Source organism: Dehalococcoidia bacterium (assembly GCA_035528575.1).
Lineage (GTDB): Bacteria > Chloroflexota > Dehalococcoidia > E44-bin15 > E44-bin15 > DATKYK01.
The window spans coordinates 1-57,671 of sequence record DATKYK010000028.1; the positions used below are offsets into that span (position 1 = coordinate 1).

General features: G+C 53.1%; 61 protein-coding genes, 1 tRNA gene and 2 other RNA genes (1 of these 64 running past the window's edge). 48 read left to right on the plus strand and 16 right to left on the minus strand.

What is annotated here, in order from left to right:
* Positions 1-100: 100 nt before the first annotated feature.
* The 7 genes from VMX96_06290 to VMX96_06320 all read left to right on the plus strand — a co-directional run bounded on the left by VMX96_06290 (position 101) and on the right by VMX96_06320 (position 6,368).
* Positions 101-802, plus strand: a complete 702-nt coding sequence (locus tag VMX96_06290) for a C4-type zinc ribbon domain-containing protein (GenBank protein HUU63510.1) — start codon at positions 101-103, stop codon at positions 800-802.
* Between the two features lie 3 nt (positions 803-805).
* Complete coding sequence (locus tag VMX96_06295; protein ID HUU63511.1) at positions 806-2,230, plus strand: recombinase family protein; 1,425 nt, start codon at positions 806-808, stop codon at positions 2,228-2,230.
* Positions 2,227-2,643, plus strand: a complete 417-nt coding sequence (locus VMX96_06300; GenBank protein ID HUU63512.1) for a ribonuclease HI family protein — start codon at positions 2,227-2,229, stop codon at positions 2,641-2,643. Before VMX96_06295 ends, VMX96_06300 begins: the two co-directional genes overlap by 4 nt.
* 22 nt (positions 2,644-2,665) lie before the next feature.
* Entirely contained in the window at positions 2,666-3,463 is a 798-nt protein-coding gene (locus VMX96_06305; protein ID HUU63513.1) for an alpha/beta hydrolase, read from the plus strand.
* A gap of 112 nt (positions 3,464-3,575) precedes the next feature.
* Positions 3,576-3,948, plus strand: an RNA gene (rnpB, locus tag VMX96_06310) — RNase P RNA component class A.
* Positions 3,949-3,978: 30 nt separating this feature from the next.
* On the plus strand, positions 3,979-5,586 hold the full coding sequence (locus VMX96_06315) for a radical SAM protein (GenBank protein HUU63514.1): 1,608 nt from the start codon (positions 3,979-3,981) through the stop codon (positions 5,584-5,586).
* The gene (locus tag VMX96_06320) at positions 5,577-6,368 is read left to right on the plus strand and encodes a biotin--[acetyl-CoA-carboxylase] ligase (GenBank protein HUU63515.1); all 792 of its coding nucleotides are present in this window, start codon (positions 5,577-5,579) and stop codon (positions 6,366-6,368) included. The genes VMX96_06315 and VMX96_06320 overlap by 10 nt, the downstream gene beginning before the upstream one ends.
* On the opposite strand, the gene VMX96_06325 is transcribed toward VMX96_06320, so the two are convergent.
* The 4 genes from VMX96_06325 to VMX96_06340 all read right to left on the minus strand — a co-directional run bounded on the left by VMX96_06325 (position 6,362) and on the right by VMX96_06340 (position 10,781).
* On the minus strand, positions 6,362-8,293 hold the full coding sequence (locus VMX96_06325) for an aldehyde ferredoxin oxidoreductase N-terminal domain-containing protein (protein ID HUU63516.1): 1,932 nt from the start codon (positions 8,291-8,293) through the stop codon (positions 6,362-6,364). The two genes, VMX96_06320 and VMX96_06325, sit on opposite strands and share 7 nt — an antisense overlap.
* Positions 8,294-8,343: 50 nt before the next feature.
* Complete coding sequence (locus tag VMX96_06330; GenBank protein HUU63517.1) at positions 8,344-8,532, minus strand: hypothetical protein; 189 nt, start codon at positions 8,530-8,532, stop codon at positions 8,344-8,346.
* A 193-nt stretch (positions 8,533-8,725) separates the two neighbouring features.
* Complete coding sequence (locus tag VMX96_06335) at positions 8,726-9,481, minus strand: slipin family protein (protein HUU63518.1); 756 nt, start codon at positions 9,479-9,481, stop codon at positions 8,726-8,728.
* A 1-nt stretch (position 9,482) separates the two neighbouring features.
* Complete coding sequence (locus VMX96_06340) at positions 9,483-10,781, minus strand: nodulation protein NfeD (GenBank protein HUU63519.1); 1,299 nt, start codon at positions 10,779-10,781, stop codon at positions 9,483-9,485.
* A 367-nt stretch (positions 10,782-11,148) separates the two neighbouring features.
* On the opposite strand from VMX96_06340, the gene VMX96_06345 reads away from it, so the two are divergent.
* The 6 genes from VMX96_06345 to hisB all read left to right on the plus strand — a co-directional run bounded on the left by VMX96_06345 (position 11,149) and on the right by hisB (position 17,754).
* Positions 11,149-12,384, plus strand: a complete 1,236-nt coding sequence (locus VMX96_06345) for an ATP phosphoribosyltransferase regulatory subunit (protein HUU63520.1) — start codon at positions 11,149-11,151, stop codon at positions 12,382-12,384.
* Entirely contained in the window at positions 12,381-13,814 is a 1,434-nt protein-coding gene (gene hisG, locus VMX96_06350) for an ATP phosphoribosyltransferase (protein HUU63521.1), read from the plus strand. Before VMX96_06345 ends, hisG begins: the two co-directional genes overlap by 4 nt.
* 65 nt (positions 13,815-13,879) lie before the next feature.
* A complete protein-coding gene (locus tag VMX96_06355; protein ID HUU63522.1) occupies positions 13,880-14,641 on the plus strand; it encodes a zinc dependent phospholipase C family protein in 762 nt (253 codons plus the stop codon).
* On the plus strand, positions 14,628-15,956 hold the full coding sequence (gene hisD, locus VMX96_06360; GenBank protein HUU63523.1) for a histidinol dehydrogenase: 1,329 nt from the start codon (positions 14,628-14,630) through the stop codon (positions 15,954-15,956). Before VMX96_06355 ends, hisD begins: the two co-directional genes overlap by 14 nt.
* The gene (hisC, locus tag VMX96_06365) at positions 15,953-17,071 is read left to right on the plus strand and encodes a histidinol-phosphate transaminase (protein ID HUU63524.1); all 1,119 of its coding nucleotides are present in this window, start codon (positions 15,953-15,955) and stop codon (positions 17,069-17,071) included. The genes hisD and hisC overlap by 4 nt, the downstream gene beginning before the upstream one ends.
* A gap of 77 nt (positions 17,072-17,148) precedes the next feature.
* Positions 17,149-17,754: an imidazoleglycerol-phosphate dehydratase HisB gene (gene hisB, locus VMX96_06370; GenBank protein HUU63525.1), complete on the plus strand. Its 606-nt coding sequence runs from the start codon at positions 17,149-17,151 to the stop codon at positions 17,752-17,754.
* A gap of 87 nt (positions 17,755-17,841) precedes the next feature.
* Here the strand turns inward: hisB and VMX96_06375 are convergent, their stop codons facing one another.
* From VMX96_06375 to guaA, 10 genes are all read right to left on the minus strand, one after another.
* Complete coding sequence (locus VMX96_06375; protein ID HUU63526.1) at positions 17,842-18,204, minus strand: cupin domain-containing protein; 363 nt, start codon at positions 18,202-18,204, stop codon at positions 17,842-17,844.
* A gap of 1 nt (position 18,205) precedes the next feature.
* The gene (locus VMX96_06380; GenBank protein ID HUU63527.1) at positions 18,206-19,123 is read right to left on the minus strand and encodes a phosphoribosylaminoimidazolesuccinocarboxamide synthase; all 918 of its coding nucleotides are present in this window, start codon (positions 19,121-19,123) and stop codon (positions 18,206-18,208) included.
* A gap of 12 nt (positions 19,124-19,135) precedes the next feature.
* Positions 19,136-19,489, minus strand: coding sequence for a hypothetical protein (locus tag VMX96_06385; protein ID HUU63528.1), 354 nt, complete (start codon positions 19,487-19,489; stop codon positions 19,136-19,138).
* A 395-nt stretch (positions 19,490-19,884) separates the two neighbouring features.
* Positions 19,885-21,177 carry an adenylosuccinate lyase gene (purB, locus tag VMX96_06390; GenBank protein HUU63529.1) on the minus strand — a complete coding sequence of 431 codons (1,293 nt, stop codon included), beginning with the start codon at positions 21,175-21,177 and terminating at the stop codon, positions 19,885-19,887.
* Positions 21,174-21,677, minus strand: coding sequence for a 5-(carboxyamino)imidazole ribonucleotide mutase (gene purE / locus VMX96_06395; protein HUU63530.1), 504 nt, complete (start codon positions 21,675-21,677; stop codon positions 21,174-21,176). The genes purB and purE overlap by 4 nt, the downstream gene beginning before the upstream one ends.
* Before the next feature lie 21 nt (positions 21,678-21,698).
* Positions 21,699-22,781, minus strand: coding sequence for an NAD(P)/FAD-dependent oxidoreductase (locus VMX96_06400; GenBank protein ID HUU63531.1), 1,083 nt, complete (start codon positions 22,779-22,781; stop codon positions 21,699-21,701).
* Positions 22,782-22,792: 11 nt separating this feature from the next.
* Positions 22,793-24,037, minus strand: a complete 1,245-nt coding sequence (gene purD / locus VMX96_06405; GenBank protein HUU63532.1) for a phosphoribosylamine--glycine ligase — start codon at positions 24,035-24,037, stop codon at positions 22,793-22,795.
* A 9-nt stretch (positions 24,038-24,046) separates the two neighbouring features.
* Positions 24,047-24,286 carry a hypothetical protein gene (locus VMX96_06410; protein HUU63533.1) on the minus strand — a complete coding sequence of 80 codons (240 nt, stop codon included), beginning with the start codon at positions 24,284-24,286 and terminating at the stop codon, positions 24,047-24,049.
* Positions 24,287-24,311: 25 nt separating this feature from the next.
* The gene (locus VMX96_06415) at positions 24,312-24,566 is read right to left on the minus strand and encodes a demethoxyubiquinone hydroxylase family protein (protein HUU63534.1); all 255 of its coding nucleotides are present in this window, start codon (positions 24,564-24,566) and stop codon (positions 24,312-24,314) included.
* Positions 24,567-24,582: 16 nt separating this feature from the next.
* On the minus strand, positions 24,583-26,244 hold the full coding sequence (gene guaA / locus VMX96_06420) for a glutamine-hydrolyzing GMP synthase (protein ID HUU63535.1): 1,662 nt from the start codon (positions 26,242-26,244) through the stop codon (positions 24,583-24,585).
* Positions 26,245-26,832: 588 nt separating this feature from the next.
* On the opposite strand from guaA, the gene VMX96_06425 reads away from it, so the two are divergent.
* From VMX96_06425 to VMX96_06505, 17 genes are all read left to right on the plus strand, one after another.
* A complete protein-coding gene (locus tag VMX96_06425; GenBank protein HUU63536.1) occupies positions 26,833-27,027 on the plus strand; it encodes a hypothetical protein in 195 nt (64 codons plus the stop codon).
* 1,450 nt (positions 27,028-28,477) lie between these two features.
* A complete protein-coding gene (locus VMX96_06430) occupies positions 28,478-29,089 on the plus strand; it encodes an L-threonylcarbamoyladenylate synthase (protein HUU63537.1) in 612 nt (203 codons plus the stop codon).
* Positions 29,089-29,538: a ribose 5-phosphate isomerase B gene (rpiB, locus tag VMX96_06435; GenBank protein ID HUU63538.1), complete on the plus strand. Its 450-nt coding sequence runs from the start codon at positions 29,089-29,091 to the stop codon at positions 29,536-29,538. The genes VMX96_06430 and rpiB overlap by 1 nt, the downstream gene beginning before the upstream one ends.
* A 55-nt stretch (positions 29,539-29,593) precedes the next feature.
* Positions 29,594-31,480: a 1-deoxy-D-xylulose-5-phosphate synthase gene (gene dxs, locus VMX96_06440; GenBank protein HUU63539.1), complete on the plus strand. Its 1,887-nt coding sequence runs from the start codon at positions 29,594-29,596 to the stop codon at positions 31,478-31,480.
* A 234-nt stretch (positions 31,481-31,714) separates the two neighbouring features.
* On the plus strand, positions 31,715-32,494 hold the full coding sequence (locus VMX96_06445) for a carbon monoxide dehydrogenase accessory protein CooC (GenBank protein ID HUU63540.1): 780 nt from the start codon (positions 31,715-31,717) through the stop codon (positions 32,492-32,494).
* Entirely contained in the window at positions 32,491-33,687 is a 1,197-nt protein-coding gene (locus tag VMX96_06450) for a phosphoglycerate kinase (protein ID HUU63541.1), read from the plus strand. Before VMX96_06445 ends, VMX96_06450 begins: the two co-directional genes overlap by 4 nt.
* Positions 33,684-34,889 carry a 2,3-bisphosphoglycerate-independent phosphoglycerate mutase gene (locus tag VMX96_06455; GenBank protein ID HUU63542.1) on the plus strand — a complete coding sequence of 402 codons (1,206 nt, stop codon included), beginning with the start codon at positions 33,684-33,686 and terminating at the stop codon, positions 34,887-34,889. The genes VMX96_06450 and VMX96_06455 overlap by 4 nt, the downstream gene beginning before the upstream one ends.
* A 2-nt stretch (positions 34,890-34,891) precedes the next feature.
* Positions 34,892-35,650, plus strand: coding sequence for a triose-phosphate isomerase (gene tpiA / locus VMX96_06460; GenBank protein HUU63543.1), 759 nt, complete (start codon positions 34,892-34,894; stop codon positions 35,648-35,650).
* Entirely contained in the window at positions 35,647-36,591 is a 945-nt protein-coding gene (gene miaA / locus VMX96_06465; GenBank protein ID HUU63544.1) for a tRNA (adenosine(37)-N6)-dimethylallyltransferase MiaA, read from the plus strand. Before tpiA ends, miaA begins: the two co-directional genes overlap by 4 nt.
* Before the next feature lie 87 nt (positions 36,592-36,678).
* Complete coding sequence (dapF, locus tag VMX96_06470; GenBank protein HUU63545.1) at positions 36,679-37,497, plus strand: diaminopimelate epimerase; 819 nt, start codon at positions 36,679-36,681, stop codon at positions 37,495-37,497.
* A gap of 48 nt (positions 37,498-37,545) precedes the next feature.
* Positions 37,546-37,959, plus strand: a complete 414-nt coding sequence (locus VMX96_06475) for a pentapeptide repeat-containing protein (protein HUU63546.1) — start codon at positions 37,546-37,548, stop codon at positions 37,957-37,959.
* Positions 37,960-37,975: 16 nt separating this feature from the next.
* The gene (locus VMX96_06480) at positions 37,976-39,148 is read left to right on the plus strand and encodes an LL-diaminopimelate aminotransferase (GenBank protein ID HUU63547.1); all 1,173 of its coding nucleotides are present in this window, start codon (positions 37,976-37,978) and stop codon (positions 39,146-39,148) included.
* Between the two features lie 58 nt (positions 39,149-39,206).
* Positions 39,207-40,274: a GTPase HflX gene (gene hflX, locus VMX96_06485; protein HUU63548.1), complete on the plus strand. Its 1,068-nt coding sequence runs from the start codon at positions 39,207-39,209 to the stop codon at positions 40,272-40,274.
* 517 nt (positions 40,275-40,791) lie between these two features.
* A complete protein-coding gene (locus tag VMX96_06490; GenBank protein ID HUU63549.1) occupies positions 40,792-41,934 on the plus strand; it encodes a S41 family peptidase in 1,143 nt (380 codons plus the stop codon).
* A gap of 240 nt (positions 41,935-42,174) precedes the next feature.
* Complete coding sequence (smpB, locus tag VMX96_06495) at positions 42,175-42,630, plus strand: SsrA-binding protein SmpB (GenBank protein ID HUU63550.1); 456 nt, start codon at positions 42,175-42,177, stop codon at positions 42,628-42,630.
* A 47-nt stretch (positions 42,631-42,677) separates the two neighbouring features.
* Positions 42,678-43,019, plus strand: a transfer-messenger RNA (tmRNA) gene (gene ssrA, locus VMX96_06500).
* 187 nt (positions 43,020-43,206) lie between these two features.
* Positions 43,207-43,270 (plus strand) — tRNA-Ser (locus tag VMX96_06505).
* Between the two features lie 81 nt (positions 43,271-43,351).
* Here the strand turns inward: VMX96_06505 and VMX96_06510 are convergent.
* Both VMX96_06510 and VMX96_06515 read right to left on the minus strand, forming a co-directional pair.
* A complete protein-coding gene (locus tag VMX96_06510; protein ID HUU63551.1) occupies positions 43,352-44,035 on the minus strand; it encodes a hypothetical protein in 684 nt (227 codons plus the stop codon).
* Positions 44,036-44,515: 480 nt separating this feature from the next.
* Complete coding sequence (locus tag VMX96_06515; GenBank protein ID HUU63552.1) at positions 44,516-45,607, minus strand: phosphotransferase; 1,092 nt, start codon at positions 45,605-45,607, stop codon at positions 44,516-44,518.
* Between the two features lie 512 nt (positions 45,608-46,119).
* Here VMX96_06515 and VMX96_06520 point away from each other — a divergent pair.
* From VMX96_06520 to VMX96_06605, 18 genes are all read left to right on the plus strand, one after another.
* On the plus strand, positions 46,120-47,349 hold the full coding sequence (locus tag VMX96_06520) for an acetyl-CoA C-acetyltransferase (GenBank protein HUU63553.1): 1,230 nt from the start codon (positions 46,120-46,122) through the stop codon (positions 47,347-47,349).
* A 24-nt stretch (positions 47,350-47,373) separates the two neighbouring features.
* Positions 47,374-48,597 carry an acyl-CoA dehydrogenase family protein gene (locus tag VMX96_06525; protein HUU63554.1) on the plus strand — a complete coding sequence of 408 codons (1,224 nt, stop codon included), beginning with the start codon at positions 47,374-47,376 and terminating at the stop codon, positions 48,595-48,597.
* A gap of 450 nt (positions 48,598-49,047) precedes the next feature.
* Positions 49,048-50,157, plus strand: a complete 1,110-nt coding sequence (locus tag VMX96_06530) for a zinc-binding dehydrogenase (GenBank protein HUU63555.1) — start codon at positions 49,048-49,050, stop codon at positions 50,155-50,157.
* A gap of 541 nt (positions 50,158-50,698) precedes the next feature.
* Positions 50,699-51,169 carry a DUF134 domain-containing protein gene (locus VMX96_06535; protein HUU63556.1) on the plus strand — a complete coding sequence of 157 codons (471 nt, stop codon included), beginning with the start codon at positions 50,699-50,701 and terminating at the stop codon, positions 51,167-51,169.
* Complete coding sequence (locus tag VMX96_06540) at positions 51,126-51,620, plus strand: 4Fe-4S binding protein (GenBank protein ID HUU63557.1); 495 nt, start codon at positions 51,126-51,128, stop codon at positions 51,618-51,620. The genes VMX96_06535 and VMX96_06540 overlap by 44 nt, the downstream gene beginning before the upstream one ends.
* Before the next feature lie 80 nt (positions 51,621-51,700).
* Positions 51,701-52,015, plus strand: coding sequence for a DUF5320 domain-containing protein (locus VMX96_06545; GenBank protein HUU63558.1), 315 nt, complete (start codon positions 51,701-51,703; stop codon positions 52,013-52,015).
* 22 nt (positions 52,016-52,037) lie between these two features.
* Complete coding sequence (locus VMX96_06550) at positions 52,038-52,361, plus strand: rRNA methyltransferase (protein ID HUU63559.1); 324 nt, start codon at positions 52,038-52,040, stop codon at positions 52,359-52,361.
* A gap of 16 nt (positions 52,362-52,377) precedes the next feature.
* Complete coding sequence (locus tag VMX96_06555; protein HUU63560.1) at positions 52,378-52,956, plus strand: NifB/NifX family molybdenum-iron cluster-binding protein; 579 nt, start codon at positions 52,378-52,380, stop codon at positions 52,954-52,956.
* An 11-nt stretch (positions 52,957-52,967) separates the two neighbouring features.
* Entirely contained in the window at positions 52,968-53,171 is a 204-nt protein-coding gene (locus tag VMX96_06560; GenBank protein HUU63561.1) for a zinc ribbon domain-containing protein, read from the plus strand.
* Between the two features lie 11 nt (positions 53,172-53,182).
* Entirely contained in the window at positions 53,183-53,344 is a 162-nt protein-coding gene (locus VMX96_06565) for a histidine kinase (protein ID HUU63562.1), read from the plus strand.
* Between the two features lie 244 nt (positions 53,345-53,588).
* Positions 53,589-54,449 (plus strand): ATP-binding protein, encoded by an 861-nt coding sequence (locus VMX96_06570; protein ID HUU63563.1) that lies wholly within the window; start codon positions 53,589-53,591, stop codon positions 54,447-54,449.
* The gene (locus VMX96_06575; GenBank protein HUU63564.1) at positions 54,449-54,667 is read left to right on the plus strand and encodes a hypothetical protein; all 219 of its coding nucleotides are present in this window, start codon (positions 54,449-54,451) and stop codon (positions 54,665-54,667) included. Before VMX96_06570 ends, VMX96_06575 begins: the two co-directional genes overlap by 1 nt.
* Positions 54,664-55,524, plus strand: a complete 861-nt coding sequence (locus VMX96_06580) for a 4Fe-4S binding protein (protein HUU63565.1) — start codon at positions 54,664-54,666, stop codon at positions 55,522-55,524. Before VMX96_06575 ends, VMX96_06580 begins: the two co-directional genes overlap by 4 nt.
* Positions 55,525-55,575: 51 nt before the next feature.
* Positions 55,576-55,914 carry a NifB/NifX family molybdenum-iron cluster-binding protein gene (locus tag VMX96_06585; protein ID HUU63566.1) on the plus strand — a complete coding sequence of 113 codons (339 nt, stop codon included), beginning with the start codon at positions 55,576-55,578 and terminating at the stop codon, positions 55,912-55,914.
* A 68-nt stretch (positions 55,915-55,982) separates the two neighbouring features.
* The gene (locus VMX96_06590; protein HUU63567.1) at positions 55,983-56,219 is read left to right on the plus strand and encodes a zinc ribbon domain-containing protein; all 237 of its coding nucleotides are present in this window, start codon (positions 55,983-55,985) and stop codon (positions 56,217-56,219) included.
* Position 56,220: 1 nt separating this feature from the next.
* Positions 56,221-56,511: a hypothetical protein gene (locus tag VMX96_06595; GenBank protein HUU63568.1), complete on the plus strand. Its 291-nt coding sequence runs from the start codon at positions 56,221-56,223 to the stop codon at positions 56,509-56,511.
* 22 nt (positions 56,512-56,533) lie between these two features.
* Positions 56,534-56,932, plus strand: coding sequence for a NifB/NifX family molybdenum-iron cluster-binding protein (locus VMX96_06600; protein ID HUU63569.1), 399 nt, complete (start codon positions 56,534-56,536; stop codon positions 56,930-56,932).
* A 26-nt stretch (positions 56,933-56,958) separates the two neighbouring features.
* Positions 56,959-57,671, plus strand: the 5' portion of a protein-coding gene (locus tag VMX96_06605; protein ID HUU63570.1) for an Mrp/NBP35 family ATP-binding protein. The gene runs 292 nt beyond the window's last position; the window shows 713 of its 1,005 coding nt (coding positions 1-713); the start codon lies at positions 56,959-56,961; its stop codon lies beyond the right edge, outside the window.

Genomic DNA, 57,671 nt, shown 5'->3' on the forward strand with positions numbered 1-57,671 from the left:
CCACCATATTTAATAACCCCCCATAACCCATTGGGGGGATTTTTGTTGTTGTTGACAGCCCCACAGCCGTAACTTAGAATGGGACTGAAAAGGGTATGAATTGAGCAAGGGAAGACAGCTATATGATCTCCAGGAGATTGACTCGGAGATAGATGCCAAGCGGGATGCGCTCTCCGAGGTTATGAGCCGCTTGGACGATAGCGAGGTTGTGGATCAGTCGCGCCTATCCCTTGCCAGGGACGAGGAGCGTCTCGCCGATCTGGAGAGGAGTCAGCGAGAGCTTGAGAGGGAGGTGGAAGACCTGCAGGCCAAGGCAGCCGTTTCGGAAGAGAGGCTCTATGGCGGGACGGTGAAGATTCCCAAGGAGCTTGCAAGCCTGCAGGAGCAGGTAGCAAATCTAAAGCGGAGAATGAAGGGGTTGGACGATAAAACACTTGACATAATGTCTGATTTTGAGACAGTGCATCAACAGGTATCCTCAAAACGCCAGGAACTGGCAAAGGTCGAGGAGGAATGGCAAGAAGAGCAGGCCTCGCTATCGCAGGAGCAAGCTGAGCTAAACTCTGCCCTTGCCACCCTGGAGCAAAAGAGAAAAGACCTCGCTTCCAAGCTCGATACGGCGAGCCTGGAGCTTTATCAGGCACTAAGGCGAATACGGCAGGGGAAGGCTGTGGCCAAGGTGGAGCAGGGGGTATGTCAGGGATGCCGAATTGCCCTTCCGATGAGCGAAATGCAGCGCGCCAAGATAGGGCAGGAACTGGTGCAGTGTAGTAGCTGTGAGAGGATTCTTTATCTGAGCTAGGCGATGAAAGCGATCGGCTACTTCCGCGTTTTTTCAGATGCCGAGCAGGGTGCTCCATCTCCCCAAGCTGAGCAGCAGGAGGGATTTCACCAATTTTGCCAAGAGCACGGTTATGGGCCGTTAAAGACCTTCACCGATACGGACTCAGCAGGAAGGTTTAACGACACAGAGTACCGACGCATGCTCCGCCACATCCGAGATCAGCGGGAGAACCTCATCGTTGTGGTGAAAAGCCTCCGTTATCTCCACCCCGACCCTAAGGAAACGGTGCGCTGTGTCCTGGAACTCGACGGCCTTGGAGCCATGGTTAACTCCATAGATGAAGCGCTCGAAGAACCCCTGGCAGCAGCCTTAAATATGTGGTCTACCCAGCGCCAGGGTAAAGGAAGTGGGGAGCGGGTGAGAGAAGCAATGAAGATGAGAGCGATACATGGAATGGGACTGGGCAAACCCCCTTTTGGCTATCGGATCGGCGCCAACCAGAAGCTGGAGGTCATGCCCGAGGAGGCGGAAACCGTTGGTCTTATCTATCGACTATATCTTCAGGAGAATATGGGCGTTCGCCTCATCGCTCGCTATCTTAATGAGCAGGGTATCACTACCAGGAAGGGTAACCGGTGGAGCATCGTGGGGATTCGCGATATCCTGCGCAATCGAGCATATCTGGGGACCTACTCCCGTTTCGGCGTAAAGGTTCCAGGCAGTCATCCCCCGATAATCCCCACCAGCGTCTTCAGCAGGGTACAGGAGCGGCTTTGTGCAAAGCCCAGGCAAGGGGGATATACCCGCAGGCAGCCCTTCCTCCTGGCTGGCCTTGCCTACTGCGGTTATTGTGGCAATAAGATGATCGGGGTGAACCGTAGCCAGACCTGGACCCGGCAGAGGGATGGGGGGCAGAGCAAGGGGGAGTATCGCTATTATCAGTGCCAGTCGAGAGCCAACCAGAGCGTTTGCCAGTACCACACACGGAGAGCTGAGAGTCTAGAGATCGCTGTCCTTGCTGCGCTATGGAGATTCAGCAGCCCCGATGCGCGGGAGCAATTGATTAAGCAACCCATACCCCCTGTTGACGATAAAACAACAGATCAGCCTGAATTAGACAAAAAGCTGAAGGCTCTGGGAAGAAAATTCCACGTGCACCTCGACCAGGCAGCCCGGGGCGTTATATCCCTGGAGGAGCTGCGCGCTGCTGGTGGGGAACTGGTGAAGGAGAGGCAGTTTTTGCAGCAAAGGCTCGCCATCCTTCAGGCTGAGGCGAGTGGGGAGATCACCACAGAGCAACGCCGGCGATCTACCCTCGAGGCGCTGGAGAAGCTTCAGCAGCTGTGGGAGTCAATGACCTTCCCGGCGAGACGAGCCCTGCTTCAGTATGTAATAGAACGCATTGTGGTCTACGATGACCACATAGACCCAATGCTCAGGCTATGATGAGCGCGAAAAACCTGATCATTCATGCTGATGGGGCTTCAAGGGGCAACCCGGGGCCCGCTGCCATCGGGGTTGTCATAGAGGCTGAGCAGGGGAGAGTGGTCGCAAGAATCTCAAAGGCAATCGGCATAACCACTAACAATCGAGCGGAGTACCTCGCCCTTATCGCCGGCCTTAAAGAGGCGCTGAAACTGGGTGCGGAGAGCGTGGAGCTCAAAATGGACTCCGAGCTCATCGTGAAGCAACTTACCGGCAGATACCGGGTAAGAAATCCAGCGTTGAAGCCGCTATTTGAACAAGCCCATCAACTGATGAAGGAATTTCAATCTTCTCCTATCGTTCACATCCCCAGGGAGCAAAACAAAGCAGCGGATGCCTTATGCCGCCAGGCGCTCCGCAGCGCGGGCAATTAAATCACCAGGAAAGGAGATTAATATGCCTACGGTATGGGTTGGCGACATCAACATGTATTACGAGATTCATGGAAAGGGCGAACCCCTGCTCTTGATTATGGGATTGGGCAGTGACCTGACAAGCTGGATATTTCAGATTCCAGAGTTCTCAAAAAAGTACCGGGTGATAGCCTTCGATAACCGCGGCGTGGGGCGAAGCGATGCACCGGATATGCCATACTCCACTGCGATGATGGCCGATGACACCACCGGACTCCTGGATGCATTGGGCATCGAAAGAGCCCATATTCTGGGACTATCTATGGGTGGCTTCATCGCACAGGAGCTTGCCCTTAAATACCCGCAACGGGTGAAAAGCCTGGTCCTGGCTGCGACCGCAGTCGGCCCCTATTCCTGGGCTACGCACGTCCTGGGTATACAGATAAGGCTAGCCCAGGAGGGCGTCAAACAGGAAACGCTCATCACCCTGCGGCTTTCCTGGCTGTTCACCGATAAGTTCTTTAACAACCCGGAAATGGTTCGTAAGGTGACCGATATAATGCTGGCAAATCCCTATCCACAGCCGGTGCACGCCTACGCTCGACAGTTTGCTGCCGCAAATGAGCATGACACGCGGGACCGCATCGGTAAAATAACCGCTCCAACGCTGGTGCTCGTGGGCAAGGAGGATATGCTGCTCCCGGTCAAGATGTCGGAGGAGCTGGCAGCAGGTATACCCAATTCCGAACTGGTTGTCCTTGAGGGGGGAGGACACGGTTTCTTGGTCGAGATTGCGGGCAGGTTCAATCAGGCAGTGATGGATTTTTTAGCGAAGGTATAGAAGAAGTTGCGCGGGCTTTAGCCCCGCCCCAATTCAGAAAGAAAACGATGGCCACCGCCTGACGGATTTACCTTGATATTTTCCCTGCTTTGTAGTAGAGTCTAAAGTGGGCCAGGTGAACCGGGTGACCGCTCCCCGATAATGTCGGGGGGAGGAAAGTCCGAGCTCCACCGGGCAGGAGGCTGGGTAACGCCCAGGGTCCTCCGATAAATCGGGGGATACGGAAAGTGCCACAGAAACATACCACCCCGGCTCGCCGGGGTAAGGGTGAAATGGCGAGGTAAGAGCTCACCGCTCCGATGGTGACATCGGTGGCGGGCAAACCCCCTCCGGAGCAAGACCAAATAGAAGGGAAGAGGACGCCCGGCCTCGCTACAACCCTCGGGTAGGTCGCTTGACCCCGATGGTAACATCGGGGCTAGATAGATGGTCACCACCCCGATTAAATCGGGGTACAGAACTCGGCTTACAGGTTTGCCTGGCCCTTTTGCTTACTAAGCATAGGAGAGAGGCTAGTGTGCGTTCTTCTTATTGATACCCCTTACCCCTTTGTAGAATACCCCAGGCCACCCCTCTCCCTGGGGTATCTTGCCGCCGTCCTGGAAAGGGAAGATGTCGATGTCCAAATTCTCGATTTTCTGGTGGCCGAGTATTCATCTGAAAAGCTTAGCAAAAAGCTCGTGGAATATCAGCCTCAGGTTGTAGGAGTTACATGCTCCACCCTTAACTATCTCACCGCTCGTCAAATCCTCCAAGTCTGCAAGGGCTGTGACCCTGATATTGTTACTGTCATTGGCGGCCCCCATGTGAGCTTTACTGCCAGAGATACGCTTGAGCAAGCCCCTTGGATCGATATCGTGGTTCTTGGAGAGGGGGAGGAGACGATAATCGAGCTAATAAGGGCATTAGAAACAGGGGGAGAGCTTGGGGGGGTTATGGGGATTGCCTTTCGCCAGGATCATAGGGTGGTGCTAACGCAACCACGCCCCTTTATTACAGATGTGGATTCCCTTCCTTTCCCCGCCTGGCACCTGGTTCCCCTCTCAAAATATTTAGCGATTAAGTCCCCTTTAAGTGTGTCTACCAGTAGGGGTTGCCCCTACAGCTGTATATTTTGCTGCGGGCCCCTCATGATGGGACATCGAGTGCGACTTCGCAGTCCCAAATTGGTGGTTGATGAGATAGAGAGGGATCACAAGGAATTTGGCATTAAAGAATTTAGCTTTATCGATGATACCTTTACCCTCAACCATAGACATGCCCAGCAAATTTGTGATGAGATAAAGGCGCGCCATCTCGATATTGAATTAGGTTCTTTCTCCAGAGCTGATCATCTGACCAAAGAGCTACTGGTAAGCATGAGAGAGGCTGGTTTCACCAGGGTTCTCTTTGGGGTTGAGTCCGCGTCTCAGAAGATATTAAACACAATTAAAAAGAAGATCGCCTTAGATGAAATAAGAGAGGGGACAAAGCTTGCCACGGAGAATGGCATCGGTGTTTTCGCAAACTTCATTCTAGGACTGCCCGGTGAAACCCCGGAAACTGCTCGGCAGAGCATGGATTTTGCCCGCGAACTGCGTGAGGAGTATGGCGCTATCTATGGCTTCCACCTATTATCCCCCTTCCCGGGAAGCGAGCTATATGAGAAGGCCGATGAATATGGCATTAGCATACTCAGTAGGGATTGGGCTGATTATGACGCTAATCGACCGATAACGGAGACCGCTGATATGAAGGCTTGGCAAGCACAGGAGATATCGGATTATTACGATCGAGCGGTAGCTTATGCCGGGGCGGAAAAGAGGCACTTGGCAGAATCTGGAGACCTCCAGTCAAAGAAGGAATTGGAGGAAAAGGAAAGCAGGGAGTTCGCCTGGAGGCTACTGAAAGGCGATGTAATCGAGAGGGTGGGAGGGATAAAGATAACTCAGAACCCCGCCCAAGGTGAGCAGGTGGAGGAGCTGGCACGACGGGTGTCACAAAGACTGGCCACCCCTCTAGATTCAGCCCGGCATGAGATGTGGAAGCTGGCTCAGAAAGGCCTGCTCAGGTGTGAGCGGGAAGGGAAAGGCTTTGTTTGGAAATGGGCTAACCTAAGCCATGATGAGGGAAAATGGCGGTGAACGATATTCCTTTAACTTCAATCGTGGAGAATCTGAGGACAAAGTTCATCGGCCAAAACATCCTTTATTATCCGGTCACCCCCTCCACTATGGATGCGGCGAAGCAGGCAATAAGGGAAGTTGCAGCGGAGGGAACCGTTGTCATCGCCGACCACCAGACTGCAGGCCGGGGGCGACTGGGCCGTGAGTGGCTTTCACCCCCAGATAGTAACATCCTGCTATCTATCGTTCTCTATCCAATGCCGGAACAGCTCCCCCGACTCACCATAGCCGCTTGCCTGGCGGTGGCACAGAGCATCGAGAAGGTCACCGGTCTTGAGACCACCATCAAGTGGCCCAACGATGTCCTCATCGCAGGAAAAAAGGTGAGTGGTATTTTAATCGAGAGCGATGCTCACGGGGACAGGGTTAACTACGCCATTGTGGGCATCGCCTTAAATGTCAATCTTGACCCCACCACCATCCCTGAGATTTCAGAAACGGCCACCAGCCTCAAGGAGATGCTGGGCAGGAAAGTGTCCCGCAGGGAGATGCTGATAGCACTACTGGATGAATTTGAAACGCTATATAATGCGCTACGCCGCGGCGAGCCAATCGATCGTGAGTGGCGCCAGCGCCTAGAAACCTTGGGGCAAAGGGTTGCGGTGCGCTGCGGTGATGAGGTTCAGGAGGGCGTTGCCGAGGGGGTGGACGAAGATGGCAACCTGCTGCTCAGGCACTCCGATGGCAGCCTGATGACCATTGCCGCCGGTGATGTCACAATCAAATCATCGAATTATTGAGCCAGCAGGCCCTCGCTCTTCAGTTTCTCGGCAACCTCTCCCAGGCCCAGCTCCTCCAGTTTAGCCCTTTTCTGAAAACCTGTAGAAACATCCCAACCACGGATCTGGTAATACTCATCCTTCATCTGTTCAAATTTCTCCCGTTCCACCACCATTCCCTTCCTGGAAAGGGTTTCGCCATCCCTGCCAGGCACTATGCAACCTGGGTTGCCAAAATCGCCCTTTAAGGGGACGGTGTAATTGAACTCCTCCAGACAGTCACCCTCTCTTCCCCTGTGTCCTTCCCTGATGTGAATAGCCCGCTGCAGGTTGAAGACCCTCTCCCCGATTTTGTATAGCCCCTGCTCATCGATATCCCTTCCCGTTACAGCAGCACAAACCTGACTCTCTAAGGTGGGGTCTCCAACATGGTCTTCAGAGAGCCCGCTGTAGGAAATGGGCCAGGTGAAATCGCACAGGATGAGGCACTCCTTGGCATACTGACGCTCCTGAATCTTGGCAGCGGCCAGGGCCTTACCTTCATAGGTGGAAAAGTCGGCGGCCATCTCGCCCCCCCAGAAACGCTTCGCTATGGCGCGCATAACATCGGATGTAACACAGATATTCTCCATCCCCGCCGCCCGCATCGCCCACAACATGTTCAGAATACTGATCTCATGAAGCTGTTGAATGGGCTGCCTCGGTTCCATGGCATAGAAGAGGCCGGTGGTAATATATAACCTGGCCCCATAGTTGTTATTGTAGCCAGTCCTGGTCATATAGTCGGTGATCAATTCTTTGGCCTTACTGCCCAGGGTTTCCGCCGCCTTATGGGTGCCACCGGCAAGAACATCGCCAAACCCCTCGCGGTGGGATACCTTCCTGAGCAATGCCTCGATGAATTCCCTGCTTCCCATCTTAGAGAGGGGTATACCGGTCTGCTCCTCGGTTAGGATTCCAGCCTTATAGCACCTCGAGAGCCACATTATCATAGTCTCGATGGCGTGGGTATCGACCCCGTATTCATCGCAGAGCTTGGTGGCCTCAAAAGGAACCTCGTTGATCTCCCCATAATAGCGCTGTGCTCGAACCTGATAGAAAAGACTGGCCTGGCACATGAATTTGCCGGTTACCCCGCTCATCGCCCTGTAGGTCAGGCGCATGCACCCGCTGCCGCAGCCATAGCACACATCCTTCTTCATCATGTCCGGGTTCACCAGGGGGGGCAATATCATCTGCTCGAACGAAAACCTGCTCTTTAGTTCAAGGCGCAGCCGTTCCCTCAGTTTCCGGGCCTTCTCCGCATCATCCACGGCGATCTTTCGCCTGTTTCCCCTTACGGCAATGGCCTTCAGGTTCTTGGAGCCCATCACTGCGCCTAACCCACTGGAGCCGGTGGAATCACCATCCGCCATCAGAATAGCAAAGACGACTCCGTTCTCACCCGCCGCACCTACGGTCACCACGCGAAATGCCTTTCCCAGTTCCTGCTTCAGTCTCTCCCGGCAGGAGATGGCGCCCATGCCGGTAAGATGAGTCGCCTCCCTTATCTCCACCCGCTCCCCATCTACCAGCAGATAGACCGGCCCATCCGCCTTCCCATAGACCACCAGGCCATCGTAACCGGCAAATTTTAGCTCGGCACCCCAGGAGCCACCCAGATTCGAGTAGGAAAATCGATCGTGAATGGGGGATTTGCCGCAAACCTGCCACCTTGAGCCAGCGAGACCTGGAACGCCAGCAACGGGACCGGTTATGAATATTAGCCTATTTCCCGGATCGAAGGCATCGATCCCCGGTGGAACCTCATCCCAATAGATTTTAGCAGCTATCCCTCTCCCTCCCAGAAAGAGATCCTCATAACCCTCGGTTGGCACCCTGTCAACACTCCCATCAGAGAGATTTACCCGCAAAATACTTCCTGCATACCCCTTGGAATGAGTCATCTTCTCCTCCAATCAATTCCTATAGAGGATACCGTTGATGCCCTATATCGCTATTCTTGTAACTCACAGTCCCAACCGGTAGGAATGCCGTATGCCATGCCACTTAGTACATCGCCTCCACAAGCAGCGAGCCGAACGCTAGTGCGGGAATAGTACACACCACGCTCCACCACATGGCAGTAGCAGGCGTTGAGTCCCAGTGGGATAGCACCCTGCTTCCCTATATAACCGAGGCACAACACAAGCTCAAGCCGGTCGGACTATAGGAATTGCCGTATTGACCTGGCGATCTAGTTACAATTATCTATTGTTACCGCTGTCCTAGATCTCCATCTCTGCCCAATGTTTGGCTACACAGAGTGCCTGCCTAATTACAGTTTTTCAGCTACCCCTAATTTCTCAGTTTAGACCATAAATCAGATCTGTCCCCCCTCAATCCTTCTTTTTTGGTATGAAGGCGCTGAGCAGGTCCAGGGGCAGGGGGAATACCAGGGTATTGGTCTTCTCGGTGGCGATCTCGGTAAGAGTCTGTAGATAGCGCAGTTGCAGCGTTGTCGGCTCCCTGCCGATTATAGCGCCCGCCTCAGCTAGCTTTACAGAAGCCTGCAGCTCGCCCTCAGCGTGGATGATCTTGGCGCGCCGCTCGCGTTCCGCCTCAGCCTGTGCCGCCATCGCCCGCTGCATTGAGCTGGGCAGCTCCACATCCTTTACCTCCACCACACTCACCTTGATTCCCCAGGGCTCCGTCTGCTCATCGATGATCTGCTGCAGCTGCTGATTTATCTTTTCGCGGCGCGCCAGCAGCTCATCAAGCTCGGATTGGCCCAGCACGCTCCTTAAGGTGGTCTGAGCGATCTGGTAGGTGGCCAGCCTGTAGTCAAAGACCTCAATTACAGCAGCCTCCGGGTGCATCACCCTGAAGTAGACCACCGCGTTCACCTTGAGTGTAACATTGTCCCTGGTGATCGCCTCCTGAGAGGGAACATCCATGGTGATAGTACGAGTGTCCACCTTGCGCATGCGGTCGAGGAAGGGGATGATAAAGCGTATCCCCGGTCCTCTAGTCTTCTCCAATCGGCCCAGCCGAAACACAACGCCAGCCTCATACTGGTAGACGATCTTTATGGACGCCGGCAGCAGGATGAGCAGTAGTGCCGCCACTACGGCAATAATTATCACCCAATCCATATTATTCACCTCCTCTATTTTTCTTGACTACCCTTAGTTTTAAGCCATCGACCCTGGTTATCACCACCTCCTCTCCTATCTCAACCTTTCCTTCGTCCAGTGTTGCCTCCCAGCGTTCCCCGTGCACAAACACGGTTCCTGTTGGGTCGAGGGTTGTTCTGGCTACCGCCACCATGCCCACCATCGCCTCTCGCCCTGTCTGCTGTCGCCTTCGGTGGGTGCGCAGGATAGCCCCGATAACAAAGACGCCAACGATGGTGAACACGATCACCACCCCGGCGATAACACCTGGACTTATCTGGAAAAAGGGACTGCCCATCAGGATCATCGAGCCCACGGTAAACGTTGCAATGCCGCCCATGGCAAGCAACCCGTGACTGGATATAAAAACCTCTGCCACAAATAGCCCAAAGGCGAGAACGATCAGTAATACCCCGGCATAGTTGACCGGGAGCATCCCTAGGGAATAGAAGGAAAGAAAAAGGCAGATGGCACCGACGACCCCGGGGAAGATGGTCCCCGGATGAAACAGCTCCAGCATGATACCGAGCATCCCCAGGCTCAGCAGGATGTAGGCGATATTCGGGTCCGCGATTGTGAAGAGAAAGCGCTCCATGGCACCCATGTCGGTGTAATCAATTTTGGCACCATCGGTCTTAAGGGTGACCTCCTCCCCGCTTAATAGTGTCACCTGCCATCCATCAAGCTGGATGAGGAGGTCATCCAAATTATTTGCCACAATATCTATAACCCCCAGCTCCAGGACCTCCGAGGCGGGACTTGACCTGCTCTCCCTTACCGCAGCCTCGGCCCAGTCTACATTGCGACCTCGTGCCTCTGCAATGCTTATGATATATGCAACGGCGTCGTTTACCACCTTCTGCTCCATGGTCTCATCTATCCCATCCTCGCCCAGGGCCACGGGGTGGGCGGCCCCAACTTCGGTGCCCGGTGCCATCGCCGCTACGTGAGATGCGAGTGTGATAAATGCCCCCGCCGAGGCAGCCCTCGACCCTGGCGGAATATAGACCACCACTGGAATATTCGCCTCCAGGATACGCTGCACAATGTCACGCATGGCACTGTCTAACCCCCCTGGCGTATCCATCTCAATGACGCAGGCGGTGGCGCCATGCTCCTCAGCCAGCCCGATTCCGCGGTCAATATAGCCAGCAAGGACAGGGTTTACCGTCCCCTCAACCCTGAGGACATCCACCTGTGGAGTGGCCGCACTAGCTTCCCCGGGTATAAAGAGGATGAGCAACCCGAGCGCTATAAGGAAAAGCCAGAGCTTTCTCATACCGGATGCTACCTTAGATTATCAATTCATTATAGTTGGGTGGTATTCTTTTTACAATCAAGTGTGCTCATCCATTACACTGGTGATACATTATCACTCGTTTATTGAACCCGCCATCACCCCCCTCCGCTTTGCGAGAGTCCGATTTATCGGACGATTTAGGCCGAAGCATCCCCCGATATAATCGGGGTCGGGGAAAGGAATCTAATATTTCCCACCCGCCCTCCCTGATATGTATTTATGGGGGACACCCCCATGCCCCCGCCAGAGGGGAGACCCCTCTGGACACCCCTCCCATCAGGCCACGTTATTGAAGGCGGTAGCATATTATTGTAGAATAACCAAAGCTTTGAAAAAGGTGGTAGGGATGAAAGTGCCAAGATGTAAAGGGATGCGTGATCTGCTTCCCGATGACATGGTGAAGTTTCGGCAGATCGAGGAGGTCTTTCGCCGCTGCTCGATAAAGTGGGGCTATGAGGAGGTGAGAACCCCGATGCTCGAGTATCTCCACCTTTTTACCGCCACCGGGACGCTGACCCCGGGTATGCTTGGCAGAGTGTATTCCTTCCTTGACTGGGATGGCTGGAGTGGCGAAAGGGTGGTACTGCGACCGGAGGGCACTATCCCCACCGCGAGACTATATCTGGAAGACTTCGCTGGTGACGAGATATCCCGGCTTTCCTATGTGGGAAATACCTTTACCTTTGAAGAAACGGGAAGGGAGCAGAGGGAGCGCTGGCAGTGCGGTGTTGAGCTCATCGGAAAAAGCCAGCCCCTCGCTGATGTGGAGCTTGTGCTTCTAGCCTCGGAGGTGCTTGGTAAACTGGGACTCGGTCCCCTGGAGGTAAAGCTATCCCACGCTGGCTTGATCAAGGCGCTCATAGAGGAGCTCGGATTGGGGGCTGCGGAGCAGACCCAGATATTGGACCAGGTGCTGGAGGGTAATATAAAGGCACTGGGTGATATTGAGACCCAGGATGCTGACCTAAAACAGGCGCTAGCCCTTTTAATGGATGTCACCGGGAGCTCTCCCGGCTTTCTGGAGAACGTAAGGACAATCCTTGGAAATGCCCTGCCCAGGTTTGAGCCTAGCCTGAAAGACCTTGCCAGCATTGCCGAGCTACTTGGCGCTATGGATTGCCCCTACCAGATCGATATCGCTTCAGGTAGAGGCTTTGAATACTATACAGGGGTAATATTTCAATTCGATATCTCCAATAAGCGGGTTGGAGGAGGGGGAAGATACGATGACCTGATCTCGCTGGTGGGTGGACCTTCCATTCCAGCATCGGGTTTTGCACTGTATATAGATCAACTGATGGATCTCCTGAAGCTGGAGGAGAGGCCGGTGCCGGGGATCCTGATCCAGTACCAGGAAGGCAGTATGACTGGGCTCAAGTCCTGCTTTGAGGTGGCTCGCTCACTGAGGGACTCGGGATATATCGTTCAGCTTGACCAGGGACAGAAGGCGGTGGGCGATTATCGATGGCTTCTTACGGTGTCAGGGAAGGGCCTTTTCCGCTTAACCGATCAGGCTACCGGTGAAAAGCATGAACTTGCCTCCGAGGCGGAGATTCGGCAGGCAATGGAGAGTTCCGGGTGAAGCTGGCGCTACCGAAGGGGCGACTCTTAAAGGATAGTGCATCTTTACTGGAGAGGGCAGATGTCGGGCTTGAGGGGTATGATAAGCGGTCGCGCTCCTATCGCCTGAAATCATCCAGATTCCCCGACCTGTTTTTCAAGGTGTTCCAGGAGCGGGACATCCCCATTCAGGTGGCTATTGGAAACTACGATTTGGGAATCTGCGGGCTGGACTGGGTGGAGGAGCTCATGGCGAAATACCCCAGCGGCGAACTGGTGAAGCTGAGGGACCTGGGGTATGGCAGGAGTGATATTTATATAGTTACCAGCGGGCATTCCGGTGTCTCCTCGCTTGAGGAGATCAACGATAGATTTGCTCAGGTGCGCATCGTCAGCGAGTATCAGAACATGGCGGAATCATTCGCACGAAGGCAGAGGCTTAGGCGTTTCAGTATTCTCCCAATATATGGTGCTGGTGAAGTCTACCCACCGGAGAGCGCCGACCTAGCAATAATCACTGAAGCCTCTGCGGGCAGCTTTGCAAGCTACGACCTGGTTCCACTGTCGAGGATCCTTACCTCAAATGCTACCTTAATCGCCAATAGGAACAGCCTGGCAAAGGCTGATCTGAGCGAGTTCCTGGGATGCCTGCAGCCCTTTGCGGCGGAAACTAAATCGGGGACAGTTTTACCCGCCGCTGGCGAGGTAAAAGGAGGAAAAATTCAAGCGGTTAAAGGGCTAGGGGACAAGGTAGAGGGCAGGGTCGGAGACAGTGAAGTAACTCGCCTAGCCCTGCCCGATGGGCACCTGTTGAAATCGGCCGCGGAGTTCCTCGAAAAAGCAGGCCTAAACATCCGGGGGTACTCGGGGGCACCCGCCACCCGCAGGCTGACCACTGATTTGCCCGGAGTTATGATCAAGGTGATCAGGCCCCAGGACATGCCACTCCAGGTAGCAAATGATAACTTTGACCTGGCCATCACCGGCGAGGATTGGCTTAAAGACCACCTCTATCGCTTCCCCTCAAGCCCGGTAAAGGAAATCCTAAAACTGGGGTTCGGGAAGGTAACCCTGGTTGCTGTGGTCAGCCAAGATCTGCCCGCACGCGACGTCCATGAATTGAGGGACCTGGTCACGGGAGGTTATATTCCCTCTCTCAGGGTAGCTTCGGAGTATGTGAACATCGCCGATAAGTATGCCCGGGATAATCACCTGGGGCGCTTCAAGATAATCCCCACCTGGGGGGCGAGCGAGGCCTTTCTGCCTGAGGATGCCGACCTGCTGATCGAAAACACCGAGACCGGTGAGACCCTGGCGAGGCACAACCTGGCGGTTATAGATACCGTCTTTGAGTCCTCGGCATGCCTTATCGGACACCGGGACACTCTTTCCCATACCTCGAAGAAAGGCGGAATCGAACGTATAATAGATATTATCAGGAAGGGCTGCTAAAAGTAGAAAAAACGCCAGATTGGTAATTTCCCCACAGACTCGAATAATAGGATAAACTAGAAAAGATGCCGTTACTTTATCTTCACCTGAGCATTGCCCAGGAGGCAGCAGAGCTGATGCATCATCCCGTAGTAGACCTGAACATGGGAGGCTACCTGGTGGGAACCATCTCGCCCGATGTACACCACATTAGCGGTGTCTCACGAAGCGAAACTCACTTTTTCGACCTGGACAAGAAAGAGTATGAGAGCGGGACACGTCTGCTGTTTGAAGCTCATCCCGACCTTGCCCGAGGGAATAGTCTGGATGCTGCAACGAGATCTTTTATTGCTGGCTACCTCTCCCACCTCATTGTCGATGAGGTCTGGATTAAGGATGTCTATCGCCCTTTCTTCGGCAATTTATCACCGCTCGGCGGGGACCCGATGGCTAACGCTCTCGACAGGCTGCTCCAGTTCGAGCTTGACCGAAGGGAAAGGGAGGATAAAGCGAAGATGGCAGCGATTCGGGCTGAGCTCTGCCAGTGGGAGCCACGGGTAAATATCGATTTTCTGGCGACCACTACCCTGCGCCAGTGGCGGGACTTCGCCTGCGCCGCGATGGCCCGGGAGGTAAAACTGGCCGATTTTCCACCATTTGCCCGAAGCTTCCTTCTCCCCAGCAAAAAGATCGATGCTGAGCAGCTAGAGCCGTTCCTTTTATCAGTGCCGGATAAGCTGGATTGGGCTATTCAGCATGTTACCCCCCAGCGGCTCACCGCCTTCCGGGGGAAAGCCATAAGCCAGTCTGTGAAAGCGGCCAGGGAGTATTTGGGTGAAGATAATTAGTGATTTTCAAAAGGCTAAAGCTGTATTGCAGCGTGCCACCTTTGACCTAGGTGAAGCCCCTCTTGAGGTGAAACGAAGGATAAAAGAGGCCTTCGCTATTGAACTCACCCCTGAGGAGGCGGTGGGCCGGATCATCGCTGCGGTGCGAGATAAAGGGGATGCAGCCCTGCTGGACTTTACCCGGAGGATTGACGGAATAGCGCTGGAATCTCTGGAGGTAAGCGGGCAGGAGCGCCGCGAAGCCCATGGAAAGGTGGATCGGGAGCTCATCGCGGCGCTTAATATCGCTGCGGAGCGGGTGCGCTCATTTCACCAGACCCAACTGCGACACAGTTTCATGCAATTTATGGAAGGCGGACTGGGGCAGACCGTCCGCCCCCTAGAGAGGGTAGGCATCTATGCGCCCGGCGGCACTGCCTGCTACCCATCGACGGTACTAATGACGGCGATCCCGGCCCGGGTCGCCGGGGTGGAAGAGATCATCCTCACCACTCCTCCTGCAAATGGGGGCTATGTCCCCCCGGCTACCCTGGTGGCAGCAGATATAGCCGGGGTAGACCGGGTTTTCAAGGTGGGGGGTGCTCAGGCCATCGCCGCCCTTGCCTATGGCACCGAGTCCATCCCTAGGGTGGATAAGGTCTGCGGGCCAGGCGGACTTTTCGTGACCCTGGCTAAGCGCATGGTCTTCGGCGCAGTCGCTATTGATGGCCTCGCAGGGCCCACCGAGACTTTGATAGTGGCCGACGACTCCGCCTCTCCTGACCGCTGCGCTGCCGACCTTCTGGCACAGGCGGAGCACGACGTACTGGCCACCGCAATACTGATTACCACCTCCTCCAGGCTGGCTAAGGCTGTGGACAAATGGGTGACACGCCAGCTCGAAGGGCTGGAGCGGTCCCAAATTGCCCGCCGCTCTCTGGAGGGAAGGGGCAGGATAATCGTGGTAAGCGATATGGAGCAGGCGATTGAACTGGTTAACATCTATGCTCCGGAGCACGTCTCTTTAATGGTTCGCGATGCCCCGTCATATATAGAACGGATCCGCCACGCCGGGGCTATCTTCATCGGCGAAAATTCACCCGGGGTGCTGGGTGACTACGTTGCCGGGCCGAGCCATGTTTTACCTACGGGAGGAACTGCCCGCTTCTGCTCCTCCCTCGGGGTGGGCGATTTCCTAAAGCTCACCAGCATCATTTCTTTGAGCGACGAGGATGTAGAGGCGCTGGGTCCTGCTGCGTCGACCATCGCCGTAGCGGAGGGGCTCACCGCCCACGCCCGAGCCGCAGAGCTAAGGCTGAAGAAGGGTGGTAAATGATGGGCGATATCGCAAGGGGGAGGGGGCAAGGTGGGGATATCGAAAAAATGATGCGGGGCGACCTATTGGGACTCAAGGCATACCAGCCCATCATACCCCTCGATGTGCTAAGCGAACGGGCTGGTGTCCCCACCGAGGGGGTGATAAAGCTCGACGGCAACGAGAACCCCTATGGCTGCTCGCCGAGGGTAGGACGTGCCCTTGCCGGTTACCCCTTCTATCACATCTACCCCGACCCGGAGCAGCGTGAAATACGAAAATCATTAGCGGGATATGTTGGGGTGGATGCAGCACATATCATAGCCGGCGCCGGCAGCGACGAGCTCATCGACCTCATCCTGCGCCTCTTCCTCAAGCCCGGCGATGGCGTTATCAACTGCGTTCCCACCTTCGGTATGTACCACTTCTGCACCGAGATTTGCGGTGGTAAGGTTAGCGAAGTACCCAGGGACAAATCCTATGCCATCGATATCACCGGTGTAAAAGAGGCTGTAAATGAAAAAACCAAGGTCATCTTCGTCACATCGCCAAATAACCCCACGGGGAATATCACCCCCCAGCGCGATATACTGGAGCTGGTTAAGCTGGGTAAGGTTGTAGTGATCGATGAGGCATACTATGAATTCAGCGGGACCACCGTCGCCCCACTGGTTCCCCAGTATGAAAACCTGATCGTGCTTCGCAGCTTCAGCAAATGGGCAGGGCTCGCCGGGCTGCGCATTGGCTACGGGATATTCCCTACCCTGATCGCAGAACAGCTCATAAAGATCAAGCAACCTTATAACATAAACCTGGCGGCTCAGGTTGCGCTTAAGGAGTCGCTTGCCGACATCGAATACCGCAAGGGCACGGTGCAAAAAATTATCTCAGAACGGGAGCGTCTTACCCAAAAACTCGGCGAGCTCAAGTCTCTAAGGCCATTCCCCTCCCAGGCCAATTTCATCCTCTGCACCGTGGTTAAAGGGGATGCCCGGGTGATTTACGAGGGGCTGCAGAAAAGGGGCATCTTCATCCGCTACTTCGACACCCCACTCCTGAGAAACTCGATTCGCATCAGCGTGGGCAAGCCGGAGCACACCGATGCCCTCATTGAAGCACTGAAGGAGATGTGCTAATCTAAGAGGAGTCCATTCCTACCTTGGGTTGGGTAGGCGCAGTGTATGATGCTTAGCTGTGCTCGTGGAGGGAAGACATGGCAAGACAAAGTGTGAAAAAAAGAACAGCTACCATTACCCGTGAGACCGGAGAGACAAAGATAAGTATTGAGTTCTCCCTCGACGGCAGGGGGAAGTTTGAGATCGTGACCGGCAGCAAGATGTTCGACCACATGCTGACTCATATTGCCCAGCACGGTTTATTTGACATAACTATTTCAGCCTCGGGCTGGGACCAGCACCACGTGGTGGAGGATGTGGCCATATCACTGGGCCAGGCGTTAAATAAGGCGCTGGGGGATAAGAAGGGCATTACCCGCATGGGGCATGCCATCGTGCCGATGGATGAGGCGCTCGCCCTGGTGGCGGTTGACCTTTCCGGCAGGGGATATGCGGTGATAGATGCGTCTTTCAAGAGGAAGAAGATAGGTGACCTGGAGAGCGACCTGGTGCGCCATTTCCTGGATACCTTCGCCCTGGAGGCAAAGATGAACCTCCACGCCAAGGTGCTTGCCGGTATCAACGACCATCACAAGGCAGAGGCTATCTTCAAGGCGCTGGGGCGGGCGCTGGATAGCGCCACCAAGATCGATGCGCGGCTCAGTGGCAAAGTGCCCAGCACTAAAGGGGTTATTGAGGGCTAGACCTCTTCTGTCTCGAATCTGAAATCCTCGATTGCGCGAGTGGCCAGGGGCTTCCCAGTAAACCTCCTGTACCTAATCCTCGACCGCTCACTCGACGATTACAGTATCATCGTGTCTGTAAGCGGGGGAACAGCAGCACAGGAAAATGAGGTCCGAGCCACCGATGTTCCAAATCCTGTGTCTCTTGCCGGGGAGAATAGCAATGCCGTCGCAGGGGCAGACCTCTCTCTCCTCATCCTCGATCTTCATCCTGCCCCTGCCCTCGAGTATATAATATATCTCCTCAGACTTGGGGTGAAAATGCTCGTCGGTTGTAATGCCCGGTGCTAACCTTGCCTCCGCCAGGCTCTGATTCTTTATAGAGGAGTTTGCCGGAGCCAGGATCTCCCTTATCTCTGAGTTATCCTTGGTTATGAAGGGCTCTACCCCGTTCCGGTTTACCACTTCCATATTAGAGCTCCTTGCCGGTGAGCCGGCGATACGCCTCCCGATACCTCTCGGTGGTCTGTGCGATTATATCATCAGGCAGCATCGGTGCCGGCGGCTCCTTATTCCAGCCAGCCTGGACGAGCCAGTCACGTACCGGCTGCTTATCGAAGCCTGGCTGGGAGCGCCCCGCCCGATACTGGCTCGCGTCCCAGAAGCGGCTGGAGTCGGGGGTTAGAAGCTCGTCGATCAGTATTACCCTGCCGTTTACCAGGCCAAACTCCACCTTGGTATCGACGATGATGATGCCACGCTCCAGAGCATACTCGTGGGCGTAGCGGTATATAATCATGGTCTTCTCCATCAGCTCCTCTGCCCGCTCCTCCCCCAAAAGCCGCCTCATCTCATCGAGGGTGATCGGCTCATCGTGCCCTGAGTCCGCTTTTGTTGTTGGGGTGAAGATAGGCTCGGGAAGCCTTTCGCTCTCCGCCAGCCCCTGGGGGAAGGGAACACCGGAAACGGTGCCCTTTTCCCCGTATTCTGCCCACGCCGCGCCGGAGAGGTAGCCCCGCGCCACGCACTCGATGTCGATACGCTCCGCCTTCCTCACCACCATGGAGCGGCGTGCCACGTAGTCAGGGAAGGAGTAGTAGCCAGAGCAGACCTTCTCCCCATATGTATCATTGAGCCATTGGGCATCGTCCACCACCGCGATGAGATGGTTGGGGACAATGTGCTCTGTCTTCTCAAACCAGAATGCGGAGAGCTGGTTCAGGACCATACCCTTGTCGGGGATGCCGCAGGGAAGAACCGAATCGAAGGCGGAGATGCGGTCGGTGGCTATCAACAGCAGGCTATCGCCCAGGTCATAGGTATCCCGCACCTTCCCCCGGTAGAATAGGTTGGACAGGTTGGTTTCAAGTAATAGCTCCATCGTTCCTATATCTCTGCTCGATTACTTCTTTCGTCGCTTGGCAGGAAATGAATCCTCGGTACAGTGAACTTTCTCCCACTTACCCTCTTCATTCTGTTCCCGTACCTCATGCAGCTTTTTTGTCTCTTTATTGCTCGTTCGGTCGATTTCCAGTCTTTCCTCAGCTCTCTGCCCAGTCTGCCCTGCTCGCTTCAACTTTAACTTTAACTTTCTCTCGACAAACCCTGAAGGGTCTTTTGCTTTAAGCTTGAGGGCCTCGTTGCCCACTCCCCCATCACCAACGAGATTATTACGATCTCTCGAACCACATTTTGGACATGCCTTGTCCGACACTTTTAGTTTTACGCCACAACTTCCACAAAAGGTGTCAGCCACCGCTCCGCCTCCTTGTCATAGTCATAGACCAAGCCCAACATACCCTTGCCCTACCCCAGCCCCAGGCGCTCGAAGATCGTATCCACATGGCGCAGGAAATAGCCATAGTCAAAAATGCCCTCAAGCTCAGATTCTGCTAGGTGCAACAATCCCAGCACCATTACATCTCTCGCAGGCGCGCCCTATTACTATCGTATGAGCTTCTTTTCCCCACCCGTTACACTTTGGACAAATTACCCATCGTCGCAAACGGTCTTTGAGCTTACCCCTCCCCTTGCATGTAGGGCATCTCTTCCAAGACCAAATAATTGGTGGTAAATATTTGGGGCCATTTATTGCCCCTACACCTTTGCAGTTTGGGCATGTTATCATCCATTACCTCTCTTCATCACACCCTACCCCAGACCCAGGCGCTCGAAGATCGTATCCACATGGCGCAGGAAGTAGCCGTAGTCAAAAATGCCCTCAAGCTCAGATTTGGAAAGATGCTTGCCGACATTGGGGTCGGCCTGAAGAAGGTCGAGGAAGCTTACCCTATCCTGCCAAGCCTTCATTGCGTTGCGCTGCACCATCTCATACGCGTCTTGCCGGCTGAGTCCCTTATCGATGAGTGAGAGCATCACCCGCTGCGAGAAGACCAGCCCCCTGGTCACCTCCATGTTCTCCTTCATACGCTCCGGGTATACCCGCAGCCCCTTTATGATATAGATAAAGAGGTAGAGGACATAGTCGAGCACCAGGCAGGAGTCGGGGAGTATGATTCGCTCGTTGGAGGAATGGCTGATGTCCCGCTCGTGCCACAGAGCGATGTTCTCAAGCGATGTAAGGGCGTGCCCCCGCACCAGCCTCGACAGGCCAGAGATGCGCTCGCAGAGCTCGGGGTTGCGCTTGTGGGGCATTGCCGATGAACCGGTCTGCCCCTCCTCAAAGGGTTCCTCGGCCTCCAAAGTCTCGGTCCGCTGCAGCCCCCTGATCTCGGTGGCGAACTTCTCCAGTGAGCTGGCGATAATGGCCAGCGTGGTTACAAACTGTGCATGGCGGTCGCGCTGCACAATCTGGCTTGATATCGGCGCTGCCTCAAGCCCCAGTTTGGCGCAGGCTATTTTTTCGACCTCAGGGGTCACTGTAGCATAGGTGCCCACAGCTCCCGAGATCTTGCCCACCGCGATCGCCTTTCTCGCCGCGGCAAGCCGTTCCTCGTTCCGCTTCATCTCCTCGACCCATAGGGCGAGCTTCAGGCCGAAAGTGGTGGGCTCGGCATGAACGCCGTGGGTGCGCCCCATCATTATGGTATGCCGGTGCGCCACCGCCTTCTCCTTCAGATCCACGATAAGCTCGGCGATGTCACGAGCCAGGATGTCCGATGCCGCCACCAGTTGCAGGCCGAGCGCTGTGTCTATAACATCAGAGGAGGTAAGCCCGAGGTGAATGAAGCGACTCTCCTCCCCCAGGCTCTCCGCCACTGCGCCAAGGAAGGCGGTCACATCGTGGTGCGTCTTTTTGAGTATCTCATCGAAGCGTTTAATATTAAAGCGAGCTGTTTTTATCCCGGGGATAGCCTCACTGGGTATGGCCCCTAACTCCGCCCAGGCCTCGCATACAGCGATCTCCACCTGGAGCCACTTCTCGAACTTGGATTCGTCGGACCAGACCTTTTTCATCTGTGGCCTTGAATATCGCTCAATCATCTTTTTGCTCCTTTTCGAGCTTTACGCTGCCTGGACTGTGGCTCCCCGTTTCCTTGTGATAGGCTTCGCCGGTATTCTTCATATGTTCCCTTTATCTTTTCATGCTTTAGCGCGAGAATTGCAGCAGCGAGGATTGCGGCGTTCTCAGCACCATCGATGGCAACACACGCCACCGGCACCCCAGCGGGCATCTGGGCCATGGAGTAGAGGGCATCTACCCCCAATAGCTCGCTTGTCCCCAGGGGAACCCCGATGATAGGCAGTGTAGTCCAGCTGGCGAGTACACCGGGAAGATGCGCCGCTTTCCCCGCACCGGCAATGATCACCTCAATCCCTCGCCGCTCGGCCTCTAACCCGTACTCCCGTGTCTTTTCCGGGTTGCGGTGTGCGGAGATGACCGAGACCTCATACTCGATACCTAACTGCTGCAGCATATCCAGCGCTGGCTGCATCAATGGCTCATCCGATTTGCTTCCCATAACCACGCCGACTAGTGACATATCGAAGCTCCTATAAGAAGATTAAGTGCAGACCGGCCATGTTCCCAGCAGGGCATGCCAGGCATAGCTCCAGACGCGGTCGCTCCTACTCGCTAAATCGAAGTAGAAGCGCGGAGACCAGGCGAAAAGGTTTAGCAGGACCCGTCCTACCTCAAGGCTGGGCATTAACTGGTCATCCACAGCCCGTTGGTAGCTTTTTAGATCAATCGTACCAGACCGCAATGATTCGGCAATTACCGGGGCCGCAAGCTGGGCGCTCCTGATTGCATAGTAAATGCCCTCCCCGGTGAGGGGGTGAACTAAACCGGCAGCATCGCCAAGCAATAAAGCATTGCCTCGCTGGATAGCCATGCCCCGCCTTCTGAGCGGCATGAGGTGCCCGGTGAAATCGTCGATGTCGTTTTTTCCCAAGTGGCGGAGCAGCCGTCCCAGGTACTGTTTAAGACTTTTGGATAAATGAAGCGGTCCTCCCACCCCGACCGACAGGTGATCCCTCTTGGGGAAGACCCATCCGTAGCCGCCCGGTATTTGCCCGATATCCAGGCCTATAAGGGAATCCCAATCGGCCAGTTTATCCTGGGTTACATAGACTTCGTCCTCGAGGGCGAGGCCAAGTTCGAAATCCCTGATCATGCCCAATCTCCTGCCCACCGTCCCTCTGGCACCATCGGCTGCGGCGACAACTTTAGCGGTTATGGGGCCTTCGGCAGTCAGCACCCTGACCCCGGAAGCTGTCATCTCAAGTTGATCAGCCCGCACGCCATCGCTTACAACCGCGCCCGCTTCCTGAGCCTTCTTAACGAGGAAATGATCGAATCTGCTACGCATCACCATGTAGACCAATGGTTGCTTATGCCGCTTAATGCACTCATCGCTTAGTCGATAGGTGATCCTGGCCCCGTAAGCTATCCCTTCGGTCACCGCGCCAATGTCAAAGTCGAGCAGGCTGGCGGCCCTGAAGGTTATACCACCGGCGCAGGGCTTTTCACGGGGTAGCTTCTCCTTTTCCACTATGAGAACTGCTAGCCCCCTGTGGCACAGCTCACGACCCAGCGTGGCGCCAGCAGGACCGGCACCGACTATTATTACATCATAGGAGCTCATGGGGCCACCCCTCAAGCCCCGATGTCATGGCGATAATGGCAGCCCTCAAAATGAATGCGCCGTATATTGCTATAGACCCTATCACCCGCTTCAGCGATGGTTCCACCCGTGGCAGTAACAGTAAGCACCCTTCCGCCATCTGTATATATTTTGCCCTCGCTCTCCCTGGTTCCGGCATGAAACACCAGGATGTCATCTTCAACTTTGTCCAGCCCCCTGATGGGGAAGCCTGTTTTGTAGCTACCGGGATAACCACCGGATGCCATGACCACCCCAACACAGGCTTCATCGCGCCACTCAATCTGAGTCTTGTCCAGACGCTCGTCGAGCACCGCTAACATGATCTCCACAAGATCGCTCTTGAGAAGCGGGAGCATCACCTGGCTCTCGGGGTCGCCGAAGCGGGCATTGAATTCCAGTGCCCTTGGCCCCTCTTCCGTCAGCATGAGCCCGGCATAGAGAACGCCTTTATAGGGCTTGCCCTCCTTTGCCATCGCCCGCACGGTGGGTTCGAGTATGGTATCTCTCACCCTGTTTATCATCTCCCTACCGAAGAACTTCGGCGGACTATAGCTACCCATACCGCCGGTATTTGGACCCTTATCGCCATCGCAGGCCCTCTTGTAGTCACAGGCAGGCACCATAGGAACAACGGTCTTTCCATCGCTGAAGGCAAGTAGGCTCACCTCCTTACCTTGAAGACACTCTTCCACCAGGACCTGGTCTCCGGCCTCACCGAAGATGCGCTTCTCCATTATATCGGATAGCGCCGCCAGTGCCTCAGCGGTGGAACCTGCCACAACGGAACCTTTGCCCGCTGCCAGCCCGTCTGCCTTTACTACAATAGGGATTTGCTGAGTCTTGACATAATCTTTGGCCTCGGCAAAGGACGAGAAACTCCTGCTCCTGGCACAGGGGATACCATATTTTTGCATCAGCCCCTGGGCGAAAACCTTGCTCGACTCGATCCTGGTCGCCTCTTTGCTGGGACCGAAGACAGGAATGCCACGAGCTTGAAAGAGATCGACGATACCTGTGGCAAGCGGTGCTTCAGGGCCGACTACGGTGAGATCGATTCTTCGTTCCTGGGCTACTTGGGCCAGGGACTCAAGCTCTGTAGGTTTAATGTCCAGGTTTTTTGCGATGAGCCCAGTCCCCGCATTTCCCGGCGCAATATAGATCTCCTCAACATTGGGGCTCTGACCGAGCTTCCATGCCAGGGTATGCTCCCTGGCACCACCGCCGATGACCAGCACCTTCAGCAATTATTCACTCTCCGGCGGTATGCTCCTCACCTTACGCGTCGAGCGCAGTCTCAGAATTGCCAGCCATGCCGCAGCCATAAAAACAGCGATAGCAACATAGTACCACGAATCTGTGATAAGCCCAAGTTTCTCCCCAGGGTCACTATAAAGCACTTCGCTTACTATACCCGCCGCAAGACATCCCAGTGCCACAACCCCCAATATGTACGATAATACTGTCTTCCATGCCCATGTTTCCATCTATAATCAACCCCTTTTTAGCCAGTTATAGCCCCTCTTTTCTAAACATCTCAGCCTGGAGTGGGTCGAGCTTCCGAATGAGCTTGGTAAGCTCGACAACGTGCTCCTTTTCCTCGTCACGAATGTGCTCCAGGACCTTTGCTGCCTCTTCGTCCGCTACGGTGTCGCTATGCTCTTGATACTGGTTGATAGCCTGAAGTTCCCCGATCAGGTCCTCTCGCAGCATCTCCAGATCCAGCTCCGGATCTGCCTCATCCTCATAGTCGGAATCGTATGTCATTTATCGCCTCCTTTTCTTACTCCCATTCTATAGTTGACGGCGGCTTTGATGAGATATCATAAACCACCCGGTTAACCTGGGGAACCTCGTTGACGATGCGGTTTGAGATACGCGCCAGCAGGTCGTACGGCAGGCGTGCCCAGTCGGCGGTCATGGCATCCTCCGAGGTAACGGCGCGTATAGCAATGAGATAGCCGTAAGTGCGATAATCACCCATCACCCCAACGCTCCTGGTATCGGTCAGGACAGCAAAGCTCTGCCAGAGCTGGCGGTATAGCTTGGCCTTCTTGATCTCGTTCATTACGATCCAGTCGGCAGCCCGTAGTATCTCCAGCTTCTCCCTGGTTACCTCACCGATAATCCTTATAGACAGCCCCGGCCCGGGGAAGGGCTGGCGCCATACCATCTCCTCGGACATGCCCAGCTTGACCCCCACCTCTCTCACCTCATCCTTGAACAGGTAGCGAAGCGGCTCTATAAGGGAAAGCGTCATCTTTGTCGGCAGGCCGCCCACGTTGTGATGGGTCTTTATCTTCGCCGAAGCCCTGCTCTCAGAAGTGATGCTCTCTATAACATCAGGATAAAGGGTCCCCTGAACCAGCAAATCCACCTTCCCCAGCCTGGCAGCCTCTTCCTCGAACACCCGGATGAATTCCTCCCCCACCAGGCGACGCTTCATTTCAGGATCAGTAACCCCCTCAAGACGCTGGAGAAACCTATCGGTGGCATCGATGGTAATAATGTTCATCCTCAGGTTCCGCTGGAAGGTATTGATGGTTCGCTCCGCCTCCTCCTGACGCAGCAGGCCGTTATTGACAAAGATACAGGTTAACTGATCGCCGATGGCACGATGAACTAACGCCGCCGTTACTGCAGAGTCGACACCGCCAGAGAGGGCGCAGATAGCACGACCCTCACCCACCTGCTTCCTGATCCTGTCTATACTCTCTGTGATGAAGCTGCCCGGGCTCCAGTTACCGGTGCAGCCGCAGACACGGTAGAGGAAGTTCTTCAGCACCTCCTTCCCCTGAGGGGTATGTACCACCTCGGGGTGAAACTGTATTCCAATGATCCCGTGATCATTGCCCATGGCCGCGACAGGGGAATTTTCGGTATAACCTAGTACGGCAAATCCGGGGGGCATCTCCACTATCAGATCGCCGTGGCTCATCCAGACCGGCATGGAGGGTGGCAAGTCAGCGAAAATGGGCGATTCCACATCACCCTGATGCAGGATAGCATGACCGTATTCACGCCTGGTACCCCGGGCAACCCTCCCTCCAAAATGATGAGTGAGCACCTGCATTCCATAGCAAATACCCAGTATGGGGAGATGGCTTTCGTATATATGGCTAGGGGCAAGCGGTGCTCCGTCGTCATAGACGCTGGCTGGACCACCGGAGAAGATGAACCCCCTGGGCTTTATGGAGGCTATCCTTTGCCAGTCGGTATCGTAGGGCAATACCTCGCTGTAGACCTGGCATTCCCGTACCCTGCGGGCGATGAGCATGCTGTATTGCGAGCCGAAGTCGATTACCACCACCGCCTCCCGTTCCACCTCGGGTTCCCTCTCCACTACAGGCTTCTCGCCAGCCTTCTGCTTGGCGATCTCTAGATATGTGGAAACCTCCAGGTCATCGCTGGTGGTTACCCGAAATCCTTCCTCTTTCCTATCCATAGCACGCCAAATCCTCGACCAAAGCTTATCACTGTGGTATGCTTTTATCAATAGGCGTTATGCTTTGGTCATCCGACGTTATACTTTCGTCGCAAATGGATATAAGAGGATTGAATTTTTTATTCTTATCGATTAATTCATTTTGTGACAGATTGGCATAGTCTTGAGTCATCTCTAAGCTGGAGTGACCCAGTATCCTCTGTAAACTAACCGCATCGCCACCCTGCGTTATCCAGTTACGCCCGAAGGTGTGCCGAAGAGTGTGAGGACTCGGTCGTATACCCTCTATACCTGCTTAACAAATCTGTTAATTGCCTTAATTAAAAATATTACATCGCCTTCTAATCACAACAAATCACGGGCTGATTTCCGCATTTAAATGAAACTAAAGAACTTCAGTTAAGTAAAGGAAACTAAAAGGAAATTGATAATTATTTACGCCCATGCTATAAATGTTAATGTGAATCCTCAGTATTTCCTACAAATGTGATTTTGGTCTTTTGCCAGGTGCCTGCCGGCAAATTGGCCCTTTAAGTAGCGTATAGCCGCTCTTTTTAAAAACTTAAAAAGGAAGGGGGTGAGATCAAAATGGCAACTATGTTTGCTGCAGTCGTGGACCTGCTCTTAGTCGTTAAGCAGATGTTATTGGATATAGTTGGTATGCTGCTTGGCAACGTGACGGATCTGCTCAACTCGACGGTAAGCCTGCTAGGTATACTAGCCGGAGTACTTTACGACGTCGAGGCCTTGCTGGAGAAGGTCATAACAATGTTGATCTCGTAAGAGCATCACGATATAAAGTATCGCAAAAGAGATTTGCAAGGAGTGGGGGCCTCCAAATGAGGCCCTCATTCCATTTTCAAACCGCTTCCGGCCACAAAGCACACTCTTCATTGAATTGAGCTGCCCCAAAGTCCGTCTTGGTTATCCTTCTAACGCCTATCACGCCGTCCTACGAAGGTAATATGGATATGGCTCTGGATACGTACTCTGTGTGACATTACTGAGCAACTAGGTGAATCACCCCTCAGCGAGCGGAGGAGTATCTGAAAGCCCTTCCAACATGCGTAATTGGAAGGCGTTCTCCTAGTGGGTTTGATATTCAGTGGTATATATCTATCTCTCCAGCACTGTGGAACTTCATTGCCTAAAATGCGCTTCCTGCACTCGGGTACCCCAGACCAGGTGGTACTTAAGGTCAAAAACGTTATACTTCGTCTTTCTGACCCCCATGTTAACCCGCCAGAACCGAACCCATAGTTAAAACGGAACCCCATTTAGCAAATCATAAAACCAAACTGTAGAACTTCAGTTAAGTAATGTCAATTAATCAACTTAATACTCACATTAAACTCGAATAAGAGGACGATTTTATAGCTATAATACAAATATGTATACAGCCTTAATTAAAAACATATGTTTACTCATGAATTATGCATCATTAATGGCTAATCAGGCCACAAATTTTTCTTTTGTGCACGCTCCGAGTAAAAAAGCCGCATGTTCAGCGGGAGATGCCGTCCAGCCTGAGCCGGGCGCCTCGGCTCAAACTGGGGGCTAGATGTTACTCCTCCTCTTCGTCAGCCTGCTCAACCAAATCATCGAAGACCACGGCAGGAATATGGATGTCTTCGGGGTCAGCACCGAGCTTCTTGACATCTTCCCACAGATGTTTCAATCCAGAACGCGAGCGGTATCCGCTCTACCCTTTGCTCCAGGGCTTGCCTGCTGCGAAAAACGCCCTCATTCCTGCCGAAAAATGAGGCTAGTGCTTGCTTCGTGTTATCGGTGATTAACAAGGCCCTCACTCCTGCCTTTGTTTTTGGCCCCCAAGCTCCTTGCCTAAACTTTTTGCACTCGTAGCAGCTACAATGCTGCCTACTGGGTATCTCGATATAGCCTTTGTCCCAGTTAACCCAAGTTTTCAAGGTGTGTTGAACCTCGCCAATTCTCAGGCCAGCGAACAAAGGTAAGCGTACTACCAGGTGATCGAGTTCATCACGGCACGTACTAAGTAGCTGCCTCGCTTCCTCGGAGTTTAGCGCATCATCCTTGCTGCTTCTTAGCGTTGTTGGCACAATACTCCTTCTTGAGGTTTAGAATTGTCAGCCTCAAGGCTGTTCGCCAATCCAATTAGCGATTGTGATACGTGGTCGAGAGCTATTCCAATTTCACGAATGTAGTGGACAGGGCTTTGGCATGTGGCATAACACTGTGATATACTGGCGTCAAGATGGAAAGGAAGATACATCAGGCTATAGAAACACTGAAGAATGGGGGGATCGTCGCCTTCCCCACAGATACCGTCTATGGGCTGGGTGCTAATGCCTCTAGTCATGGCGCCATCTTAAGGATTTATGAGGCAAAAAGGAGACCGCGCCATCTTGCCCTTCCCCTGCTACTCGCCGACGTGTCCCAGATTCCGTCCGTGGCCAGGGATATGCCCGAGATTGCATGGCTGTTGGCGAAGCACTTCCTACCTGGGGGTTTAACCCTTGTTTTGTATAAATCTCCATCAGTATCGAGCCTGATCACGGGGGGGAGCGAAAAAATTGCAGTGCGGGTGCCGGCTCACCCTATTCCTATCGCCCTACTGGAGGGTCTGGACGCCCCCATCACCGGCACAAGCGCAAACCTCACCGGCAAACCCAGCCCGCTAACCACCCAGGAGGTTCATAACCAATTGGGAGACATGGTCGACCTCATTATCGATGGTGAATGTCCAGGAGGAGTCGTTTCCACAGTAATTGACATAACCACTGACCCCATCAGGATTCTCAGGGAAGGGGCGATAAGCAGTGAGGAGATCTCAAGGGTATGCGAGGCTACAGTAAAGGAGGGCTGATGCTCATCGCTATTGGCTGTGATCACCGGGGGCTGACTCTGAAGAAGAAAATTATGGAGCTCCTCCCGGAGTTGGGATACGAGTACGAGGACTTGGGCTGCTATGATACTGGCTCGGTGGACTATCCCGATATCGGGGGCAAGGTAGCTCAGGCGGTCGCCCAGGGGCGCGTGAACCACGGCATCCTGATATGCAGCACGGGTATAGGCATGAGCATGGTGGCCAACAAGTTACCCGGAGTCCGTGCTGCCCTCTGCCACGATACCTTCAGCGCACAGCGCAGCAGGGCGCATAACAATGCCAATGTCCTCTGCCTCGGGGAGTGGGTAGTAGGGGAGGGACTGGCCAAAGATATCGTCAAGGCCTACCTTGCCGCTGATTTCGAAGGGGGGAGGCATGCCGAGCGTCTGGAGAAGTTAAGGGCACTGGAGGAAGGAAAGCTTCCTTGACAAATTTCAGCCTCCATTGCTAATATGGCCTCATCTAAAGGAGACAAATACTGTAATGCTGGATAGCATCAATGATCCCTCTGACCTGAAGGGACTCACCCATCCCCAGTTGGAGCAGCTTGCCGCTGAACTGCGGAGCATTATCATTAAAACAGTGGATGCCAATGGCGGACATCTCGCCTCCAACCTGGGTGTTGTGGATCTCACCATCGCGCTGCATCGCACATTCAAGAGCCCCAGGGACAAGATCGTATGGGATGTAGGTCATCAGACCTACGCTCATAAGCTGCTAACCGGGCGCAGGGAACGCTTCGCTACTATTCGACAGTACGGGGGTCTTAGCGGATTTACCGATCGTGAGGAGAGCCCTCATGATCCCTTCGGCGCCGGACACGCCTCGACATCGCTCTCCGCAGCACTGGGTATGGCGATTGCCCGAGACCTCGCCGGTGAAAAATACCACGTAATTGCAGTCATAGGTGATGGCTCCATGACCGGTGGGATGGCTTTTGAAGCCATCAATCAGGCGGGACACCTGGGCACCAGGCTCATCGTGGTGCTCAATGACAACGGGATGGCGATCTCCCCCAGCGTGGGTGCCCTATCCCGGCTCTTTTCAAGGCTGAGGCTTGGCCGCCGCTACTATCGAGCCAGGGTGGAGGCCTCACAGGTGGTTACCAGGCTGCCCTGGGCAAACTGGCTTCGTCTGGTGGAGGAGAGGGTTAAGAAGGGCGTTAAGGGTATGATAATTCCCTCCATGTTCTGGGAGGAACTGGGCTTCACCTATATTGGACCGATCGATGGTCACGATCTAACCGAGCTTGAAGACACCCTCGCCCATGCCAGAGACTACGCACGAAGGCCTATACTGGTCCATGTGGTTACCAGAAAGGGCAAAGGGTACCTTCCTGCTGAGAATGATGCGGTCGCTTTTCACGGCGTGTCCCCAAATCAAGGCAAGAAGGCAAACGCCCCTTCCTATAGCCAGGTCTTCGGCCAGACCCTCCTTCGCCTGGTCAGGGAGAATCCCAAGATAATTGCGGTCACCGCGGCGATGCCCGAAGGTACCGGGCTAAACCCTCTCGCCGCCGAGTTTCCCAGGCGATTCTTCGATGTAGGCATCTGTGAACAACATGCCGTTACCTTCGCCGCAGGGCTCGCTACCCACGGTTTTATCCCCGTTGTCGCCATATACTCCACCTTCCTCCAGCGAGCCCTGGACCAGATCATTCACGATGTATGCATCCAGAACCTACCGCTTATCTTTGCCATCGACCGCGGGGGAATTGTGGGCGAGGATGGCAAGACCCACCAGGGCACCTTCGACCTATCCTACCTTGGCATTATCCCCAACCTGGTGCTCGCATCGCCTAAGGACGAAAACGAACTTCAGCACCTTCTCAATACCGCGGTGAGGGCAAACCGCCCCTTTGCGCTTCGCTACCCCAAGGGCCCAGGACTGAACGTGCCACTGGATGAGGTATGGCAGGAACTCCCTATTGGGAAGGGGGAGGTACTCCGGGCGGGAGAGGATGTCAGCATTCTCGCTATCGGGGCTACCGTGGCCCCTGCCCTTGAAGCGGCCAATAGGCTGGCTGACAAGGGGATTGAATGCACGGTAGTTAATGCCCGCTTCGTAAAGCCCCTGGATTCCTCGCTTATTCATGATGTTGCTCGTCGCACCAAGAGGGTGGTCACCGTGGAGGAGAATGCCCTCTGCGGCGGGTTTGGCAGCGCGGTTACCGGGCTTCTGGCAAGCTCCCATACATCCGATCTTCGGGTAGAGCGTATCGGGCTACCTGACGAGTTCGTGGAGCATGGCCCTCAGGAAGTACTCCGTGCCAAATACGGTCTGGATGCCGACGGTATCGCCCAGCGGGTTATTTCGTCATTTCCCGAGCTCAGTCCTCCAATGAAAGTTAAAAATAGGTCAGGCCTTTAAGCAAACAGGGGTTCTTGCTTCATGAAGCCTTGCGTAAAATTCGTAAAAGGGAATCAGGTGCTACTTGCGCACCTGACTTTTTTATTTTACCGGGTGTTAGGCAGATTAATCTGATTATTAAAATCATGCCGATATATGAATCGAGTTAAAAATACTGAGAGCTATCATCGAGGCTTTGGCTTCGAAATCTAATCTCGACCTGAAGAAGTGAAAAAAACTAAACGAGTGTGAAAAATGAAACTGGCGATCACTGGAAAGGGAGGCGTGGGAAAGACCACACTGGCAAGCCTGCTGGCACGCCTCTACGCCGCTGAAGGAAAGGCTGTGCTGGCGATAGATGCGAACCCCGACGCCAATCTCGCATTGGCCCTCGGTCTCCCACCGGGTGAGGCGCGTCGCATCAGCCCCATCGCTGAGATGAAAGACCTGATAGAGGAGCGAACCGGAGCTAGGCCGGGGAGCGAGGCTCCCTTCTTCAAGCTCAACCCCAGGGTTGATGACATCCCTGAGCGGTTCTCGGCGAAAATAGATGGGATCAGGCTACTTATTATGGGCACGGTGAAGACTGGGGGAAGCGGTTGCATGTGCCCTGAGAGCGCTCTGCTTAAAAACCTGATAAGCCACCTCCTCCTAAGGGAGTCCGATGTGGTAATTATGGATATGGACGCTGGCGTGGAGCACCTCGGCCGGGGAACGGCACAGGCAATGGATGCCTTGATCATCGTCGTAGAGCCGGGGAGGAGGAGCATCCAAACGGCGGAGGCGATCGGGAGACTGGCGTCAGACCTGGGCATCAAGAGGTACTATGTCGTGGGTTCTAAAACTATTAGCGACGCCGACCGCCGTTTTATTACCAAGAGCTTGCCCGATTTTGAGGTGCTCGGCTTTATAGGTTACAGCCCAAAGATCAGGGAGGCCGATCTGAGCGGGGTGAGCATCTTCGATGCTGACCCGGAGGTAGTGGCGGAGGTGAGAAGCATAAAGGAAAGGCTAGAGCGCAAGGAGGCGAAATGAATAAAAAAACCGTCAGGGACATCGATGTCAGCGGGAAGAGGGTTCTGGTCCGAGCTGACCTCAACATTCCATTGGATGAGGAGACCGGAGCAATCAGCGATGACACCCGCATTCGAGCAGTAATTCCCACTATACGATATCTCATCGATAGGAAGGCGCGGGTGATCCTCTGCTCTCACTTGGGGCGTCCCGAGGGAAAGGTAGTCGATGAGCTGAGGCTAGCTTCGGTTGCCGGGCGACTCTCCGAGATTCTAGGATCGCCGGTGGAGATGGCAACGGATTGTATCGGCCCACAGGTGGAAGAAGTGGTGGGGAGGCTCAAAGAGGGAGATGTCCTCTTGCTGGAGAACCTTCGCTTTCACCCTGAGGAAGAGAAAAATGACCCCGGCTTCGCCAAAGCGCTGGCGCGACTGGCTGACATCTATGTAAATGATGCCTTCGGTACTGCCCACAGGGTACACGCCTCCACTGTGGGTGTCGCCGAGCATCTGCCCGCGGTCGCTGGTTTCCTCATGGAGAAAGAGATAGATGTTATGTATAAGGTGCTGAATGATCCAGTTCGTCCCTTCGCCGCTATCATCGGCGGAGCAAAGATAAACAGCAAAATCGGTGTTTTAGAGTATATACTGGATAAGGTGGATTCCCTGCTCATTGCTGGCGGCATGAGCTCCACCTTCCTAAGGGCTTTGAAATATGATGTCGGCCAGTCATCGGTGAAGGAGGATAAAGTGAGCTTGGCCCAGTCGCTGATGGAGAAAGCCGCCGAGAAGGGAGTTCATCTCCTTTTACCCAGCGATGTGGTGGTTGCCGATAGATTCGCCTCTGATGCCCGGTCCAGGACTGTGCCTATCGACAACGTGCCTGCCAGTTGGTATGTTATGGATATAGGGCCACGAACCATCGAGCTATTTGAGGCCAAGCTGCGTAAGAGCAAAACAATAATATGGAATGGACCGGTAGGGGTATTCGAGTTCCCTAAGTTCAGCAAGGGTACCGAGGCTATGGCGAACCTGCTGGCAGGTTTGGACGCTACCACCATAATTGGTGGCGGTTCAACCGCTGAGGCTGTAGTGGAGATGGGCTTCGCGGGTAAGATAACCCACGTCTCCACCGGCGGTGGGGCATCACTGAAGTTCCTGGAGGGAAAAACCCTGCCTGGGGTGGAGGTGCTGCAAGACAAGGAGAATGGATGATCGGGCTTGAGCAAATAAAAGAGATAGCCAGACCGACTCCCTCCAGAATTGTATTACTGGTTATCGATGGACTAGGAGGGCTGCCCCATCCTGAGACGGGCAAGACAGAGCTGGAAAGCGCTAAAACCCCTAACCTCGATCGGCTGGCAAGCGAAGGTATCTGTGGCATGATCGACCCGATCGGCCCAGGGATCACCCCGGGCAGCGCCCCCGGCCATCTGGCTCTATTCGGATACGACCCGCTAAAATTTACCGTGGGGCGCGGTATCCTTGAGGCTCTGGGCATAGACTTCGAGCTTAAAGCTGGTGACGTCGCTGCCAGAGGCAACTTCTGCACCATTGACGAGAGCGGCGTAATCACCGACCGCCGGGCAGGTCGTCTCTCCACCCAGATTTGCTCCGAACTATGTAGGCTCCTGGACAGGATGAATATAGATGGTGTGGCGATTTTTGTCTCGCCGGTAAGGGAGCACCGCTTTGTGGCGGTGTTTCGTGGGGAGGGGCTCTTGAGCGCGCTTCATGATTCCGATCCGCAGCAGGAGGGACTGCCACCAAGGGATGTTGTCGCTCATTCTCCCCAGGCTGAAAGGGCTGCAAGTATTGCCAATAAATTTATCTCTCAGGCAAGGGCTACCCTCGCCAATCGCCATCCCGCAAACATGGTTATGCTGCGGGGATTTGCCCACCATCCCGATCTCCCCAAGATGAGCGAGGTCTTCAGTCTCAAACCCGCAGCCATCGCCCACTATCCCATGTATCGGGGGCTGGCAAAGCTGGTAGGCATGGAGGTTCTCCCCACAGGAGCCACCATTGAGGAGGAAATTTTCACTCTGGCCGAACACTACGATGCCTACGATTTTTTCTTTCTCCATGTAAAAGAGGCCGACAGCGCCGGCGAGGATGGCGACTTTACACAAAAGGTCGGGGTTATCGATAAGGTGGATATGGCCTTGCCCCAGCTTCTGCACCTCGCTCCAGAGGTCATCATGGTTACCGCTGACCATTCTACCCCCGCAGTGCTGAAGGGGCACAGCTGGCATCCAGTCCCCTTTCTACTGCATTCTAAGTGGTGCCGCCCCGATGGAGTGGTGGAATTCTCCGAGCGTGCCTGCATTAGCGGGGCACTGGGGAGATTTGCAGCAACCGATGTTATGTCCCTGGCCTTGGCAAATGCCCTGAAGCTTAAAAAATTTGGAGCGTAAAGATGAGAACACCGATGATCGCAGGCAACTGGAAGATGAATACCACCCTGGCGGAAGCCTCAGTCCTGGTAAGGGAGATGAAGGAGGGGCTTGAGCGTGTAACGGGTGTGGAGAAGGTGCTCTGTCCCCCATTCATTTCCCTGTCTTTGGTCCAGGAGCACCTGCAGGGCTCATCTATCAAGGTGGGGGCACAGAATATGCACTTTGAGCAGCACGGTGCCTATACCGGTGAGATTTCACCCTTGATGCTTTGCGGAATTTGTGAATATGTCATCCTGGGCCACTCCGAGCGCAGGCAATACTTCGATGAGAGCAATGACATCGTGAACCGGAAGATTAAAGCAGCGCTCGATGCCGGGCTAACCCCAATCCTTTGCGTTGGTGAGCGGCTTGAGGAGAAGGAATCAGAAAAAACTGAGGAGGTGGTAACCAGCCAGGTGAGGGAATCGCTTCAGGGCGTCGAATCGCTAAACCGGATGATTATCGCCTACGAGCCGGTCTGGGCTATAGGAACTGGAAGGGCAGCGAGCGGTGAGGGAGCGAATGCTACCATTACTATAATCAGGAATACAGTGGCCGAGCTTGACAGCAAGCGGAGCGCCCAGGAGACAAGGATCCTATACGGAGGAAGCGTGACCGCTGCCAATATAGCCGAATATTTCGGGCAGCCAGAGATCGACGGTGCACTGGTAGGGGGAGCGAGCCTCAAAGCGGAGGAATTTGTATCTATCGTGGCGAAAACGGCAGCGATAAAGAAATGAGCCACCTTATAGCGATTGTAGGCCCCACCGCGGTGGGCAAGAGTTCTCTGGCAATCCATCTGGCGCAGGTCTTCGGTGGCGAGATCGTAAGCGCCGACAGCAGACAGGTTTTTCACGGAATGGACATCGGCACAGCCAAGCCAAGCCCCGAGGAGCGCGAACTGGTTCCCCACCACCTCATCGATGTAGTAGAACCGGACCAGGATTTCACCCTCGCCCTCTATCAGCAGATGGCAACCAAGGCAATCCAGGATATTCAGCGTCGGGGCAGGCTGGCACTCCTAGTGGGAGGCAGTGGGCTTTACGTGCGGGCGCTGTTAGGAGGCTTCAGAATCCCCCATGTCTCCCCGGATGCCGAGCTGAGGCGTAGCCTGAAGCAGAAAGCGGCAGAGGAAGGCTATATGGCGCTCTATGAGGAACTAAAAGGGGTCGACCCCACTGCGGCTAAACGGATAGACCCCCGCAATGTGCGCCGGGTAATAAGGGCGCTTGAGGTTTTTCGTTCTATCGGGCTCCCCTTCTCCCAACTCCAGGGTAGCTCGCCTTTTTTACCAAACTATCGCACTATAACAATCGGGCTTACCACCAGCAGAGGGGATCTATACCGCAGAATCGATTCCAGGGTTGATACTATGATGGAGCAAGACCTGGTTAAGGAGGTCAAGCTGCTGCTGGAGCAGGGCTACTCTCTCGATCTACCCGCGATGTCGGGTCTGGGCTATAAACAGATCGGTCAATACCTTAAGGGGGAGTTGAATCTGGCTGAAGCGGTACAGAAGATAAAAAACGAGACCCACCGTTTCGCCCGCCATCAGTATGCCTGGTTCCGCCTCAATGATGAGGCAATCCAGTGGTTCCATGTGGGACTTGGTATGGAACAACTGGTTCAGAGCCTCCTTCAAGGATTCATTCCTGAACCAACAGGTGGTGAACTGGCATGAGCCAGGAGAACGAATATAAGTCAATGAAAAGGACAGGTTGTTGCAAACTCAGGATTGAATTGACGGACCAGCCGAATAGAACGAAAAATGAAATTTGCTAAGCTGCAGGCAACAGGCAACGATTTCATATTGATCGAGGACGGTAAGGAGCGCGATTGGTCGTCGCTGGCAAAAGCCATGTGCCATCGCCACTTCGGCATCGGCGCCGATGGCCTTATCATTTTGCTCCAATCAAAGGTTGCCGAACTGGGGATGCGCCTTTTCAACCCGGATGGCTCGGAGGCAGAGGCCTGCGGTAATGGTCTGAGGTGCCTCACCAGATATGCTATTGAGAGGGGAATACTCGCCGCCGGGGAGTTTACCGTGGAAACGCTGGGAGGTATAAGAAAGGTAAACTCTTGTGGAAACCTCATCCAGGTAAATATGGGAAAGCCCGAGTTTAAGGCGGATGAGATACCAATGTGCATCGAAGAGAATCTTGACATAATAATAGATTACCCCATTACGGTTCAGGGCAGAAAACTCCTTTTGACCTGTCTTTCTATGGGGAATCCACACGCCGTCTGCTTCCCGGATGATCCGGTGGCAGACTTTCCTCTTTCCGCACTGGGGCCAGAGGTGGAAACCCATCTACTTTTCCCCAAACGGGTAAATTTTGAGGTAGCAAATATTCTGGATCGGAAAAAGGTGAGGGCCAGGGTATGGGAGCGCGGGGTAGGGGAGACCCTTTCATGCGGCACCGGTGCCTGTGCGGTGACAGTAGCAGCCCGACTCCACGACCGCGTTTCTGGCGATGTCGATATAGTGTTACCCGGAGGCGTACTCACAGTTACCTGGGATGGGGTTGGGGAGATGATGCTCAGCGGATCTGCGGATCTGGTATTTTGGGGTGAGTGGCCTGAATAGGCGTGGACATATCGTTTACAGGCAATTAAAATAGTTGGAGGTGTAATTATGGACGAGAGTTTGACTGAGAAAATCAAGCCCAGCGCTAACCTGCGCGGCGATGATTTGAGTGGCACCGACCTGTCTGGTGCAATGCTTATACAGGCTGATATGCTGAATTGTGACCTCTCCGCGGCAAACCTATCCGGCGCCGACCTGAATGGCGCCGATCTCACCGATGCCGACCTTTCGGATGCCAACCTCACCGGTACCAATTTAACCCGCGCCAGGCTCAGGGGCACGCTCTTCTGCCATGCCGATCTCACCGGCACCATATTAGCCCAGACCGACCTCGAGGACGCAGACTTCAGCGGGGCGAAACTCGATGCGGCAAAGCTCGACATTTCGGGTGCCCGGGCTTGGCAGCAGGCGAGGTGGGATCCGCCGGTGCTCGAGGTACTGAAGGAAAGGTTTGAAAAGTAGGCCTTAGTTCGATAAAATGAGAACCGCCAAGCGCATTGAGAAACTGCCGCCCTACCTTTTCGTCACTATTTCCAAGAAGATAGCAGAGAAGCGGGCTCAGGGGGAGGATGTGATAACCCTAGCAGTGGGTGACCCGGATATCCCCACCCCCAGGCATGTCATCGAGCGGTTGTGCCAGGCAGCTCAGGACCCACAAAATCATCGCTACCCCGAGTCAGAGGGACTTCCCCAGTTCCGAAATGCCATTGCCCAATGGTATGAAAAAAGATTCGGCGTGACCCTCGAACCCGATAGGGAGATACTTCCTCTAATCGGCTCGAAGGAGGGCATCGGGCATATAGCACTTTGCCTCATCGACCCCGGGGATATCGCCCTGGTCCCCGACCCAGCCTATCCGGTTTACTCCATAGGGACCATGTTCGCCGGCGGTTCTTCATACTATATGCCGCTTACCGAAGATAACGAATTTTTACCCGATTTGGACCGCATTCCGGCGGAAATTGCCCGAAGAGCGAAAATACTCTGGATCAACTATCCCAACAACCCTACGGCGGCGGTGGCAGATCATGAATTCTTCGAGCGGGTGGTCGCCTTTGCCAGAAAATATGACATCGCTGTCTGCCATGATGCACCCTATACTGAGGTGGCCTTCGACGGCTACCGCCCGGTGAGCTTTCTCGAGGCCCATGGGGCCATAGAGACGGGGGTGGAATTTCACTCCCTATCCAAGAGCTACAATATGACCGGCTGGAGAGTGGGTATGATGGTAGGAAATGCGGGGATAATCGATGCACTGAGGAGGGTAAAGTCTAACCTCGATTCGGGGATTCCCCAGGCGATCCAGCAAGCCGCCATCGAGGCACTAACCGGGCCGCAGGATTGTGTGACGGAACATAATACGATATATAAGCGCCGCCGCGATCGCTTGCTACAGACACTTAACCAAATAGGACTAGAGGCCAGACCCCCCAGCGCCAGCCTATACATCTGGGCCAGGGTTCCTGTTGGATATACCTCGCTGGAATTCGCCACCTCGCTACTCGAGGATGCTGGGGTAGTGGTTACCCCGGGCATCAGCTACGGAAAGTACGGGGAGGGCTACATCCGACTCTCCCTGACCGTTCCCGACCAGCGCCTGGAGGAAGCCCTAGCGCGGCTCCGGGCGTGGCACAAGCAGGATTTGACATAAGGAGATAGCTATCGCCAGGAATACCTCTCCCACCCGGCCATCAATTGAGCGAGCCTTTTTGGTAGGAGTAGAGGAAAAGGGGGCCAGAAATACCTGGTCTGTGGAGGACTCCCTTGAGGAGCTGGCCCTACTGGCAGTTACCGCCGGTGCTAAGGTGGTGGGGGCACTGGTGCAACGCCTGCAAAGGCCAACGCCTGCCTATTATCTTGGCAAAGGAAAATTGGAGGAGCTCGCCGCGCTCAGGGAGGAGGTAGGGTATGACGTGATCCTTCTAGACGATGAGCTCTCACCGACACAACAGAGAAATCTGGAACAGGCTCTCGAGGTCAAGATCATTGACCGCACCGCCCTAATCCTGGACATCTTTGCCAAGCGAGCCCGGACCCACGAGGGGAGCCTTCAGGTGGAACTGGCACAGCATGAGTATCTCCTACCTCGCCTGGTGGGACAATGGAGCCACCTGGAGCGTCTCGGCGGTGGCATAGGCACCAGGGGACCTGGCGAGTCACAATTGGAGACCGATCGGCGCCTCATCCGCCAGAAGATCCACCGACTCCAAAAGGAGATCGAGGGGGTGAGGAAGCATCGTGCCCTTTATAGGCGTCAGCGCACCCAGAAAGGCATACAATTTGTAGCCTTAATAGGTTATACCAATTCGGGAAAGAGCACCCTGATGAACTCGCTGAGTTCTGCCGGTGTATTTGTCGAGGACAAGCTCTTCGCCACCCTCGACCCGACCACCAGGAGGCTAACCCTCCCCAGCACAAAGGAGGTTCTGATCACCGATACTGTAGGCTTTATTCAGAAGCTACCCCACATGTTGGTGGCCGCCTTTAGAGCTACCCTGGAGGAACTTGAGGAGGCCTCCCTGCTCCTACACATCATCGACATAACGCATAAAAATGCTGTGGAGCAGAGCGTAACGGTAGAGAAGATACTCGCCGAGCTGGGGTTAGGGGAAAAACCAAGGCTCTCTGTCCTCAATAAGGTGGATCTCCTCGTCCCAAGCGAGGATGATATCGGCGAATTCGCGAGATCGATACCGGACAGAGAGTCAGTAATGATCTCGGCAGCTAAGGGATGGGGTCTACGCGAATTACTGGAGAGGATCGAGCAGATGCTATAGAGAAGTGGTTCGCACAATAGCTATTATGTAATATAGTATATGTTGTGTAGTTAAATTGTTGACATAATATCTCATTTTTTATAACGCCTCCAAGAATTTTTTTTGGTACAATTTTTCATTGACTTTTAATCATGCAGTAACTGACATCTTCCCCTTGTCCGTAAAACATCACCCAGGCTTAGCAGGAATAAGCATCACGTCGCCGCAGTAACTTCCTTATAAAGCGACCATGCTCACTATTTGTAACACGGACTCCCTGAGTTGCGACCCACGAGATATTATTACTGGTAAGGCCTTTCTGAGGTAGTAGCTTGACATGTAGTCTCGGTTTCCTGAGCAACTTCATATATAACAGTAGAAATGAGCCCAGCAATAATGCCACCTAGTATAGTCAAGAATATATTCATGCTGCCTCCTTGCCATTGTTGGAGGGGGGAGACTATAATTATAGCACATGGCAGCTTTCTGCCATGAACCGGTGATGTTCGGAGCGAATATGAACAATAGGCGAAGTCTAATGCCCACCCTACTGGTACTGGTACTAATCGTCCTCTCCTTTGGAGCAGGCTTTGCCTATTCCCAGTTGCTGTACACCACACCAGAACTTCCTGATGAGTTCAACGCCTTAAGGGATACTTGGAATATACTGACAAATGATTATGTCAACAATGAGGCTCTCGACCCTGAAGAGCTAAGCAAAGGGGCTATTGAGGGGATGCTCGATGCTTTGGGCGACCCCTATACCTCCTATATAGAAAACTACGATTTAGCGGTGAGCGATCTACAGGGCTCCTTCGAGGGCATCGGGGCGGTCATTTCTGTAGAGAATAGCGAGCTGACCGTGGTCTCCCCTATCGCCGGCGGTCCAGCGGAGCGGCAAGGGGTGAGGAGTGGCGACAAGATCCTGAAGGTCGACGGCGAGCCTACCTCGAATATGAGCCTGATGGAGGCGGTACTAAAGATACGGGGTGAAAAGGGTAGCACGGTAACCCTGCTTATACTGCACCAGGATGAGAACACGCCGGTGGAGATCGAGATCATCAGAGAGGAGATCATGATTGACAGCGTTTACCTGGATATGCTTCCCGACGATATCGCCCACCTCCAGATAACCTACTTCGCTGAGACAACTCCAGGTGAGTTCACCACGGCTCTAAATAATGCTCTGCAAAGCGACGCGTTGGGTATTATCCTCGACCTCAGGGGCAACTCCGGCGGTTACCTTTACGTCGTGGCAGATGTAGCCAGCGAGTTTCTCGACGGCGGCATCGTCCTATATGAAGCCGATAACGCTGGGGATATAATAGATGAGTGGACGGCAAGCACAGGTGGACTGGCTACCGATATGCCCCTTGTTGTTCTTATCGATGGCGGCAGTGCTAGTGGCAGCGAGGTGCTCGCCGGTGCGCTTCAGGATCATGGCCGCGCCACGCTCATTGGCACCAAAACATTTGGTAAGGGCAGTGTTAATGTCCTTCACAAGCTTAGCGACAACTCAGCGCTTTATATAACCACCGCCCGGTGGTTGACCCCGAACCGTTACCTGATAGAGGGGAAAGGAATCACACCGGATATTGAGGTGGAAATCACCGAAGAAGACATCTCCAGCGGGCTGGATCCGCAACTGGAATCTGCCATCGAGTATCTTCAGGATCAATGATAGAGGGCGCCGATACGATTTTTCTATCCTCTGTGACGCTTGGCAGTTTTTCCTTAAGAGCGAAATAATCAAGGCTAAGCTACAATAATCGCAAGCAGTATATTAGTTACCCATTACTATAAGCTATAGCTCTATCCCATAATGGCGAAGGAACATTCTGGGAGCAACCCCCCTACTGCGTCAAGATAAACTGTTACCGAAATGCTTTTAAAACACTTGCTATGTGTGGTAAAATATAATATGAAGACAATCAGCTTTAATCGCAAAGCATACCATGACTATACCATTCTGGAAAGCGTTGAGGCCGGTATTGTCCTTACCGGAACTGAGATTAAGTCGGTTCGAGCGGGACGGGTAAACATCCGCGATGCATATGCCCATCCCCAGGGCGGTGAGTTATGGTTATTCAATGCTCACATTGCCCGATATGAAGCGAGCAGCCGCGACAATCACGAACCGACACGCCCGAGGAAGCTTTTACTTCACCGAAGGCAAATCAATGAGCTTGCCGGTAAGGTGACGCAAAAGGGCTTCACAATAGTGCCCTTAAAGCTGTACATTAAAAATGGAGTCGCCAAGCTAGAACTGGGCCTGGCCACAGGAAAGAAGCGTTATGACAAACGCGAATCCATGGCCAGCCGCCAGGCAGAGCGTGACATGGAGCGCGCTATGAAGCTGGCGAAGCAGAGGTTTTAACATATTTTGGTGACTCTTAATAAGATTCCCTGATGAAGCAAGAAAATGGGGACGAGTGGCTTCGACAGGGGAGGAGCGCTACGGGATTGCAGGCCGAGGTGCCATTAATCTCGCTAAACAAGTGGCAACAAAGTAACTGACGAATACGTCTACGCTAGCTAAGCGAGGCACGTTCCTCCAACCTCCCTCGATGGGCTGGGGAGAGCGACGAGCAGTCGAGGTGCGGCAATCCAGACGTCGATAAGGGTGGTCAAAGAGATTATCGACTGGCTCAATTGTACTCGGCCGGCAGAGTACGTTGTGTGAGAGCAAAGAGCCGACTAAGCCTGTAGCACATCCTGTAGGAACCTTTTCTGGACGGGGAGTTCGACCCTCCCCCGTCTCCACCAATGACAATAAATAGAAACGCTAGCCTTTTACCGCTAGCGTTTCTATTTATTTGGAGATTATGCAAATTTGACGGACCCTCGATCTCCCCGTCTAAATCACACCGAAATTCCCTTTCTTCATCAATATTTAGAAACCAAGGATAGAGAGCCAATTGCCATCTCAACAAAATAACGTCCTTGAAACTGAGTCAGGGTGTCTGCCTGTCGAGCTCATAACCCGAAGGTCGTTGGTTCGAATCCAACCCCTGCTGGCAAGGGAATGTAAAAAGGCAGGGTGTTTCTATTAAAAGATTACCCTGCCTTTTTGTTCGCACTGGGAGTGTGAGAGCGTTTTACGTAGTAGGTACTCCCTCTTGGACAGATGCCTTTCCCGAGCTACTAACTGCATGATAGAGTGAAGCGAATGCGAGACTTACCCACATAATCGATATTATGATTCCTACACAGCAGCAGAGCAGCCCGGCGATACAGATAGGAATTGACAACAAGCCGATAAGGAACACTTTCCACGCATGCCCACCTGTCATTCGCCAACTCTCCTCAATCGCTTCCATTACCGCCATTTTTCTGTCTACCACGAGGTAGGGTGTGAAGGCTAACTTACAGGCAAATATTATTCCTGGTACTATTAAAAGCACAAACCCAATACCGATGATAACACCAACTAGTAGACTCGCCAAAACAGCATTCCAGTAGTTACGAAAGGCTTCAAACATATCTTTTATCTCAAGCTTGTCCCCCCTCGCTGCCTTAAGATAGGCAAATGTTACACCATATTGCACTGGCCCATTAACTAAAATACTGTAGACAAATGCAAGAAAGCTTAATATACCCACGGCAGCAGCACCCTGTGCCCATCCATACATTCCGGTGGGGATGCCAATGATGAAGCCAATGATACCTATTACGAACAGCACTAGGAAATACTTCCAGAGTTGTCGCCATCCGTTCGCATAGGCCGAACCTACCCCCGGTGCCAGGGTAACAGAGTTCTTTTGGACGTTATTATTCTGCATATCGACAGCCCTCCTATTAGTCTTTCTCCGGTACGAAAAACTCCTGCATGGTTAATACTGTAGCTGATGATTTCAAGAACTATATATCACGATGGTAGGCTTGTCAATATGGCGCCATTCGTTGGTTCGAAACCAACCCCCGCTACCAAGAAAATGGGAGATCAAAGAAGCGATTGATTGGTCAAGGCTACTTAAACACCACTGCCAAGGCCCGCCGCTCTCGAAGGTTATGGAATATAATTTCGGTAGGAGGGAGATGGGACCTCCCCCTTCTCCACCAATATTATGTCAAGCAGCACTGGCTATTCGTAGCTGGCGCTTTTTCATTCAGTTAAGATTTTCATGACATTTACATCATGTTATTGGTAGGCATAAGACCAGGACTTTTGACATGATGATAGTAGTTAGGGTTCAGAGTTTTGTGTATATAGAGAGATTCAAACAGGTTTTCCCTGAGGATAGATTGCGTCTTCCTCGAGTTCAGTGCCCAATGGCTTTTAATGTTTCCAGATCCTGCGCTGCCGTTACCAGTCGTTCTATATTTGCTGCAGTTATTTGCTGCCCGTAGTTGATAGGTGGCGTTATCAACCATCCAATTACCAGCCCCCATATCACAGCACGCCTGTACATTTCCCAGGCTGATTTAAAATCTGGCGGCGAAGTCACACCATTCTGTTTCAACTCTGCCAGGTATAACTCAATGAATTCGCGCTCATGTTTCCGGCGCACTTCTGTATCCAGCCCTGTAATCAATAAGTAGGTTAAATCATGGGCCCAGCATCCCCTGATCATCAGCTGCCAATCCAGTAGTCCAGCCTTCCCGTCAGGCAGGACGTAGGTGTTTCCGATATGTGGATCACCATGTAACAAGGTCGTCGGCTCTTGCTCTAGAAGTTGTTGAACTTTCCAAAGTTTGGACCAAAGAGCTTTTATAGTTGTACGCAACGAACTAATAAGTTCAACTTTGAATTCATCTTTCGCCATACGCCTTTCCAGATATTCAAATCCTTTAAGCTTGAATACTTGAGACATACCTCCACTACAAGGGGTAGACAGCCAATTGAGATCAGTTAATAAACGTGGACTCATCCAAAATTGTGCATGTAGTGAGGCTAGGGTTTTTACGAGATACGTAATCACGGAAAGACTGATCGGTATGGTGGCATTAGGAAAACGAGCACCGCGTACCCTTAGGTCCTCCAAAATCACGCCAAATTGCCCGGTTTGCTCGTCGAATGCGCTTCCATAACTCTGCGGTGTTTCGATATCCAGAGAAGACCGTATCTTCTGGTAGAATCTGACCTCATTTAGATACATCACGTCTGGCGCATGGGGGAACATCAGCATGGTTTTAATCACAACGCGGTCTGGCAGATCGCACTGACAACCAGGTGCATATTCGAGGTTCATAACCACTCTATCCGCTGTAGAGACAATCCCCTCACCGAATTGTTTAATTTCGATGATGTCAAATCCCCTTATCTTGACTCCGGGCCTTTGCTCTGCAAGTAACCCAGTGAGTAACTCAGGGGTAATGTCTTCTACTCTTGAGGGAAATACAGTTGTTTTCATGAATCTAGCCTGATTAGACCTTAATGATATTACTATGGCCACATTATAGTATAATTATTCGTCTCAGTCTCCCAAATTACTATATCTTTCTTGCATTCTAACCAGTCAAATGGCATGGTTACAAGTGAATCCATGTATATAAAAAGGCTGATATCATGATCAGAAGGCAGTGATTCGTGATTTTGTATCTACAGAGGACTAAAAGCGGTTTGGACACCCCAACTTGGTGAATGACGAACAATTTTCTTCTTAAGTATCACGGAACATCATTGCTAGAGCATGATGTTCAGCTAATCGATTGAGGATTGTACGGGGAGACGTAGTTCGACCCTCCCCCGTCTCCACCATTATGTAAAGAAGCGTCAGCTATTTAAGGCTGGCGTTTTTATTATTTATATGCGGAAGGGTTGCAAAATATATTGTTCCCAAGTATTGTATATTGTGAGTTCATAGATAATATGCTATAAACCGGGGTACATGGAGTAGATAAGAAGGCCCTTGGAGCAAGAGAAATGAGAGAGGAGGCAGTTTCAATGGAGGAAGCGGTCATAGTTGATTATCTGAGGTCCCCCTTTTCCAGGGCGAGACCCGGGGAGCCGGAGAGGGATATATTTAATAGCTTGAGAATGGATGATGTGGCTGCAATGCTGGTTAAGGAGCTCATCAAGCGAACAGGCGTCAAGCCAGAAGAAATAAGTGATGTTCTAGTGGGAACCGCAATGCCCATGGGTGAACAGTGGGTCTATGGGGGAAGAATGATTACCTTCCTGGCAGGCCTGCCGTTTACTGTCCCAGCCCAGCAGATAGACCGGCAGTGTGGCTCCTCAATGTCCACCATCCACCAGGGAGCCATGGAAATAATGCTCGGATATTCAGACCTGGTTATCTCCTGCGGAATTGAACACATGACGCATAATCCCATGCTTGCTCCCGGCGTTGACCTTAGTAAAATTATGATATCACCGAACTCCAGGCTCTTTACCGAGAAGGAGTATAAGAAATATGATATCTGGACGAGCGTTCAAATGGGGCTCACCGCGGAAAAGCTGTTTGAACAGACAGACTTCAGCAGAGAAGACATGGATAATTGGGCGCTTGGAAGTCACCAAAAGGCCGCGAAAGCACTTGAAGAGGGGTTTTTCACAGGGGAGATAATGCCAGTCGAAGTAACGATGCCAGATGGTACGAAGAAGGTCATTGACCATGATGTAAGCATCAGGCCAGATACGTCCCTGGAGGCACTTGCCGATCTAGAGCCGCCTTTTAAGCCGGATGGCCAGATAACTGCAGGAAACTCCGCTCCTATGAATGATGCTGCTACTGCGATGATTATAATGTCAAGAGAAAAGGCGAAGGAATACAGGCTTAAGCCCTTGGCGAAGATCGTATCGATGGGGTGGGCAGGTGTGGACCCGACCCTCATGGGATTAGGCCCCATCCCTGCGAGCAGGATAGCTCTAAAGCGTGCAGGTCTGGATGTGAAAGATATTGATTTCTGGGAGATCAACGAGGCATTTGCCATGGTGGCCATTAACACTATAGAAGAGATGGGCATCGATCCAGCCAAGGTAAACGTGAAAGGTGGAGCAATAGCAATTGGGCACCCTTTGGGGGCAACAGGGACACGGCTTGTGGGTACGCTGGCCCGGATACTTGCCTGGGAGAATGGCAGACTCGGGCTTGCAACCGCATGCGTTGGCGGAGGGCAGGGTATTGCGACTATAATTGAGAGGGAATCGTAAATTTACAGTTAAGGAGGAAAGGCAATGGATTTCGAATTTACAGAAGAGGAAAAGATGTTCAGGGAGAGCCTGCGAGATCTTCTGGAGCGGGAGTTTGCCCCAATAGTTAATGAAATGGATCGGAAGGGTCCCCTTACCAGAGAAGAGGCAATTGAGGTGATGCAAAAGTTTAAAAAGATAGGGATTGGCCTTGACCCGGAGGGCTCCAGAGAGTTAATCGGCAATCCTATGCTATTCGCCATATTTGCCGAGGAAGTTGGTGGAGTATGGCCAAGCATACTGCCACTTTTTGGCATGGGGGCTATTCCGGCGATGTTTATCCCGGTGGCCTCAGAGGCTGTCAGAAGCAGGTTGTTGCCAAGGCTCGAGAGCGGTGAGTTCATCGGGTGCTTCGCCGAAACGGAGCCGGAGGCAGGGTGTGATACATCAAACCTCAAGACCACAGCCGTTTTAGACGGAGATCACTACATTATCAATGGAAGTAAAACCTGGATAAGCAATGCAACGATTGCCGATACAGCGTTTGTTGCTGCAATAGATGCAACAACAGGTAAAGAGACTTTCTTTATAGTAGAAAAGGAGATATCTCCGTGGGAGACAAATGAGTTGCATAAGATAGGTTGGAGAGCCTCACCCACTGGCGAGATGTTTTTCGAAGATTGCAGGGTTCCAAAAGAGAATGAGATGGGAGCCATAATGGGTGAAGCCTTTAAGCTTGGCCCCAAAATGAAGAAGGTCTTGCCGGTATCGGACGGGTTTATGAAACTGTTAAGTACGATGTCTCCAGTTACGGCGTTACTCACCACGCCAAGAGCTGGAATGGGATTGGTATCAGTCGGAATAGCTCAGGCAGCTCTGGATGCTTCAATAAACTATGCGAGGGAAAGGAAGCAATTCGGCAAGCCTATTGGTAAGTTCCAGTTGATTCAAGAGATGCTTTATGAGATGAGCGTCTTAACCGAGACAGCCAGACTCCTCGGATATAAAGCTATTGATGCAATCGTCAAGGGGGATCCAGACGCCAGGAGACTCTCATCGATGGCTAAGGTGTATGGAGGTGAGGCTGCCGTTAAGGTGACATATAATGCAATACAGATTCATGGGGGCATGGGGCTTTCGGATGAGATGCCACTAGAGCGATACTTCAGAGATGCCAGAATAATGACGATTCCTGATGGCACCAGCGAGATGATGAAGTTGATAACCGGCTATACGCTGCTGGGTAAAGGATTCTCAGCATATGCCTGAGCACCATACCCTAGCTAAGTGGCTGGTAACTTCAAATATATGAGACTGCTGAAAAAGAGCTGCCCCGACGTATCGGGGCAGCTTTAAAAAGTCCCCCAAGATTGGGGGATTAGGGGGGTTCATAAAGAATTCTAAATGTCATTGCGAGCGCAGCGTGGCAATCCCAGTGTTGCAATCCCAACGCACCCCCCTGTCCTTGCGACCCTTTCCTGTCACTGCGTCCCTTTCCCGTCATTCCCGCCTCCCTTCTGTCATTCCCACGCAGGCGGGAATCCAAGGGAGTCCAGAGGGATTTCCCTCTGGTGGGGGTCTGGGGGTGTCCCCCAGCTGTAAAAAGTCCCCCAAGATTGGGGGATTAGGGGGTTGATTGAGACTATTTCGGCAATCTCTAATTGTTAAACAAATCGTTATCTGAAATAGCAAGTATTTAGAGAAAAAGGAGATTCTTCTGTGATTGAGAAAGGGAGAGCAGCAGTTTATTGTGGCCTGGGCCATCCCTTTGAGATCAAGGAATACCCCGTGCCCGAACCCGAGCCAGGGGCTATCCTTATCAAGGTGTCAAGAGCCAATATATGTGGCTCAGACCTTCATATGTGGCGTGGTGACATCGACCTCGCTGCCCTGGGAGCACCGCTACCGGCAATCATCGGCCACGAGATGACAGGCACCGTAGCCAAGCTGGGTGAGAGCGTCACCACCGACTCGGCGGGCCAGCCCCTGGCAGTGGGGGATCGGGTAGTTCACCGCTATTTCTACCCCTGCGGGCGTTGCCGGGCGTGCCTGAAGGGAAACGACGGCGCGTGCCTTATTGCCCCCCTCACTTATATTAGCCCCTGCGAGCAGCCCCCTCACTTCCTGGGCGTTTATGCCGAGTACTTCTACCTGCGCCCCAATCACACCGTTTTTAAAGTGCCTGACGACCTCACCGACGAGATGGTGGCTCCAGCAAACTGCGCCCTATCCCAGGTTATCTATGGCCTGGGGAAAGTGGGGTTCGGCTTCGGGGAGACCATCGTCATTCAGGGGGCGGGAGGCCTGGGCATATATGCAACCGCTGTGGCCAGGGACATGGGTGCGGAGAAGATCATCGTCATCGATGGCATCGATGAGCGCTTGAGGTTGGCAAAGGCCTTCGGCGCCGATGAGCTGATCGACTTGAGGGAGCTTAAGACCCCAATGGAACGGTCGCTAAGGGTAAAGGAGCTAACCGGAGGTTGGGGAGCGGATGTCGTCGCCGAACTCGTGGGCTTCCCCCAGGTTATCCCTGAGGGCATAGACATGTTAGGTAACGGCGGTCGCTACCTGGAGATGGGCAACGTCACCTTTGGAATGACCTATGAGGCTGACCCCTCCAAGCTGGTGACAGGAAACAAGAGCATAGTGGGTGTCATGCTATATGGGCCCTATGCCTTGAAGCAGGCCCTCGACTTCCTCAGCCGAACCAAGGATAAATACCCCTTCGACAAGATACTCTCTCGTTCCTATCCTCTGGAGGAGATCAACAGGGCCTTTGAGGAGCAGGATAAGGGACTGGTCACCAGGGCTACCATCATCCCCTAGGAGCCCATCGCACCAATTCCTTTTTTCACGCAGCCACACATTGACCGGGCAGTCCACCCTAAAGAGGATGGACGCAGCATTCGGTATCTGGGATTTTACCAAGCCGTAGTAAGGGGCTCAGCCTCAGTGGTTATAACCCCTTCCATCATCACATCGGCTACCTCATCATCGGAGAACCAACCAATCTCGCTCAAGACATACTGATTGTCCTGTCCCAAACATGGACCAGGCCTTTCTTCACTACCCCTGCCTGAAGCCCGGACTACTGCAACACCGTCATTAACTGCTCGCCACTCAGCTCAAATTCCATCTCTCATCCATTAAAAATATTTTTACAATTTTGATGCTAGGTCGACAACTTCCTAGGCCTCTCCGGAGTATTTCGACAGAATGCATCTCGACCCACCATCAGAAATTATCGGGCTTCAATTTAGCTTGAGGCGATCTTTATAAATGGCACAGGGAATTGACAATTTATCAGCATTTTGTTATTATAATAATGGACATAGGTTCATTACTATAATACGGAGTGGAGGATTTTATGCCTAGACCACCCAAATGGCGTCGAGTCGGTTCCATACCGGAAGTAACTTTCTTCAAGCCAGCGGGAATTCCAATGATACATTTGGAGGAGATACGCCTTTCAATAGAGGAAGCAGAAGCGATACGTCTGAAGGATTTGGAAGGCCTTGAGCAAGAAGAGTGTGCTCAGAAGATGCTGATATCACGCCCTACCTTTCATAGGGTGCTCGGATCCGCCAGGAAGAAGCTGGCAGACGCTCTGCTCAATGGCAAAGCTATTAGGATCGAGGGTGGTAATTTCGAGATGGCGATGCGACGCTTCAAATGCGGTAATGATGGCAAGGAATGGGATGTCCCCTTTGAGAACATAGTGTCCGGACAAATTCAGGTTTGTCCCAGTTGTGATAACCCGAATGTATATCCTGTCCATGCCCCGGGCTTCGGCTTTGCCGGCAGGAGAGGCCGGCGTCGGATGGGAGAGATGTTGTAGCGACATGTTTCATGTAGATTTAGATAAGTGCAATGGATGCGGCGCCTGCGTCGATGTTTGCTCCCAGGTGGCAATAAGCATCAGGGACGGCAAGGCCGCAATCGATCATATATGCTGTATTGAATGCGGCATGTGCTTCTCGGTATGTGCTGCGGGTGCCATTCAGGAGGCGGTACCGCAGGCCGCTGGAATGTATCGAGGATTAGATACTAACCTAGAAGAGAGGGAGGTGAGCAATATGCTTGCGAGAGGATGGTTTGGCAGAAGCAGAAGCTTTGGCATGGGCAGAGGCCTAGGCATGGGCAGAGGCCTAGGCATGGGCAGAGGCTTTGGCATGGGCAGAGGCTTGGGCATGGGTAGAGGCCTAGGCATGGGCAGAGGCCTAGGCATGGGCAGAGGCTTTGGTATGGGTAGAGGCTTTGGCATGGGCAGAGGCTTGGGCAGGTATTAAGCTGTCCGCTAAGAAGAGGCCTGGAAAATAACCGGGAGATTAGTTAAAGAGTTCGTAGAATTCAAGGAGGGAGGTAAGTGATGCCTGGATTTGACGGAACAGGACCACGAGGAATGGGCCCAATGACCGGAGGGGGTAGAGGTTTGTGCAGCTCCTGGGGAGGAGGGGCATCTTTCAGGCGCGGGATTGTCCAGCCTTACCCTAGAGTTCCCTATGCTCCATATTGGGGATTTGGGTCTATGCCCTACAGGTCAACTGCGCCGTGGGCGGCACCATTCGAGCCCCAGATAACCCGTGAGCAGGAGCTTGACTTCTTGAAGAAAAAGGCTCAGGCAACAAGGGAGCAACTGGAGCAGATCGAGTCCAGAATAAAAGGGCTCACCGCCGAAGAGTAACCTCGTAAAGAGGAGGTGTTTTATGCCAAACGGCTTTGGTTATAGAGGGGGGTGGGGTTTTGGATTCAGGGGAAGCTCTCCTCCCTGGCCCTACATTGGCCTGGGTAGGGGCGGACTCCCCAGGTGCGGGTACTTCCCTGCTGGAACACCGGTGGCACCCGGTTACGCCCCCTACTATGGAGCAGCTTGGGATATGCCCTATGCGGCCACACAAGGGACTACACCCTTCGCCCCGCAGATGACCCGTGAGCAGGAGCTTGACTTCCTGAGGAATGAGGCGGAGGCGGTGAGTGAGAACCTGGGGCAGATCGAAGCCAGGATAAGCGAGCTGGAAGCAGAGGGATAATAAAGGGAGGTGATTCATGAAAATTGCGGTTTCAGCGACAGGACCCGGCCTCGACGCCGAGGTTGACCCGAGATTCGGCCGTTGCCAGTACCTTATCGCTGCCGACACGGATACGATGGAGTTCGAGGCCACCGAGAATACCAATATCATGGCCGGTGGTGGCGCTGGGATCTCCACCGCCCAGACGGTAGCTAATATGGGCGTTCAGGTGGTGCTCACCGGTAATTGTGGCCCCAATGCCTATCAAACCCTCTCCGCAGCCGGGATCCAGGTGATAACCGGTGTTAGCGGTACTGTGAGACAGGCCATCGAGGGCTACAAAGAGGGAAGGTTTCAGGCGTTATCCGCGCCCAGTGTAGACGCGCATTTCGGAATGGGTGGCGGAATGGGCGGTAGCGGACGTGGCATGGGAATGGGAGGCGGTGGTGGACGTGGCATGGGAATGGGCATGGGTATGGCTCCAGCAGAGCCAATCCCCCAGCCGCAGAGCCCCGAGCAGGAGATGGAGATACTCAAGGGCCAGACCGAGATGCTGAACCAGCAGCTGGAAGCGATCCAGCAACGCATCGCGGAGCTGGATAAAAAGGGTAGCTAAGGAGGCAGATTGTGCCATTCTACGAATACCACTGTACCCAATGTGACGAGAGGTTTGAGGTTCGCCAGGCCATGGGCGAGGATGGCTCCAAGCTGAACTGTCCCAGGTGTAAGGCGGGAAATCCTCAAAGGCTCATCTCGACCTTTTCCAGTCCTGGTGCCAGTGGCTCGGCTGGTATGGGTGATAGCTGCAGCACGTTCAGCGGCAGCACCTGAGGGACAGGTAGATGACCTCGGAGAGAGTCAAAGAGCTGGAAGAGCAAATAGCAGACCTTAAGCATCGCTGGCCTCCCCACTCGGTTCCGCCACAGATGCTTGAGCGGCTCGATGAACTGGAGGAAGCCCTTAGGGAAGCCAAGAAGGCTGAGGGCCAAGGACAGTTGCGTTAATAGAAATACTGGAGGTGTTATTATGCCTGGGGGAGATGGAACAGGGCCGCCCGGTGGGGGTGGCCCGGGAACAGGAAGAGGCTTAGGTAGAGGCAGGGGTAGGATGGGGGGTGCACGAGCTGGCGCTGGCCCAGGAGGGAATTGTGTGTGCCCCAGTTGCGGTGCTACGACCCAACACCAAGTAGGGATACCCTGCTACAGCATAAGCTGCCCCAAGTGTGGCACCAATATGGTGAGGGGCTAGTTGATAATCTCCGTCGCCAGTGGTAAAGGGGGTACCGGCAAGACCCTAATCGCCACCAGCCTCGCACTGTCCCTGGAGAGTGACCTGCAGTTCCTCGACTGCGATGTTGAGGAGCCTAACGCCCATATATTCCTTAAGCCTGTTATAGATTGCCAGGAGTCAGTAAAAATCCCCGTACCTAATGTTGATGAGACCACATGCACATTCTGTGGCAAATGCGCTGAGGTTTGCGCCTTTAACGCTATCGCTGTTTTACCCAAGAAGGTGCTGGTGTTTCCAGAACTGTGCCATGGGTGTGGTGCCTGCTACTACCTGTGCCCAGAAGGTGCTATCAATGAGATAGGAAGGCCTGTTGGCATAGTGGAAACGGGTCATTCGGGACAGATTGAGTTCATCCACGGTAAGCTAAGCGTTGGCGAGGCGATGGCGCCGCCTATTATCAGGAAAGTAAAGGCTCATATCGACCGGCAGAAGACCGTGATCATAGATGTCCCTCCGGGAACTTCGTGTCCAGTGGTAGAGGCAGTACGTGGGAGCGATTTCTGCCTGCTGGTAACCGAGCCCACGCCCTTTGGCCTTAATGACTTGGCCTTAGCGGTTGAGGTCATGAGGAAGCTAAGTATACCCTGTGGAATAGTAATTAATCGCGAAGGGGTGGGAGACCGTAAGCTGGAGGATTACTGTAGCGAGGAGGGATTGCCCGTTCTGCTCCATATCCCGCTGGATATGGAGATCGCACGCCTTTATTCTCGAGGCGTTCCACTCGTAAAAGGTATGCCACAGTGGCAGCCGGCTTTCCAAGCTCTTTTCAAGAATATCTCTGAAATAGTATCGAAGCAATGTGCCAGGAGTAATGTCTGATGAATAGTATCAGTAGGGCAGGCCAAGAGTGGAGAGAAATTGGTATTAGTAGTGGGGATCATCTTAACAGAATGGTACAAATGTATGAAGAGCTAGGATTCGAAGTGAGCCTCGAGGAGGTTGAGAAGGTAGACCAGCAGTGTCTTGAATGCTATCAAAACAGAGGGGAAGTCGCTTATAGGCTTTATGTTAAATCAGAAGATAGGTTACACAGATGAAGGAACTTGTTGTATTGAGCGGTAAAGGGGGAACGGGGAAGACTACTATAGTTGCCTCCTTTGCCGCTTTAACAAAAGACAAGGTTCTAGTAGATTGCGATGTGGATGCTGCTGATCTTCATCTACTACTTCAGCCAGATGTTAAAAAAAGTGAGGAGTTTTGGAGTGGGAAGACTGCGGTCATTGATAAAAATTTCTGCACTGGCTGTGGCGTCTGTGAGCAGGTGTGCCGGTTTGATGCCATAGAGAATTTCAAGGTTGATCACATCCCTTGCGAGGGATGTGGCTTCTGTTTTCACGTCTGCCCCGAGAATACTATTAGGATGAAGGATAACCTCGCCGGACACTGGTTTATCTCCGAAACCAAATACGGCCCACTGGTCCATGCCAGGCTGGGGATCGCCCAGGATAATTCGGGAAAGCTGGTGGCGCTTGTCAGGCAGCAGGCCAAGGTCCTTGCACAGGAACAGGGCTTTAATTATATTCTCAGTGACGGACCGCCCGGCATCGGCTGTCCTGTCATCTCCTCGCTATCAGGAACCAACCTCGCGCTCCTCATAACTGAGCCCACTCTCTCGGGGATGCATGACCTTGAGCGGGTTCTCGGTGTATGCGGCCATTTTGGTGTTCCTGCCGTGGTTTGTATAAATAAATATGATATCAATGAGGAAAACGCAACCGGTATTGAGGAATTCTGCAGAGATATGGGTGTGGAGGTAATCTCGAAACTTCCGTTTGATAATGTCGTTACCGAGGCATTAGTTAAGGGATTACCAGTGGTGGAATACTCTACCAATGGGATTGCCCGAGAAGTAGAGTTGCTGTGGCAGAACATTTTTAGAGTGCTGGAAAATTAGATATAAATACCAAATATGAGTCTATAAAGATGCTTATAAGGAGGTTCGATTATGAGATATGCTCTACCCATGAGCAATGGCAAGGTATCCTCGCATTTTGGCCACTGTGAGCAATTCGCCTTGATCGATGTGGATGAAGCTGCTCGAAAGATCGTGAACAAAGAACTGGTTATTCCCCCAGAACACCAGCCAGGTGTGTTCCCTTCATGGCTGGCAGAAGAAGGAGTTAATATTGTCATAGCCGGTGGCATGGGCCCCAGGGCTCAGAACCTGTTCAGTGAGAACCGAATCGAGGTCGTTGTCGGGGCTGTGGGAGATGACCCGGAGGAGATTGTTCTAGCCCACCTTTACGGCACGTTGGCAACAGGCGATAACGTCTGCGATCATTAACATTGGTATTGGGCAACTAGGTATTAAGAAACTTTATTTGGACCACTCTAGAAATAAGGAGGACAATCATGCCGATTTATGACTATAGTTGTCGTGAATGTGGCAGGGTATCAGAGATGCTCGTGAGAACCTCTGAGGGTGAAGTAAGATGTCCCCATTGTGGCGGAGCCGATATGGAGCAGCTCGTTTCCGCCTCATACCGCATAAAAATGAATAAAGCGGAGCCGGGCACGACATGCTGCGGAAAAGAAGAGCGCTGTGAAACACCGCCGTGCTCCAGCGGTGAAGTTTGCAGGAGGAGGTGAAATGGACCCAATAGAAATTAAGCCATCATATTCCAGTATAGAAGTATCAGGAAAGTGCATTAAGTGCCTTACTGAGCAAAACCTTGGAAGTTGCCTCAAGGAACTTTTAAGGGGGGATATAGAGAACAAGGAAATCGGTGAGAAATATGAGGCTCTTGTAGCTTTCCTTAAATCACCCGTCTCAAGAAAGCTAAGCGATGTATGCGAAAGGTATCTTTCAGAGGGGAAGGAGGTAACGGCCAAAATATATTTCTGGAAGGGTAAACCAAAATACAAGATAACATTATCTTAGCCATATTTAAATGGAAAACGGTATGAAGATTGCCATTGCATCAGACGATGAAATGAACGTTAGCCAGCACTTTGGTCGGGCACCTTACTATGTAGTTTTCTCCGTCGATTCTGGAAAGATCACCGCTAAAGAGACCCGGTCTAAGGCTGGCCATCAGACCTTTGCTGCCCATGTGCCAGCGAAGCTAGCGGAGGGTGAGCGACATGGCTACGATGCCGGATCTCAATCCAGGCATGAGAGCATGGCGGAGGCAATCCGCGATTGCCAGGTATTGCTCGCCGGGGGCATGGGCTGGGGAGCTTATGAGGCTATACAGGGCTATAGCATTGAGACCATTGCCACTGATGTAGGAAATATCGACGAAGCGGTGGAGCTGTATGTTGCCGGCAAGCTCGACAACCTGATGGACCGTTTACACTAAAGTAATCTATGTAAAGGAGGATATGAATGCAGCAAGAGGAAGCAGTCAAAGAGGCCTTAAACCAGGTACTAATTCCCGGGATAGGACGAAGCTTAACCGGATTGAATATGATCCGGGCAATTAAGGTTAACAGTGATAGGCTGAAGGTAACCTTGGCGTCAACCGGCCTCAATACTAACACTCAGGAACACGTTCGAGATAAGGCAAGTAGTGCTCTCAAAGACTTACCTAAGATCAAGGGAATCGCTATAGAATTCGAAGAGGCAAAACCGCAGGACCTGAACCAAATAGATCACGTTATCGCAGTAATGAGTGGCAAGGGCGGCGTAGGCAAGTCGCTGGTTACCGGCCTTCTGGCTATTGGCCTGAACCGCCAGGGCTATGAGGTAGGGGTGTTGGATGCCGATATCACCGGCCCCAGCATCCCTAAGATGTTTGGCATCACCGCCCGTCCCGGTGGCAGCGATACAGGCATCCTGCCGGTGCTATCCAAGTCAGGTATTGAGATCATGTCCATTAACCTCCTCCTACCCCATGAGGACGATGCCGTTATCTGGCGGGGGCCCCTTATCGGCAAAGCGATCCAGCAGTTCTGGGAAGAGGTAGTGTGGGGGAAACTAGACTATCTTCTAGTCGATCTCCCTCCCGGCACCGCCGATGTCCCCCTCACGGTGATGCAGACATTACCCCTCTCTGGGGTAGTCATCGTCTTTACCCCGCAGGACCTAACGGCAATGGT

Bases quoted from the DNA above. Each gene is read 5' to 3' on its own strand.
- VMX96_06295 (HUU63511.1), top strand. From the start codon at position 806: ATGAAAGCGATCGGCTACTTCCGCGTTTTTTCAGATGCCGAGCAGGGT.
- VMX96_06300 (HUU63512.1), top strand. From the start codon at position 2,227: ATGATGAGCGCGAAAAACCTGATCATTCATGCTGATGGGGCTTCAAGG.
- VMX96_06305 (HUU63513.1), top strand. From the start codon at position 2,666: ATGCCTACGGTATGGGTTGGCGACATCAACATGTATTACGAGATTCAT.
- VMX96_06320 (HUU63515.1), top strand. From the start codon at position 5,577: ATGGCGGTGAACGATATTCCTTTAACTTCAATCGTGGAGAATCTGAGG.
- VMX96_06325 (HUU63516.1), bottom strand. From the start codon at position 8,293: ATGACTCATTCCAAGGGGTATGCAGGAAGTATTTTGCGGGTAAATCTC.
- VMX96_06335 (HUU63518.1), bottom strand. From the start codon at position 9,481: ATGGATTGGGTGATAATTATTGCCGTAGTGGCGGCACTACTGCTCATC.
- VMX96_06340 (HUU63519.1), bottom strand. From the start codon at position 10,781: ATGAGAAAGCTCTGGCTTTTCCTTATAGCGCTCGGGTTGCTCATCCTC.
- VMX96_06345 (HUU63520.1), top strand. From the start codon at position 11,149: ATGAAAGTGCCAAGATGTAAAGGGATGCGTGATCTGCTTCCCGATGAC.
- VMX96_06355 (HUU63522.1), top strand. From the start codon at position 13,880: ATGCCGTTACTTTATCTTCACCTGAGCATTGCCCAGGAGGCAGCAGAG.
- hisC (HUU63524.1), top strand. From the start codon at position 15,953: ATGATGGGCGATATCGCAAGGGGGAGGGGGCAAGGTGGGGATATCGAA.
- hisB (HUU63525.1), top strand. From the start codon at position 17,149: ATGGCAAGACAAAGTGTGAAAAAAAGAACAGCTACCATTACCCGTGAG.
- VMX96_06375 (HUU63526.1), bottom strand. From the start codon at position 18,204: ATGGAAGTGGTAAACCGGAACGGGGTAGAGCCCTTCATAACCAAGGAT.
- purB (HUU63529.1), bottom strand. From the start codon at position 21,177: ATGATTGAGCGATATTCAAGGCCACAGATGAAAAAGGTCTGGTCCGAC.
- purE (HUU63530.1), bottom strand. From the start codon at position 21,677: ATGTCACTAGTCGGCGTGGTTATGGGAAGCAAATCGGATGAGCCATTG.
- VMX96_06400 (HUU63531.1), bottom strand. From the start codon at position 22,781: ATGAGCTCCTATGATGTAATAATAGTCGGTGCCGGTCCTGCTGGCGCC.
- VMX96_06410 (HUU63533.1), bottom strand. From the start codon at position 24,286: ATGGAAACATGGGCATGGAAGACAGTATTATCGTACATATTGGGGGTT.
- VMX96_06415 (HUU63534.1), bottom strand. From the start codon at position 24,566: ATGACATACGATTCCGACTATGAGGATGAGGCAGATCCGGAGCTGGAT.
- guaA (HUU63535.1), bottom strand. From the start codon at position 26,244: ATGGATAGGAAAGAGGAAGGATTTCGGGTAACCACCAGCGATGACCTG.
- VMX96_06425 (HUU63536.1), top strand. From the start codon at position 26,833: ATGGCAACTATGTTTGCTGCAGTCGTGGACCTGCTCTTAGTCGTTAAG.
- VMX96_06430 (HUU63537.1), top strand. From the start codon at position 28,478: ATGGAAAGGAAGATACATCAGGCTATAGAAACACTGAAGAATGGGGGG.
- rpiB (HUU63538.1), top strand. From the start codon at position 29,089: ATGCTCATCGCTATTGGCTGTGATCACCGGGGGCTGACTCTGAAGAAG.
- dxs (HUU63539.1), top strand. From the start codon at position 29,594: ATGCTGGATAGCATCAATGATCCCTCTGACCTGAAGGGACTCACCCAT.
- VMX96_06445 (HUU63540.1), top strand. From the start codon at position 31,715: ATGAAACTGGCGATCACTGGAAAGGGAGGCGTGGGAAAGACCACACTG.
- VMX96_06450 (HUU63541.1), top strand. From the start codon at position 32,491: ATGAATAAAAAAACCGTCAGGGACATCGATGTCAGCGGGAAGAGGGTT.
- VMX96_06455 (HUU63542.1), top strand. From the start codon at position 33,684: ATGATCGGGCTTGAGCAAATAAAAGAGATAGCCAGACCGACTCCCTCC.
- tpiA (HUU63543.1), top strand. From the start codon at position 34,892: ATGAGAACACCGATGATCGCAGGCAACTGGAAGATGAATACCACCCTG.
- miaA (HUU63544.1), top strand. From the start codon at position 35,647: ATGAGCCACCTTATAGCGATTGTAGGCCCCACCGCGGTGGGCAAGAGT.
- dapF (HUU63545.1), top strand. From the start codon at position 36,679: ATGAAATTTGCTAAGCTGCAGGCAACAGGCAACGATTTCATATTGATC.
- VMX96_06475 (HUU63546.1), top strand. From the start codon at position 37,546: ATGGACGAGAGTTTGACTGAGAAAATCAAGCCCAGCGCTAACCTGCGC.
- VMX96_06480 (HUU63547.1), top strand. From the start codon at position 37,976: ATGAGAACCGCCAAGCGCATTGAGAAACTGCCGCCCTACCTTTTCGTC.
- VMX96_06490 (HUU63549.1), top strand. From the start codon at position 40,792: ATGCCCACCCTACTGGTACTGGTACTAATCGTCCTCTCCTTTGGAGCA.
- smpB (HUU63550.1), top strand. From the start codon at position 42,175: ATGAAGACAATCAGCTTTAATCGCAAAGCATACCATGACTATACCATT.
- VMX96_06510 (HUU63551.1), bottom strand. From the start codon at position 44,035: ATGCAGAATAATAACGTCCAAAAGAACTCTGTTACCCTGGCACCGGGG.
- VMX96_06515 (HUU63552.1), bottom strand. From the start codon at position 45,607: ATGAAAACAACTGTATTTCCCTCAAGAGTAGAAGACATTACCCCTGAG.
- VMX96_06520 (HUU63553.1), top strand. From the start codon at position 46,120: ATGAGAGAGGAGGCAGTTTCAATGGAGGAAGCGGTCATAGTTGATTAT.
- VMX96_06525 (HUU63554.1), top strand. From the start codon at position 47,374: ATGGATTTCGAATTTACAGAAGAGGAAAAGATGTTCAGGGAGAGCCTG.
- VMX96_06535 (HUU63556.1), top strand. From the start codon at position 50,699: ATGCCTAGACCACCCAAATGGCGTCGAGTCGGTTCCATACCGGAAGTA.
- VMX96_06545 (HUU63558.1), top strand. From the start codon at position 51,701: ATGCCTGGATTTGACGGAACAGGACCACGAGGAATGGGCCCAATGACC.
- VMX96_06550 (HUU63559.1), top strand. From the start codon at position 52,038: ATGCCAAACGGCTTTGGTTATAGAGGGGGGTGGGGTTTTGGATTCAGG.
- VMX96_06555 (HUU63560.1), top strand. From the start codon at position 52,378: ATGAAAATTGCGGTTTCAGCGACAGGACCCGGCCTCGACGCCGAGGTT.
- VMX96_06565 (HUU63562.1), top strand. From the start codon at position 53,183: ATGACCTCGGAGAGAGTCAAAGAGCTGGAAGAGCAAATAGCAGACCTT.
- VMX96_06575 (HUU63564.1), top strand. From the start codon at position 54,449: ATGAATAGTATCAGTAGGGCAGGCCAAGAGTGGAGAGAAATTGGTATT.
- VMX96_06580 (HUU63565.1), top strand. From the start codon at position 54,664: ATGAAGGAACTTGTTGTATTGAGCGGTAAAGGGGGAACGGGGAAGACT.
- VMX96_06585 (HUU63566.1), top strand. From the start codon at position 55,576: ATGAGATATGCTCTACCCATGAGCAATGGCAAGGTATCCTCGCATTTT.
- VMX96_06590 (HUU63567.1), top strand. From the start codon at position 55,983: ATGCCGATTTATGACTATAGTTGTCGTGAATGTGGCAGGGTATCAGAG.
- VMX96_06595 (HUU63568.1), top strand. From the start codon at position 56,221: ATGGACCCAATAGAAATTAAGCCATCATATTCCAGTATAGAAGTATCA.
- VMX96_06600 (HUU63569.1), top strand. From the start codon at position 56,534: ATGAAGATTGCCATTGCATCAGACGATGAAATGAACGTTAGCCAGCAC.